This is a genomic window from Proteiniborus sp. DW1, assembly GCF_900095305.1.
In the GTDB taxonomy this organism is placed as follows: domain Bacteria; phylum Bacillota; class Clostridia; order Tissierellales; family Proteiniboraceae; genus Proteiniborus.
In genome coordinates this window covers 1-57,671 of record NZ_FMDO01000039.1, presented here as the reverse complement: position 1 = coordinate 57,671, position 57,671 = coordinate 1, and the positions used below count along the sequence as shown (strand labels likewise).

Annotated in this window: 63 protein-coding genes and 1 other RNA gene (1 of these 64 running past the window's edge); 61 read left to right on the top strand and 3 right to left on the bottom strand. The window is 31.7% G+C overall.

The genetic code is table 11. From position 1 onward, the window contains the following. From DW1_RS10170 to DW1_RS10010, 35 genes are all read left to right on the top strand, one after another. Positions 1-24, top strand: the 3' portion of a protein-coding gene (locus DW1_RS10170; protein ID WP_200800508.1) for a PhoH family protein. 954 nt of this gene lie to the left of the window's left edge; only the last 24 of its 978 coding nucleotides appear in the window; its start codon lies off the left edge, out of view; its stop codon occupies positions 22-24. A 19-nt stretch (positions 25-43) separates the two neighbouring features. Then, complete coding sequence (locus DW1_RS10165; RefSeq protein WP_074350511.1) at positions 44-2,140, top strand: HD family phosphohydrolase; 2,097 nt, start codon at positions 44-46, stop codon at positions 2,138-2,140. Then, complete coding sequence (gene ybeY / locus DW1_RS10160; protein ID WP_074350510.1) at positions 2,141-2,596, top strand: rRNA maturation RNase YbeY; 456 nt, start codon at positions 2,141-2,143, stop codon at positions 2,594-2,596. It abuts the gene before it with no gap. Between the two features lie 19 nt (positions 2,597-2,615). Next, positions 2,616-2,981 (top strand): diacylglycerol kinase family protein, encoded by a 366-nt coding sequence (locus tag DW1_RS10155; protein ID WP_074350509.1) that lies wholly within the window; start codon positions 2,616-2,618, stop codon positions 2,979-2,981. A 118-nt stretch (positions 2,982-3,099) separates the two neighbouring features. Continuing rightward, positions 3,100-4,374, top strand: a complete 1,275-nt coding sequence (locus tag DW1_RS10150) for a hemolysin family protein (RefSeq protein ID WP_083605627.1) — start codon at positions 3,100-3,102, stop codon at positions 4,372-4,374. Positions 4,375-4,859: 485 nt separating this feature from the next. Continuing rightward, positions 4,860-5,933, top strand: coding sequence for a DUF3048 domain-containing protein (locus DW1_RS10145; protein WP_074350508.1), 1,074 nt, complete (start codon positions 4,860-4,862; stop codon positions 5,931-5,933). Between the two features lie 14 nt (positions 5,934-5,947). Then, the gene (locus tag DW1_RS10140) at positions 5,948-6,343 is read left to right on the top strand and encodes a cytidine deaminase (protein WP_074350507.1); all 396 of its coding nucleotides are present in this window, start codon (positions 5,948-5,950) and stop codon (positions 6,341-6,343) included. 17 nt (positions 6,344-6,360) lie between these two features. Continuing rightward, a complete protein-coding gene (gene era, locus DW1_RS10135) occupies positions 6,361-7,248 on the top strand; it encodes a GTPase Era (protein WP_074350506.1) in 888 nt (295 codons plus the stop codon). A gap of 111 nt (positions 7,249-7,359) precedes the next feature. Beyond that, a complete protein-coding gene (locus DW1_RS10130; RefSeq protein WP_083605626.1) occupies positions 7,360-7,500 on the top strand; it encodes a YqzL family protein in 141 nt (46 codons plus the stop codon). Between the two features lie 25 nt (positions 7,501-7,525). Continuing rightward, a complete protein-coding gene (gene recO / locus DW1_RS10125; RefSeq protein ID WP_074350505.1) occupies positions 7,526-8,272 on the top strand; it encodes a DNA repair protein RecO in 747 nt (248 codons plus the stop codon). Between the two features lie 13 nt (positions 8,273-8,285). Continuing rightward, positions 8,286-8,780, top strand: a complete 495-nt coding sequence (locus tag DW1_RS10120; protein ID WP_074350504.1) for a DUF4342 domain-containing protein — start codon at positions 8,286-8,288, stop codon at positions 8,778-8,780. Between the two features lie 266 nt (positions 8,781-9,046). Then, positions 9,047-10,438, top strand: coding sequence for a glycine--tRNA ligase (locus DW1_RS10115; RefSeq protein WP_074350503.1), 1,392 nt, complete (start codon positions 9,047-9,049; stop codon positions 10,436-10,438). Positions 10,439-10,676: 238 nt separating this feature from the next. Further along, positions 10,677-11,306, top strand: coding sequence for a helix-turn-helix transcriptional regulator (locus DW1_RS10110; protein WP_347499722.1), 630 nt, complete (start codon positions 10,677-10,679; stop codon positions 11,304-11,306). A 13-nt stretch (positions 11,307-11,319) separates the two neighbouring features. Next, entirely contained in the window at positions 11,320-12,135 is an 816-nt protein-coding gene (locus DW1_RS10105; protein ID WP_074350501.1) for a pyruvate, water dikinase regulatory protein, read from the top strand. Positions 12,136-12,317: 182 nt separating this feature from the next. Then, entirely contained in the window at positions 12,318-13,334 is a 1,017-nt protein-coding gene (locus DW1_RS10100; protein ID WP_074350500.1) for a deoxyguanosinetriphosphate triphosphohydrolase, read from the top strand. 152 nt (positions 13,335-13,486) lie between these two features. After that, positions 13,487-15,313 (top strand): DNA primase, encoded by a 1,827-nt coding sequence (dnaG, locus tag DW1_RS10095; protein WP_074350499.1) that lies wholly within the window; start codon positions 13,487-13,489, stop codon positions 15,311-15,313. A gap of 25 nt (positions 15,314-15,338) precedes the next feature. Beyond that, positions 15,339-16,448: an RNA polymerase sigma factor RpoD gene (rpoD, locus tag DW1_RS10090; protein WP_074350498.1), complete on the top strand. Its 1,110-nt coding sequence runs from the start codon at positions 15,339-15,341 to the stop codon at positions 16,446-16,448. An 80-nt stretch (positions 16,449-16,528) separates the two neighbouring features. Further along, positions 16,529-17,248: an HAD family hydrolase gene (locus DW1_RS10085; RefSeq protein ID WP_074350497.1), complete on the top strand. Its 720-nt coding sequence runs from the start codon at positions 16,529-16,531 to the stop codon at positions 17,246-17,248. 19 nt (positions 17,249-17,267) lie between these two features. Further along, positions 17,268-17,960 (top strand): tRNA (adenine(22)-N(1))-methyltransferase, encoded by a 693-nt coding sequence (locus DW1_RS10080; protein ID WP_074350496.1) that lies wholly within the window; start codon positions 17,268-17,270, stop codon positions 17,958-17,960. Continuing rightward, the gene (locus DW1_RS10075; protein WP_074350495.1) at positions 17,954-19,060 is read left to right on the top strand and encodes a Nif3-like dinuclear metal center hexameric protein; all 1,107 of its coding nucleotides are present in this window, start codon (positions 17,954-17,956) and stop codon (positions 19,058-19,060) included. Before DW1_RS10080 ends, DW1_RS10075 begins: the two co-directional genes overlap by 7 nt. A 39-nt stretch (positions 19,061-19,099) precedes the next feature. Then, positions 19,100-19,825 (top strand): zinc ribbon domain-containing protein, encoded by a 726-nt coding sequence (locus DW1_RS10070; RefSeq protein WP_074350494.1) that lies wholly within the window; start codon positions 19,100-19,102, stop codon positions 19,823-19,825. 125 nt (positions 19,826-19,950) lie between these two features. Then, an RNA gene (rnpB, locus tag DW1_RS10065) (RNase P RNA component class A) lies at positions 19,951-20,337 on the top strand. A 160-nt stretch (positions 20,338-20,497) separates the two neighbouring features. Next, a complete protein-coding gene (locus tag DW1_RS10060) occupies positions 20,498-21,550 on the top strand; it encodes a C40 family peptidase (protein ID WP_074350493.1) in 1,053 nt (350 codons plus the stop codon). A 211-nt stretch (positions 21,551-21,761) separates the two neighbouring features. After that, positions 21,762-22,613, top strand: a complete 852-nt coding sequence (locus DW1_RS10055; RefSeq protein WP_074350492.1) for a bifunctional 5,10-methylenetetrahydrofolate dehydrogenase/5,10-methenyltetrahydrofolate cyclohydrolase — start codon at positions 21,762-21,764, stop codon at positions 22,611-22,613. 199 nt (positions 22,614-22,812) lie between these two features. After that, positions 22,813-23,148 carry an anti-sigma F factor antagonist gene (spoIIAA, locus tag DW1_RS10050; protein ID WP_074350491.1) on the top strand — a complete coding sequence of 112 codons (336 nt, stop codon included), beginning with the start codon at positions 22,813-22,815 and terminating at the stop codon, positions 23,146-23,148. Positions 23,149-23,163: 15 nt separating this feature from the next. Then, positions 23,164-23,601 carry an anti-sigma F factor gene (gene spoIIAB / locus DW1_RS10045; RefSeq protein WP_074350490.1) on the top strand — a complete coding sequence of 146 codons (438 nt, stop codon included), beginning with the start codon at positions 23,164-23,166 and terminating at the stop codon, positions 23,599-23,601. Positions 23,602-23,606: 5 nt separating this feature from the next. After that, complete coding sequence (gene sigF / locus DW1_RS10040; RefSeq protein ID WP_074350489.1) at positions 23,607-24,374, top strand: RNA polymerase sporulation sigma factor SigF; 768 nt, start codon at positions 23,607-23,609, stop codon at positions 24,372-24,374. Between the two features lie 79 nt (positions 24,375-24,453). Continuing rightward, positions 24,454-24,594 carry a hypothetical protein gene (locus DW1_RS15565; RefSeq protein WP_159433583.1) on the top strand — a complete coding sequence of 47 codons (141 nt, stop codon included), beginning with the start codon at positions 24,454-24,456 and terminating at the stop codon, positions 24,592-24,594. Positions 24,595-24,602: 8 nt separating this feature from the next. Beyond that, a complete protein-coding gene (locus tag DW1_RS10035) occupies positions 24,603-25,220 on the top strand; it encodes a stage V sporulation protein AA (protein ID WP_083605625.1) in 618 nt (205 codons plus the stop codon). 22 nt (positions 25,221-25,242) lie between these two features. After that, positions 25,243-25,665: a stage V sporulation protein AB gene (locus tag DW1_RS10030; RefSeq protein WP_074350487.1), complete on the top strand. Its 423-nt coding sequence runs from the start codon at positions 25,243-25,245 to the stop codon at positions 25,663-25,665. Positions 25,666-25,689: 24 nt separating this feature from the next. Beyond that, positions 25,690-25,836, top strand: coding sequence for a hypothetical protein (locus DW1_RS15560; protein WP_159433582.1), 147 nt, complete (start codon positions 25,690-25,692; stop codon positions 25,834-25,836). 15 nt (positions 25,837-25,851) lie between these two features. Then, on the top strand, positions 25,852-26,295 hold the full coding sequence (gene spoVAC / locus DW1_RS10025; RefSeq protein WP_074350486.1) for a stage V sporulation protein AC: 444 nt from the start codon (positions 25,852-25,854) through the stop codon (positions 26,293-26,295). A gap of 12 nt (positions 26,296-26,307) precedes the next feature. Then, the gene (gene spoVAD, locus DW1_RS10020; protein WP_074350485.1) at positions 26,308-27,324 is read left to right on the top strand and encodes a stage V sporulation protein AD; all 1,017 of its coding nucleotides are present in this window, start codon (positions 26,308-26,310) and stop codon (positions 27,322-27,324) included. An 11-nt stretch (positions 27,325-27,335) separates the two neighbouring features. Then, entirely contained in the window at positions 27,336-27,692 is a 357-nt protein-coding gene (gene spoVAE / locus DW1_RS10015) for a stage V sporulation protein AE (protein WP_074350484.1), read from the top strand. Positions 27,693-27,712: 20 nt separating this feature from the next. Beyond that, the gene (locus DW1_RS10010; RefSeq protein ID WP_074350483.1) at positions 27,713-28,270 is read left to right on the top strand and encodes a stage V sporulation protein SpoVABEA; all 558 of its coding nucleotides are present in this window, start codon (positions 27,713-27,715) and stop codon (positions 28,268-28,270) included. A gap of 46 nt (positions 28,271-28,316) precedes the next feature. On the opposite strand, the gene DW1_RS10005 is transcribed toward DW1_RS10010, so the two are convergent. Then, a complete protein-coding gene (locus DW1_RS10005) occupies positions 28,317-31,250 on the bottom strand; it encodes a penicillin-binding protein 1A (protein ID WP_074350482.1) in 2,934 nt (977 codons plus the stop codon). A 321-nt stretch (positions 31,251-31,571) separates the two neighbouring features. Between DW1_RS10005 and yunB the strand changes: the two genes are divergently transcribed. From yunB to DW1_RS09980, 5 genes are all read left to right on the top strand, one after another. Beyond that, on the top strand, positions 31,572-32,216 hold the full coding sequence (gene yunB, locus DW1_RS10000; protein ID WP_242942477.1) for a sporulation protein YunB: 645 nt from the start codon (positions 31,572-31,574) through the stop codon (positions 32,214-32,216). A 92-nt stretch (positions 32,217-32,308) separates the two neighbouring features. Then, positions 32,309-33,604 (top strand): GTPase HflX, encoded by a 1,296-nt coding sequence (gene hflX, locus DW1_RS09995; RefSeq protein WP_074350480.1) that lies wholly within the window; start codon positions 32,309-32,311, stop codon positions 33,602-33,604. A 452-nt stretch (positions 33,605-34,056) separates the two neighbouring features. Continuing rightward, entirely contained in the window at positions 34,057-34,491 is a 435-nt protein-coding gene (locus DW1_RS09990; protein ID WP_074350479.1) for an NUDIX hydrolase, read from the top strand. 76 nt (positions 34,492-34,567) lie between these two features. After that, positions 34,568-35,215 carry a YigZ family protein gene (locus tag DW1_RS09985; RefSeq protein ID WP_074350478.1) on the top strand — a complete coding sequence of 216 codons (648 nt, stop codon included), beginning with the start codon at positions 34,568-34,570 and terminating at the stop codon, positions 35,213-35,215. A 63-nt stretch (positions 35,216-35,278) separates the two neighbouring features. Further along, positions 35,279-35,674, top strand: a complete 396-nt coding sequence (locus DW1_RS09980) for a CoA-binding protein (RefSeq protein ID WP_074350477.1) — start codon at positions 35,279-35,281, stop codon at positions 35,672-35,674. Between the two features lie 24 nt (positions 35,675-35,698). On the opposite strand, the gene DW1_RS09975 is transcribed toward DW1_RS09980, so the two are convergent. Continuing rightward, positions 35,699-36,055, bottom strand: a complete 357-nt coding sequence (locus DW1_RS09975; protein ID WP_074350476.1) for a sulfite exporter TauE/SafE family protein — start codon at positions 36,053-36,055, stop codon at positions 35,699-35,701. Next, a complete protein-coding gene (locus tag DW1_RS09970; protein ID WP_074350475.1) occupies positions 36,052-36,417 on the bottom strand; it encodes a sulfite exporter TauE/SafE family protein in 366 nt (121 codons plus the stop codon). Before DW1_RS09970 ends, DW1_RS09975 begins: the two co-directional genes overlap by 4 nt. Before the next feature lie 150 nt (positions 36,418-36,567). Between DW1_RS09970 and cysK the strand changes: the two genes are divergently transcribed. The 21 genes from cysK (at position 36,568) to secF (ending at position 57,642) form a co-directional block, all read left to right on the top strand. Then, on the top strand, positions 36,568-37,485 hold the full coding sequence (gene cysK, locus DW1_RS09965) for a cysteine synthase A (protein WP_074350474.1): 918 nt from the start codon (positions 36,568-36,570) through the stop codon (positions 37,483-37,485). A gap of 61 nt (positions 37,486-37,546) precedes the next feature. Next, the gene (nadE, locus tag DW1_RS09960) at positions 37,547-38,269 is read left to right on the top strand and encodes an NAD(+) synthase (protein ID WP_200800507.1); all 723 of its coding nucleotides are present in this window, start codon (positions 37,547-37,549) and stop codon (positions 38,267-38,269) included. A gap of 280 nt (positions 38,270-38,549) precedes the next feature. Continuing rightward, positions 38,550-39,683, top strand: coding sequence for a DUF3798 domain-containing protein (locus DW1_RS09955; RefSeq protein WP_074350473.1), 1,134 nt, complete (start codon positions 38,550-38,552; stop codon positions 39,681-39,683). A 104-nt stretch (positions 39,684-39,787) separates the two neighbouring features. Beyond that, a complete protein-coding gene (locus DW1_RS09950) occupies positions 39,788-41,401 on the top strand; it encodes a sugar ABC transporter ATP-binding protein (RefSeq protein WP_074350472.1) in 1,614 nt (537 codons plus the stop codon). Between the two features lies 1 nt (position 41,402). Beyond that, a complete protein-coding gene (locus DW1_RS09945; RefSeq protein WP_074350471.1) occupies positions 41,403-42,443 on the top strand; it encodes an ABC transporter permease subunit in 1,041 nt (346 codons plus the stop codon). Beyond that, on the top strand, positions 42,443-43,771 hold the full coding sequence (locus tag DW1_RS09940) for an ABC transporter permease subunit (RefSeq protein ID WP_242942476.1): 1,329 nt from the start codon (positions 42,443-42,445) through the stop codon (positions 43,769-43,771). Before DW1_RS09945 ends, DW1_RS09940 begins: the two co-directional genes overlap by 1 nt. A 172-nt stretch (positions 43,772-43,943) precedes the next feature. Next, positions 43,944-44,687: a YebC/PmpR family DNA-binding transcriptional regulator gene (locus tag DW1_RS09935; RefSeq protein ID WP_074350470.1), complete on the top strand. Its 744-nt coding sequence runs from the start codon at positions 43,944-43,946 to the stop codon at positions 44,685-44,687. A gap of 143 nt (positions 44,688-44,830) precedes the next feature. Continuing rightward, complete coding sequence (locus DW1_RS09930; RefSeq protein WP_074350469.1) at positions 44,831-45,565, top strand: hypothetical protein; 735 nt, start codon at positions 44,831-44,833, stop codon at positions 45,563-45,565. 144 nt (positions 45,566-45,709) lie between these two features. Beyond that, positions 45,710-46,342, top strand: a complete 633-nt coding sequence (locus DW1_RS09925) for a CBS domain-containing protein (protein ID WP_074350468.1) — start codon at positions 45,710-45,712, stop codon at positions 46,340-46,342. A 229-nt stretch (positions 46,343-46,571) separates the two neighbouring features. Further along, positions 46,572-47,204, top strand: a complete 633-nt coding sequence (locus DW1_RS09920; RefSeq protein ID WP_074350467.1) for a BofC C-terminal domain-containing protein — start codon at positions 46,572-46,574, stop codon at positions 47,202-47,204. A gap of 419 nt (positions 47,205-47,623) precedes the next feature. Continuing rightward, a complete protein-coding gene (ruvC, locus tag DW1_RS09915; protein WP_074350466.1) occupies positions 47,624-48,118 on the top strand; it encodes a crossover junction endodeoxyribonuclease RuvC in 495 nt (164 codons plus the stop codon). Positions 48,119-48,128: 10 nt separating this feature from the next. Next, complete coding sequence (gene ruvA / locus DW1_RS09910; protein WP_074350465.1) at positions 48,129-48,716, top strand: Holliday junction branch migration protein RuvA; 588 nt, start codon at positions 48,129-48,131, stop codon at positions 48,714-48,716. Positions 48,717-48,743: 27 nt separating this feature from the next. Then, positions 48,744-49,745, top strand: a complete 1,002-nt coding sequence (gene ruvB / locus DW1_RS09905) for a Holliday junction branch migration DNA helicase RuvB (RefSeq protein ID WP_347499721.1) — start codon at positions 48,744-48,746, stop codon at positions 49,743-49,745. Positions 49,746-49,772: 27 nt separating this feature from the next. Then, positions 49,773-51,455, top strand: a complete 1,683-nt coding sequence (locus tag DW1_RS09900; RefSeq protein ID WP_074350463.1) for a SpoIID/LytB domain-containing protein — start codon at positions 49,773-49,775, stop codon at positions 51,453-51,455. Between the two features lie 12 nt (positions 51,456-51,467). Continuing rightward, on the top strand, positions 51,468-52,493 hold the full coding sequence (gene queA, locus DW1_RS09895) for a tRNA preQ1(34) S-adenosylmethionine ribosyltransferase-isomerase QueA (protein WP_074350462.1): 1,026 nt from the start codon (positions 51,468-51,470) through the stop codon (positions 52,491-52,493). A gap of 41 nt (positions 52,494-52,534) precedes the next feature. Then, a complete protein-coding gene (gene tgt, locus DW1_RS09890; RefSeq protein ID WP_074350461.1) occupies positions 52,535-53,653 on the top strand; it encodes a tRNA guanosine(34) transglycosylase Tgt in 1,119 nt (372 codons plus the stop codon). Between the two features lie 58 nt (positions 53,654-53,711). Beyond that, positions 53,712-54,044 carry a preprotein translocase subunit YajC gene (gene yajC, locus DW1_RS09885; protein ID WP_278335740.1) on the top strand — a complete coding sequence of 111 codons (333 nt, stop codon included), beginning with the start codon at positions 53,712-53,714 and terminating at the stop codon, positions 54,042-54,044. A 141-nt stretch (positions 54,045-54,185) separates the two neighbouring features. After that, complete coding sequence (locus DW1_RS09880) at positions 54,186-54,575, top strand: TIGR04086 family membrane protein (RefSeq protein WP_074350460.1); 390 nt, start codon at positions 54,186-54,188, stop codon at positions 54,573-54,575. Positions 54,576-54,897: 322 nt separating this feature from the next. Further along, positions 54,898-55,401 (top strand): gamma carbonic anhydrase family protein, encoded by a 504-nt coding sequence (locus tag DW1_RS09875; protein ID WP_074350459.1) that lies wholly within the window; start codon positions 54,898-54,900, stop codon positions 55,399-55,401. Positions 55,402-55,475: 74 nt separating this feature from the next. Next, positions 55,476-56,741, top strand: coding sequence for a protein translocase subunit SecD (secD, locus tag DW1_RS15305; RefSeq protein WP_143474403.1), 1,266 nt, complete (start codon positions 55,476-55,478; stop codon positions 56,739-56,741). A gap of 13 nt (positions 56,742-56,754) precedes the next feature. Beyond that, on the top strand, positions 56,755-57,642 hold the full coding sequence (secF, locus tag DW1_RS15300) for a protein translocase subunit SecF (RefSeq protein WP_143474402.1): 888 nt from the start codon (positions 56,755-56,757) through the stop codon (positions 57,640-57,642). Positions 57,643-57,671 lie beyond the last annotated feature (29 nt).

The window sequence follows — 57,671 nt, the reverse complement described above, 5'->3', positions numbered from 1 at the left end:
GACAAAAAAGAAGAGACTTGCTAATAAAAAAGGGAGGGGTTTTATGGTTTCTAATAAGAAAAAAGAGGACAAACTAACTACGAAGAATATGTTTTCTTTCTTGAACAAGACTATTGTAAAGCAAATATTATTGGCTGTGGTATTTACACTGCTGATGTATTTTATTGTAGGTAGTAGTATGGCACCTGAAAGAATAACTGTAAAAGTCGGAGACCTTGCCCCAGATGATATTAGAGCAACAAAGGAAATGATAGATGAGATTACAACTGAGAAACTAAAAGAAGAAGCAATGAAAAGTATTGATACAATATATAGGGTTGAAACATCAGTACAGGTGAAGATAAAGAATGACATCAATAGGTTTTTTATAATTTTAAGAGAGATAAGAAACATGGAAGATGAAACCCATGCTAACAAAATGGAAATTCTCCAAAATAGAACTAATATCAATCTTGGAATTGAAGAATATAGCATTGCATTATCAATATCTGGTGATGCTTTAACGACTCTTGAGAACAATGTCCAAGACATGATAAGTCAGGTTATGGGTATGGGAATAATAGAAGAGGAGCTTGAATCTAAAAAAGAAAGCATATCGAGGAGTTTTGAAGAGTTAGAACATCTATCAGAAAATGCAAAGACTTTAGGTATAAGTATTATTGAAAAAACCATTCAACCAAATAAATTTGTGGATGTAGATACTACTTTTCAGAAAAGACAAGAAGCTGCAGATCAGGTAACACCAGTAGTTATTAAAGAAGGGCAAATAATAGTCGAAAAGAAGCAGTTAGTTGACGAAAGAATTTACTCTTTAGTTAAGAAGACGGGATTGCTTAAGGAGACAGAAGGCCCGGATTATAAGCTTATTGGTGGAACTATGACTTTTATTTTGATACTTGAGGCCTTGATAGTGTCATATTTATACATTTTTGACAAAGAGGTTTTTTATGACACAAAATTACTATTAGTTTTAGCAATAATAATATTGTCCATAACTGCCATATCAAAGGGCATGTATAGAATATCAGAATATTTGATGCCTATTTCAGTAGCTACAATGCTTATTTCGATATTAATTAACCCAAAGCTAGCTATATTAGTAAATTTAATAATGTCTATTTTCATTGGAACAATAACAGTAAATGATATGAATATAATGATTCTTCTCCTTATAGGAGGTACAGTTGGTACCTTTGCTATAATAAATACACACCAAAGATATAATATCGTATTAACAGGACTAATTGTCAGTACTATTAATATACTTACTATTAGTGCATTTGGTTTTATACATGGAGTTGAATTTAAGGAAATATTATATACTAGTCTTTATGGAGCTTTAAATGGACTATTTAGTGCTATACTGACTATAGGCTCTTTACCCTTGTGGGAGAATTTATTTGATATATTGACACCCTTAAAGCTTTTAGAGTTATCAAATCCTAACCAACCATTGCTGAGAAGATTGCTTGTTGAATCTCCGGGAACATATCACCATAGTATAATAGTAGGCAATCTTAGTGAGGCTGCTGCTGAGGAGGTTGGAGGTAATCCATTAGTAGCAAGAGTTGGTGCTTATTATCATGATGTTGGAAAGCTTAGACGCCCGTTCTTTTTTAAAGAAAATCAATATAATGGAGAAAATCCACATGACAAGATTAATCCAAGTCTTAGTACTTTGATAATTACTAATCATACAAAAGATGGAGATGAGTTAGCAAAAAAATACAAGCTACCAAGTGCTATTAGAGATATAATTATACAGCATCATGGTCAAACTTTAGTAGCTTATTTCTATCATAAGGCACTAAATAGCGAAAACGGAGATACAGTAAAAGCAGAGAATTTTAGGTATGCTGGGCCTAAGCCTCAGACTAAAGAAGCTGCTATAGTAATGCTTGCAGATTCTGTAGAGGCTGCAACTAGGGCTATGCCAGAACCTACAAAAGGAAAAATTGAAGGTTTAGTTAGGCAGATAATAAAAGACAAATTAAATGATGGACAGCTTGATGAATGTGGACTAACACTAAAAGACTTAAATACGATTGCAAATACTTTTGTAAGAGTATTACTAGGAATATTCCATGAAAGGATAGAATATCCAAAGCTAGATTTAGCGGAGTTGAAGGGAGATAATTAAATGAATGTAGTAATTGATAACTCACAAGAGAAAATAATAATAGATGATACTGTAAAAGAGTTAATTGAAAGAGTAGTATTAGAATGCCTAAAGCTTGAAAATAAGGGATTCGACTATGAGATTAGTGTTACCTTTGTAGATGATGAAGAAATCAGAGAACTTAACAAAGAATATCGAGCAGTGGATAAAGCTACAGATGTTCTTTCTTTCCCATTAGAGGAAAATGAATTTGATATACCTGGAGATACTCTACTAGGAGATATTGTAATTTCAGCTGAAACTGCCAAAAGGCAGTCAGAAGAGTATGGCCACTCCTTGGAAAGAGAAATTGCATATCTTACAGCTCATAGTATGTTTCACTTATTGGGATACGATCACATGAATGAAGATGAGAAATTGGTTATGAGAGATAAAGAAAAGAAAGTTATGATGACTTTGGGTATCTTTAAAAATTAATATAGATAGGTGTTGCTCTGTGAAAGTGAGGAAATTAATAGAGAGCTTTAAATATGCAATATCAGGAATTACTTATACCTTAGAAACCCAGAGAAATATGAGAATTCACTTTGTAGCTGCTATTTGCGCAATTTGCTTGGGAGTTTTTATGAATCTTACTAAAACAGAGCTACTAGTATTATTTCTTACTATTTCACTAGTTATAGTCACTGAAATGATTAACACTGCAATAGAAAAAACAATAGATATGTTTACAAAAGAATATCATCCTCTTGCAAAAATAGCTAAAAATGTAGCTGCAGGTTCTGTACTAATAGCTGCAATTAATGCTATAATTGTAGCATATCTACTTTTTTTTTCTAAGATTAGTATTAGATTTTATTGATTATAGCAACTAAGAACATAGAAAAAATTCGTACCTCCATTTAAGTATTTGATGATACATTATTAGGAATACTATCAAATGTGATATATTTTGTTTATGGTAAGGTGGAGGGATGAATTTGACTGCTTCTAGTATGTACATGCGAATTATAGTAGTATTTGTATTGTTGCTTTTTTCTGCTTTTTTTTCAAGTTCTGAAACTGCTATAACTTCTATTCCTATAGCTAAGATACATCAGCTTAAAGAAGAAGACGAAGAATCTGCAGAAATATTAAAAAATATGAAGAGAAAAACAAACGATATCATAGCTTCCATACTTATTGGGAATAACATAGTAAATACTGCGGCAACTGCAGTATTAACCGAACTAATAGTAGAGAGATTTGTTTCTAAAAATTCCACATTAATTGCTACTATTATAATGACCTTATTAATATTAGTTATTGGAGAGATAACACCAAAGTCTTTTGCAACGCAAAACCCTGTAAAAGTAGCTGTAAAAGTTGCAAAACCCTTAGAATTATTAGCTACACTCTTTAGACCTATTCTTTTCATATTAACTAAGACAACTAATATTATAATTAAGCTTTTAGGCGGAGAAATAGTAACTAACAATCCTTTTGTTACTGAAGAAGAAATTAGATCATTAGTAGATGTAGGGGAAGAGGAAGGTACTATCAGGCATCAGGAAAAAGAAATGATAAAGGGAATATTTGAAATTAATGATATTGATGTTTCTGAGGTTATGGTACCTAGAATCGATGTTATAGCTATTTCTGAAGAGGCTAATTTAAGAGAAGCTTTAGACCTTATAATCACATATGGTCATTCTAGGATTCCTGTATATAAGGACACTATTGATAATATAGTAGGTATTTTATATGCAAAAGATATGTTGCCTTTTGCATCATTTAAGGACCAAAGATTTAATGAAAAAGGTATTACAGAATTAATGAGGCCTGCCTATTATGTTCCAGAAACAAAAAAAGTTAATCAACTACTTAAGGAATTGCAACAACAAAAGATTCACATAGCAATTGTATTAGACGAATATGGCGGAACAGAAGGACTAGTTACTATAGAAGATATATTGGAAGAGATTGTAGGAGATATATTAGATGAATATGATAATGAAGTTGATTTAATTGAAAAAATAGATGATAATGTGTTTTTGGTAAAGGCAGATGTTTCATTAGAGGAGATAAATGAGACTTTTAGCACTAATCTACCAGGAGAAGACTTTGACTCTCTAGGGGGGTTTATATTTAGTACACTTGGTAGAGTACCAGTACAAGGAGATATAGTTATTTATGAAGGGCTTCAAATGACTGTGATTGAATTAGATAATAGAAGAATTGTAACTGTTGAAGTGAAAAGAACAGATGAATTATAAAATAAATCTAGTAATCAACTGAAACTATATGGTAATATGTCAAGAGAAAATTTTTAAAGAAATCATGAGAAATGTTTAAAAAAGGGTAACTTTAATAGGACCTATGAAACTTTCTAAAAATAGGTTGAGGATAGGATAATATTTTATTGTATTTCTTCAACATTTAGCAAAGTCAGCAATAATAAAGGCATCTAATGGATTAGTTTTATCCATATCAACAAAAGACTTTCTGTGCTGTTGATCTAGTCAAAGAGATGCAGCATCTGAAGTAAAAAGCATTTGACAACTAAGTTAGGAAGCAAGCTTTGAAGGCAATAGCCTAAGGGCTTTGCGAGGGAGAAAAGAATTATCCTTTGTTAATTATTCCTAACTCTATTTTAGCATTAGGATATCTCAATTAAAAATTGTAAACAAAAATAAAATAATAATATGTTTAGACACCATAAAAAACTGGGTCTAAATATATTATACGAGGGGGAAAACATATGAGAAAAAAAACATTTCTAATCACTATTTCTTTACTGCTCCTAATACTCGTAGCTTTAACAGCCTGTAATGGTAAAAGTAAAGAAACCGATAGTCCGGATATTATAGTTGATGGTGAGGACATTCAAAGCAATGAAGATAATAAAGATAGTGAAGATGAATCAGAAGTCATACTACCTGAGGGTATCCCTTCGCCTCTAAGTGGCATATATGCAGAAGAGGAAAAAATCAATAGAAGACCTGTGGCTGTGATGTTTGATAACGACCCTAAAGCTAGATGGCAAGCTGGGCTTAGCCAAGCAGAAGTAATATATGAATTCTTAGTAGAACCTCCTTATACAAGATATATGGGTATTTTCTTAGTAAATGAACCTGAGTTAATTGGTCCTGTAAGAAGTGCTAGACCATATTTTGTAGCTACTTTGTTAGAGTACGATCCTTTATATGTAAGAGTAGGAGGAAGTGAACAAGCAAAAGCAGATGTAAAAAAGTACAAAATAGCTGATATAGATGGATTGTATAGTGGTGCATTTTGGAGAAATACTAAAACAGGAAAAAAGGCACCGAATAATATGTATATAAGCATGGAAGGAATAAGAAAAGAGCAGAAAAGATTGAAATATAATGAAAAAGGAGAATATCAAGGCTTCACTTTTAGTGACAAGGACTATGATATAGAGGGTATGGAAGCCAAAGAAGTATTAATTAAATATTATTCCAGTAATACCACAAAATATGAGTATGATTTAGAAAACAAGGTATATAAAAGATATAAAGACGGAAAGCTACATATAGATGAGATTGATAATGGGCCAATTGTTGCGAAAAATATACTTATACTCGAAGCTAAGACCAAGATAATTGATGATGCGGGTAGAATGGACATACAAGTTATAGGCCAAGGAAAAGGTTACTATATAACTAACGGAAAATATATTAATATTACTTGGAAAAAGGCTTCAGTCAATGATAAAATAACTTTTCTTGATGCTGATGGCAATGAAATTAAATTAAATTCAGGAATTACTTGGATTCAATATACTAAACCTGATCCAGATGTAGAAATTATATAATGAGGTGATATTAAGTGAATGTGAAGGAACTAATAAATATAGCTTTGGATGCTAGGGAAAGAGCATATGTACCTTATTCAAACTTCAAAGTAGGAGCAGCGCTTCTATCAAAGAGTGGCAAAATTTATACAGGATGTAACATAGAATCAGCGTCTTTTACTCCTACAATATGTGCTGAGAGAACGGCTATATCTAAAGCTGTGTCGGAAGGGGATAGAGACATAGAGGCTATAGCAGTAGTAGGGAATATGGAGGACTTTACCTACCCTTGCGGTGTATGTAGACAGGTAATTAGAGAATTCGGAAAGAATGCTACAATAATAATTGCGAAAAGTGAAGAAGAATATAAACTTTATAGTTTGGATGATTTGTTGCCGTATAGCTTTGGACCTGAAGACCTTGACAAATAGATAATGGGAGTGAAATGATGAAATATAAATCAGGATTTGTTACTATAATAGGGAGACCAAATGTAGGGAAATCTACACTTTTAAATTACATAATAGGCGAAAAAATGGCCATAGTATCAGATAAGCCTCAAACAACTAGAAACAAAATCCAATGTATATATACTGGTGAAGATTTTCAAATTATTTTTATTGATACACCTGGTATACATAAGCCTAAAAATAAACTTGGAGAGTATATGGTAAATATTTCAAAAGACACATTGTCTGAGGTTGATGTCATATTGTGGCTTGTGGATGAAAGCTTAGAAATGGGACCAGGAGATAAATTTATACTAGAAGAATTAAAAGATATTAAAACAGAAAAAATATTAGTTATTAACAAAATAGATAAATTGAAATCAGAGGAGATAGAATTAATTAGAAATAACTATGAACAACTAGGTATATTTAAAGATATCATTCCATTATCTGCAATTAAAGGAAAAGGTGTAGATACTTTAATAAAGGCTATATTAAAGGAATTACCAGAGGGACCTCAATATTTTCCAGCTGATATGATTACAGATCAGCCTGAAAGACAAATAGTTTCAGAAATCATAAGAGAAAAGGCTCTTAATTACCTTGATGAAGAGGTTCCTCATGGAATTGCAGTAGGAATAGATCTGATGAGACAAAGGGAAGATAAGGATATTATAGATATAAATGCAACAATATACTGTGAGAGGGAATCACATAAAGGAATTATTATAGGTAAAAATGGAAGAAAATTAAAGGGTATTGGTAAAAGTGCAAGACAAGATATTGAGGCATTGCTTGGAAGTCAAATTTATCTTGAACTTTGGGTTAAGGTAGAAAAAAACTGGAGAGAAAAGGAAAAGATAATAAAATATTTTGGATACAAATAAGAATATAGCATATTTTGTTCATTTTAACTTTAGTAGCATAAATTGCATGGAATTAAAAGATTATATAGTAACAAACTACTATATACATTATCATTTTAAGGAGGACAAAATATGTTGATGAATAAAATGTGGAAAATTTTTGAAAGTACTGGAAACATAGATGCATATTTATATTATAAGGCATGTTGTAATACATCAAAAGAAAATGAAAAGGAGGTATTAGAGTTTACAAAAGAAGAGAAAAGAGCCTAATAAGTGTAAGACCTGGGGTGGATAAATGGTATTAAAGACAGAAGGATTGGTATTGAGACAAACAAAATATGATGATTGGGATAAAATACTTACTATATTCACAAGAAATAATGGAAAAATTCAAGCTATTGCTAAGGGGGCGAGGAGACCTAAAGGAAGCTTAATAGTAGGTACTCAAGTTTTTGCTTATAGTGAATTTTTGTTGTATCGAGGAAAAAATCTATATCAAGTAAATCAAGCTGATATAATAGAGTCTTTTTTTTCACTAAGAGATGATTTATACAAGCTTGCATATGCTACTTATATTGCCGAACTAGTTGATGCAGGTGCTGTAGATGAGTTAGCAAATATAAAGTTATTTGACTTATCAATTAAAACTCTTAGAGTTCTATCTAAGCTTAAAAAGGATTACAAGAAACTTCTTATTGCTTTTGAATTAAAGTATATCAGTTTTATAGGATATAGACCTCATTTAAGAAGCTGTGTGATTTGCAATAAGGAATTAGGTAATAGAGTAAAATTAAGCGCTGCACATGGAGGTTCTATTTGTGAAGAATGTTCATATCGTGGTTACAATGGTTATGCAGTGAGTAAAGATATAATAGCAAAAATTGATCAACTTCTCTATGTACCTTTAGATAATATAGAAGAATTATGTATACCATCAAAAGATTTAAATATTATTGAAAGTCTAGTGTTAGAATATGTGATGAATCATATAGAAAAAAGAAATTTTAAATCCTTAGAGTTTTTAAAAAATTTAGAGGGGTAAAAGGAGGATAGAGATGGACATTAATTTAGAGAGTATTGATATAATAAGAGAAAGAACAGGAGTAAGCTACAAGGAAGCAAAAGAAGTCTTGGAAAAGCATAATGGGGATGTATTAGAAGCATTAATAGAGCTTGAAGAAAATAAACATTCTTGGAGTGACAATCTATCCAATAAGGGAGAGGAAATAATAGAAACCCTTAGGGAAATTTTAAGAAAAGGAAATGTAACGAAAATAGTAGTCAAAAAAGACGGAGAGACTATTGTCAACCTACCAGTTACAGCTGGGGCTATAGGAGTAATTTTAGCATTACCTTTAACAGCACTAGGATTAACTGCTGCAGTAATTTCAAAATGCAGTATTGAGATTACAAGAGAAGATGGAGAGGTAATAAATATTAATGAAATGGCTGAGAAGACAGTAGATAAGGTAAAAAAAGGCTTCAAAAAAGATGACAGATTTGATTCTAATACTCAAAATTTTTCAGATGAAAATGAAACTGAAGACTAGTATTGACAATATAAAATATTTTTGCTAGATTATGAATTGAAAATGAAAACTGTTGCGATGATGAAGAAGTTGCTAAGAATAATTATTAAAGAGAGTCAGGGATGGTGGAAACTGATATAATTTCTTAGTTAATGGAGCTTTAGAGCAATATCTGCTAAGTGGATATCTTGTAAGATATCAAGTAGGGTGGAACCGCGGAAGTAACCTTTCGTCCCTATAGGGATGTGGTTACTTTTTTTATTTTAATTTTAAAAGGAGGAAAGATTATGGATAGCAAAAAAACCATGGAGAAAATAGTATCTCTAGCTAAAACTAGAGGATTCATATTTCCAGGCTCAGAGATATACGGCGGGCTTGCAAACACTTGGGATTATGGTCCCTTAGGAGTGGAGTTAAAAAATAATGTAAAAAAAGCTTGGTGGAAAAAATTTGTTCAAGAATCTATATACAATGTTGGTTTAGATTCGGCTATTTTGATGAATCCACAAGTATGGGTGGCATCTGGTCATGTTGGTGGATTTAGCGACCCTCTAATGGATTGTAAAAAGTGTAAAGCTAGATTTAGAGCTGATAAGTTAATTGAAGATTTTATTATAAAGTCTGGAAAAGAACAGGTAAATGTAGATGGTTGGTCTAATGAAATGATGGAAAATTACATAAAAGATAATAATATAGAGTGTCCAGAATGTGGTGCCTTTGATTATACTTCAATTAGACAATTTAACCTTATGTTCAAAACTTTCCAGGGAGTGACGGAAGATTCAAAGTCAGAGATTTATTTGAGACCTGAAACTGCACAAGGTATATTTGTTAATTTCAAGAATGTAGCTAGAACTACAAGAAAAAAGATACCTTTTGGTATAGGACAAATAGGTAAGTCCTTTAGAAATGAAATAACTCCTGGTAACTTCATTTTTAGAACAAGAGAATTTGAGCAAATGGAGCTTGAATTTTTCTGTAAGCCAGGCGAAGATTTAAAATGGTTTGATTATTGGAGAGATTTTTGCAAAAACTGGTTGCTTAGTTTAAATATGACCGAAGAAAATATACGACTTAGAGATCATGATAAAGAAGAACTCTCACATTATAGTAACGCAACAACTGATATAGAATATCAATTCCCATTTGGTTGGGGTGAACTATGGGGCATTGCAGATAGAACTGATTTTGACCTAAAACAACATATTAATGTATCTGGACAAGACTTAAGTTATCTAGATCCTGTTACAAATGAAAAATATGTTCCATATTGTATAGAGCCTTCAGTAGGTGTTGATAGAGTACTATTAGCCTTTTTTGTAGATGCATATGCTGAAGAAGTGCTAGAGGATGGGAGTGAGAGGGTAGTATTAAAACTACATCCAGCTTTATCGCCTTTTAAAGCAGCAGTTCTTCCTCTTACAAAAAAATTGAATGAACCTGCATTAGACCTTTACAATAAGCTATTAAAGAAATTTAATGTTGATTATGATGAATCTGGTAGCATTGGTAAAAGATATAGAAGACATGACGAAATAGGAACTCCTTTGTGTATAACATATGACTTTGATTCACTTGAAGATAATTGTGTAACTATAAGAAATAGAGATACAATGGAACAACAAAGGGTTAAGATAGAAGATTTAGAAAGAATTATAGAAGAGAAGATAGAATTTTAAATTTTATTGATTAAAAGACCCTTTTAGCTACTAAGTATGAACAATAGGCTCAATATCTAGCCATTGTCATTCTAGGTAAAGCCGAGGGTCTATTTTTATGGAATATGATATAATTTGATTTAACTACATTAAAGCATATCTTATCGTATTTTATGACTTTTTAGTACCTATGGATTTATTTTATAAATTCTGTTAAAATAACCTTAGAATATACCCAAAAGTTGAAGGGGTGATTAATATACAGCTTTCAGAAAGACAGGAAAGGATAATAGATATAGTTAAGACTAGTCAGCCAATAACTAGTGAAGAAATAGCTAAAAAGCTAGACCTCACTAGAGCTACTATAAGACCAGACTTAGCAATATTGACTATGTCAGGAATACTTGATGCAAGACCTAAGGTTGGTTATTTTTATAGTGGAAAAGAAGCTTTTTCATTTCTTCTAGAACAGATAAAAAGTATAAATGTTTCGGAAATAAAATCAGTGCCTATTGTGGTAGATGAACAGACTACAGTTTACAATGCTATAGTCACATTGTTCTTAGAAGATGTTGGTTCTATTTATGTTACATCAGATGGATTATTAACTGGAGTATTATCAAGGAAGGATTTTCTAAAAAATGCTATTGGTGGTATTGATTTGAATAATATTCCTGTAGGCGTTATTATGACAAGGATGCCTAATATAATTACTATTACACCTAAAGAAAGTGTTTTAGATGCTGCAACTAAAATAATTGAACACCAAGTTGACAGTTTACCAGTAGTTGAAGAGGCTTCTATAAATAATAAAAGCGGGTATAGAATAATAGGAAGAGTTTCTAAAACTAATGTAATAAGAGTATTTGTAGATTTATGCAATAGCTGATAGGAGGTTAAGTATGGGTAAGAGTACCATAATATATGTATTATCTGACTCAATAGGAGAGACAGGTGAACAAGTAGCTAAGGCTGCTATTAGTCAGTTTAATTCAGGAAAGTATGAAACGAGAAGATTTCCTTTTATTACAGATGAGGAGCAAATATTAGAAGTTTTTGAGGAAGCAAAACATGAGAGATGTATAATAGTATTTACTATTGTAATTGAAAGATTAAGAGTATTCATATTAGAGAAGGCTAAAGAGTATAATATCCAAGTTATTGATCTTTTAACTCCAGTACTTGACTCTCTTAAAAGCATAGTTGGTATGGAACCGAAAAGAGAAGCTGGAATAATTAGAAAATTAGACGAGCAGTACTTTAGAAAGGTTGAGGCAGTAGAATTTGCAGTAAAATATGATGATGGAAAAGATACAAGGGGGATAAAAAAAGCTGATATTGTACTGGTGGGAATTTCTAGAACATCAAAAACTCCTCTTAGTATGTATTTAGCGCATAAAAACCTGAAGGTGGCCAATGTTCCATTAGTACCGGAAGTACCACCGCCAGATGAGTTATTTGAACTAGATTCTAAAAAAATAATAGGATTAACTGCAAATCCTATTAAATTAAATGAAATTAGACAAGAGAGACTAAGGGCTTTAGGATTAAGCAACAATGCTAACTATGCAAGTATGGATAGGATTAGAGTCGAGTTAGAGTATTCTGATAAAATCATGAAAAAGTTAGGATGCCCTGTTATAGATGTATCAACTAAGGCGGTTGAAGAAACAGCAGGTATTATTTTAGAAATGATAAAGCTTACTAGTGAAATATAAGATGTTTTGTGAGTATTGCATTCAATGCAGTACTCTTTTTGCTTTATCCATATTGTTATTTAAATCTATGGATAAAGTTTTAAATCAATAAAGGATTATGGGTAATTTTGTGGTATATATATAATAAAATTATTTTTATTGGCAAAACTCAAGATACTAATTATTCAGGAAGGTGCAGATTTATGAATATTAGAATAGAAACAGAAAAAATGGAAAGTATTCTTCTTTCAAAATATGCAACCCTAAGTAAGAATTCAAGAGGGAGACAAATTGAAGAAGAAAAGTGTTCCATTAGGACTGATTTTCAAAGGGATAGGGACAGAATTATTCATTCCAAGGCCTTTAGAAGACTAAAGCATAAAACCCAAGTCTTTATTGCACCTGAAGGAGATCACTATAGAACAAGGCTAACTCATACATTAGAGGTATCTCAAATTTCTAGAACAATTGCAAGAGCTTTACGACTAAATGAAGATTTAACTGAGGCTATTGCATTAGGACATGATCTGGGACATACTCCTTTTGGACATACAGGTGAAAATGTACTAGATGAAATCCATAGAAATGGTTTTAAACATAATGTTCAAAGTCTTAGAGTAGTTGACTTGCTTGAGAGCACCAGAAAATTAAGGGGCTTAAATCTCACCTATGAAGTAAGAGATGGAATATTAAATCATACAGGAGACTCTCTAGCTGTAACATTAGAAGGGCAAATAATCAAATTTGCTGATAGAATAGCTTACATCAATCATGATATAGACGATTCACTGAGGGCAAATATTATTTCAGAGGACATGTTACCTAGAGACTGTTTAAAGATGTTAGGAGAGAAGCATGGAGAAAGGATTAATACCATGATAAAAGATGTTATACTTAATAGCTACAATAAGGATAAAATTAGTATGAGTGAGGAAGTGAAATATTATACAGACAAGTTAAGGGATTTTATGTTTAAAAACGTCTACTTAAATAGAAAAGCTAAAAGTGAAGAAGAAAAGGCAAAAAAAATAATCAGACTTCTTTATGAATATTATATGAATAATTTTGATGAACTGCCAAGGGAGCATAAAAGCATTTATGATGACTTGGATTGTAATCAAGAGGATATGGTATGTGACTATATTGCTGGAATGACAGATAGATATGTAATTAATAAATACAAAGAAATCTTTGTGCCCAAATCATGGAATCAATATTAAAAAGAAGGAGATTAGAGAATTATGTCGAATATAATTCTGGATGTTTTTGAATTTCCGTATACTATATACTATAAATAGAATATTAAAATAGACTTAAACAATAAGAAGGAAAATGAACTTTTATGACGAATAGTAAAACAAAGGTGGTTTAAATGCCATATATTTTAGATGAGAATATTATAAGAGATATTAGGGAAAGTAATGACATAGTAGATGTTATCACTGAGTATATTACACTAAAACATGCAGGAGCAAATTTTATTGGATTATGCCCATTTCATAATGAAAAGACACCTTCGTTTTCTGTTTCTCCTTCTAAGCAAATATACCATTGTTTTGGATGTGGAGAAGGTGGAGATGTCATATCATTTATTATGAAATACACAAATTTAGACTTTATTGAAGCAGTAAAATTATTGGCAAATAGGGTGAATATAACAATAGATGAAAAAGAAGCAAATGTAGATTTAAAAACTAAAAAAGATAAAGAAATTGCAACTAATATAAATAAAGAGGTTGCAAGATATTTTCATAATAACTTGTTAAATGACAGAAGTGCTCTAGATTATCTATATAATAGAGGATTGAAAGAAAAAACCATAAGAGCATATGGAATTGGATATTCAAGAGATAGCTGGGATGATGTATTATCTTTTTTGTTAAATAGAGGATATTCATTAGAACAGATTGAGAAGTCAGGTCTGGTTGTAAAGCATAGTGATGGTAATAGATACTATGATAGATTTAGGGGAAGAATTATGTTTCCTATAATAGATACTAGGGGACGTGTAATTGGCTTTGGAGGGAGAACAACTGGGAATGCTCAGCCTAAGTACTTAAATTCTCCTGATACATCAGCTTTCTCTAAAGGAAATAATCTTTATGGTTTAAATATTGCAAAAAAGTATTGCAGAAACAAAATTATTTTAGTAGAAGGATATATGGATGTAATCTCACTTTACCAACATGGAATAAATTACTGTGTTGCATCATTAGGAACTGCTTTAACACCTAATCAATCTAAGTTGTTAAAAAGATATAGTAATGATATTTATATATGCTATGATTCAGACAATGCAGGGTTAAATGCTGCAAGTAGAGCTTTAGATATTTTGAAAGAAGAGAAGATAGAAGCAAAGGTAATTCTTCTTCCTGAAGGTAAAGACCCAGATGAATTTGTAAAAGAAAATGGAATGGATAGATTTCAATATTTTTTAAATAACGCATACAATTATTTAGATTTTAAAATTTTATTTTATAAAAAAAGATATAATCTAAATACTTTAGAAGGTAAAATTGACTTTACTAAAGAAATATCTAATATGCTTAAAGAAGTTGAAAGTCCTATAGAACGCGATGCTTATATTAATAAAGTGTCTTTAGAAACCAATATATCTATAGAAGCAATTAAAGAAGAAATAAAGCAGAAGGGACAGATTAATTCCAGTATTAAGGACAAGTATATTAATAATAATTATAGGAATACTAATAAATATAATATTTTGCCAGTGAAGTACAATCTTGAGCCAGGACATTTAATGGCGGAGAAGAATTTATTAAATTTTTTAATTAAAGACAAAAAAATATATAACCATATAAAAGGAAGATTTTTGCCCAGTGATTTTTTAGATCAAGTGTATAGGAGAGTTGCTGAAATTATATTTGATGCATATGACAATGAAGAAGAAATACATCTAGATAGAATCATTGCTTACTTTGAAGGAGAAGAGCTTGAAAAACTTAAAGAAGTTATTAACTTAGAAGATGACTTTGATGAAGATGAAAAAGTCAAAGCTGCAGACGATTATATAAAAAAAATAAATTATTATGAATTAAAAATTCAGAAGAATGATATCAAGGAGCAAATTGCCAATATACAGAATAACAAGGATAGTTTTAAAGGAGATGTTGAGAAATTAATACGAGAACTATGTTTAAAAATAATCGAAATAGACAAGGAACTAAAGCTACATCAGTAGTCTTTGCTGAAGGGAGGGGACTAAAATGAACAATTCAGAAAAGCAAAAAGAACCAAGTATGGGCATTGTTAAAGGCCTGATAGATAAAGGAAAAAAGCAAGGAATGCTCTCATATAAAGAAATTATGGATACTCTTGAGGAATTAGATCTGGATACTGATCAAATAGATGAAGTATATCAAAATTTCGAAGAAATGGGAATAGATATAGTAGGTGATAAAGAAGAAGATATATTGATTGATAAAGATATGGAAGACGATGAGATAATAGACATTGAAAAAGAAGATTTATCACCTCCAAAAGGAATTAGTGTAGATGACCCTGTTAGAATGTATCTTAAAGAAATAGGAAAGGTTCCATTACTTGATGCAGATGAAGAGACAGAATTAGCAATGAGAATGGAGCAAGGTGATGAAGAGGCTAAAAGAAGACTTGCTGAAGCAAATCTAAGACTAGTGGTTAGTATTGCTAAAAGATATGTAGGAAGAGGAATGCAATTTTTAGATCTTATTCAAGAAGGCAATCTTGGGCTTATCAAAGCAGTAGAAAAATTTGATTATAGAAAAGGATTTAAGTTTAGTACTTATGCAACTTGGTGGATTAGGCAAGCTATAACTAGGGCAATTGCTGACCAGGCAAGAACTATTAGGATTCCAGTTCATATGGTGGAGACTATAAATAAATTAATAAGAGTTTCAAGGCAACTTCTACAAGATTTAGGTAGAGAGCCAACTCCTGAAGAAATTGCTAAGGAGATGAATTTAGACGAAGAAAAAGTTAGAGAGATAATGAAGATTGCTCAAGAACCTGTATCACTTGAGACCCCAATAGGTGAAGAAGAAGATAGTCATTTAGGTGATTTTATAGAAGATGATGCTGCACAAGCTCCTGCCGAAGCAGCCACGTTTACATTGCTAAAAGAGCAATTAATTGAAGTACTAGACACGCTTACACCTAGAGAGCAAAAAGTTTTAAGGCTTAGATTTGGACTTGATGATGGAAGAGCTAGAACCCTTGAGGAAGTGGGTAAAGAATTTGATGTTACAAGGGAAAGAATAAGACAAATAGAAGCAAAGGCTCTTAGAAAACTAAGACATCCAAGCAGAAGCAAAAAACTTAAGGACTTTCTTGAATAGTTTACAAGACTTAGTTTTAGAGATTCGCACTTGCGAATCTTTAATTATGATTTTTAATTATTTATTGATGGAGGATCAAAATGGTAGATACTTTTTTATTTGACTTAGATGGAACTTTACTCCCATTAGATATGGAGAAGTTCACATTAAGATATTTCAACGAATTATGCAATAAGTTTGCTTCTATTTTTGAGCCCAAAACACTTCAGGATGCAGTTTGGGCTTCTACAAAATATATGATTTCTAATATAGAAAAAGAAAAAACTAATAAAGATTGTTTCTTTGAAGATTTTCAGAAAAGAATAGACCATAATTTAGATGATTTGCATCCAATCTTTGATGAGTTCTACATGAAGGATTTTGCGAATATTAAAGATGAAGTAGAACCAAATCCTATTGTTAGTGATATTATTAAGTTACTAAAAGCGAAAGGGTATACACTAGTTGTAGCTACTAATCCATTATTTCCAAAGGAAGCTATAAATCATAGAATTGAATGGGCAGGACTAAATATTAGTGACTTTAATTTTATTACATCTTATGAAAATATGCATTTTTGTAAACCTAATAAACAGTATTATGAAGAAATATTAGAAATTATCAATAAGAAACCAGAAAACTGTATGATGGTAGGGAATGATGTACAGGAAGATATGATATCATCAACTTTAGGAATAAAAACTTTTTTAGTAGATGACTGCTTAATAGATAGGAAATCGCCAGAATATATATCCGATTATAAGGGAAGTATGGAAGATTTTCGTAAATTTGTCGAGTCACTGCCAAGTGTATTGAAATAATTATTAGAGGGGTAATTATATGAAATTATCACCAAGGTTACAAGCTATTGCAGATTATGTTCCAAAAGAAGCTGTAGTAGCAGATATAGGTACAGACCACGGATATATTCCTGTTTATCTTGTAAGTAATAAAATAGCTAGTAGAATTATTGCAACTGATATAAATATTGGACCATTGGAAAATGCCAAATCATATATTGATAAAAAAAACTACGGGGAATTTATAGAAACTAGGTTAGGAAATGGACTTAAATGTTTATTACCTAATGAAGTTGATACCATAATAATAGCTGGTATGGGAGGGCACTTAATTGCAGAAATTCTTGATAATTCCAAAGAGATTACAGAGACAGCAAAACGCTTTATACTTCAGCCTATGGTAGCTTCAGCAGAATTAAGGAGATATTTATATAACAACGACTATACGATTATAGACGAGAAGCTTGCAAAAGAAGGAAGTAAATTATATGAGGTTATGGAAGTAATCCATGGTAAAGAAAAAATAGACAAGGATATATACTACGAAATAGGCATAAAGCTATTTGAAAATAAAGATAAACATCTTAGAGAATTTATCGAAAGCAAAATTAAAAAGATAGAAAAAGTGCTTATAAATTTAAGTGATACTGAAACAGCAGAAGGTAAGCTTAGATATGAATATTTGAAAAGCAAGCTAATTAATTATAAGGAGGTTTTAAAGGAGTTATGTTAGCTAGAGATATTATTAAGATAATAGACAGCATAGCCCCTCCTAAGCTAATTGAGAAAAGTTGGGATAATTCAGGTTTACAAATAGGTGATCTAGAAAGAGACATTAAGAAAATTTTGGTTACATTAGATGTAAGTCCAATTACTGTAAAATACTCACTTGATAATAACATAGATATGATTATTTCTCATCACCCCTTTTTTTTCACACCAATAAAATCTATTTTACAAGATAGCGCCAAAGGCAGGATGATAACAGATTTAATAAAAAATGATATAATAGTATATAGTATTCATACAAACTTAGATTCGGCAGAAAATGGAATTAACGAGGTGCTAGGTAAGCATCTAAAGTTATTAAATACAGAAGTGCTAACAAGGAGCTATAGCGAGAAACTATATAAGATAGCGGTTTATGTGCCAATTTCACATAGTGACAGTGTGAGGGAGGCTATGGCTAATAGTGGAGGGGGATTTATAGGTAATTATAGTCATTGTACTTTTAATACGAAAGGGACAGGCACTTTTAAACCTAGAGAAGGAACTAACCCCTTTATAGGAGAAGCAAACAAAATAGAATATGTAGAAGAAGTTAAAATTGAAACTATAGTCGATGAGCGAAATTTAAATAATGTAATTTGTTCTATGACTAAAGTCCATCCTTATGAAGAAGTTGCTTATGATGTATATAAGCTTCATAACGAAGGTAAAGAGTATGGGTATGGTAGAGTTGGGGAATTAGAAAAAGAAAAGACCTTATATGATATGGCACTATTTGTTAAAGAAGTTTTGGGGTGTGATAGTGTAAAATTATATGGGAACCCTAAATCAAAAATAAAAAAAGTTGCAATATGTGGGGGAAGTGGAAGTGCTTTTATAAAGGATGTATATTTAAAAAAAGCTGACGTATACATTACAGGGGACATAAAATATCATGATGCTCAGCTTGCTCTAGAGACAGGAGTATCCATAATTGATGCAGGGCACTTTTATACTGAAAAAATAGTGCTACCATATATTAAGGAGTTTTTAGAGGAAGCTGTTAGTGATGATGTTAAGGTAATAAGCTATAATGATAAAAGTATACCTTTTATGACTATATAATTACATTTACCATTTATTTACCTTGAGGGGGGAGTAAAGATGAGTCAGCTAAAGCTATTATGGAGGATGCAGCAACATGATAGGAGATTGGCACAACTAATACAAAAGCTTAAGGAAGTTGATAAAGAAAAGAAAATGGATGATTTGGTAGTTAAGCTTCAGCAATTTGAATATGATGTAACTAATAAGAAAACCCAAAAAGAAGTAAATGAACTAAAAATTCAAAGAGCCAATAGTAAGCTGGATTATATGTCAGTAAAGCTAAAAGATATTGAAAAAAAACTCTATGATGGCAGTATTTCAGATCTTAAACAATTGACATTTATGAATAAAGAAGCTATGGATATTAAGAAAGAGTCAAGTAAATTAGAGAAAGACATATTATGTTTGATGGAAGAGACAGAAAGGCTAGAACAAGATTTAATTGAAGTGCTTGATACATATAACAAGCTTAAAGAAGAAATAAAAAATAGGTCACAAGAATATGAGTCAATATTAAGCCAAATAAAGCTGGAGATCAAGAGAGAGAAGATAATTATAGATAAGATATCATCTAACTTAACAGAAGAACTTAGAAAAAAATATTACACACTTAAAGAAACTAAAGGAAAAGTGCTGGCTCAAGTGTATGATGGGAAATGTAATGGTTGCCATATGACTATACCTTTGTTCATTATGTCCAAACTAAAAAACAAAGATGAAATAACATATTGTGATAATTGTGGACGAATTCTATATTATGAGGAATCAAAAAAAGTTATGTAAGGAGTATTTATTATTATTTTAATATTAATAAGGATTTTGATTTCAAAATATTGACATAATAGTAATTATTTTAATTTGACTTTAGGTATAGAACATGGTATATTTTATTATGCAAACTAAATAGTTAAGTAAGTCAGATGATCGCATGCATTGGCATGAGGAAAGTCCGAGCTCCATAGGGCAGGGTGCTGGGTAATACCCAGTGGAGGCAACTCCAAGGAAAGTGCAACAGAGAGATACCGCCAGAACTTAAAATACAGTATGATTACTGATTTTGTAGTGAAATAACATATAGTGTTATCTGGTAAGGGTGGAAAGGTGAGGTAAGGGCTCACCAGAGACTAGGTGACTAGTTTGCTATGTAAACCCCATCTGGAGCAAGACCAAGTAGGGACTAGAAAAAACGGCTGCCCGTCGTCTCCCGTAGGTAGGTCGCTTGAGCCTATTGGCGACAATAGGTCTAGATAGATGATCATTTGATACAGAACTCGGCTTATAGACTTACTTGATATTATTCATGAAGACTCAGTGATTTTAATACATTGAGTTTTCTTTATATGTTTAAACAGAAAAAGTTCAAAGTATGTTGCCATTGTAATACTAATGTAATATAATATTAATAATTGAGTTTCTAATTATATATTTGTAACTAACTGAGGGGATGTGAAGCTGATGAAAAGAGGATTAGCAGCAATAACTGTAGCAGCCTTAATATTTATGTCGGACACAGCTTTTGGAGATACAGGAGTGTTTGTTAATAAAGCAAATTTAATAGATAAGGACAATGAAAACGTTACCACTTTTTTGCAAGGAGATAGGGTGTATATTTCTGATGAAAATGAAAATCAGTATATAATTAACGATGATAAAGGGATATATTATGTGGACAAGCATTATATACTTTTAACCACGAAAAAAACAAAGATATTTAAAATCAAAAATAACACAGCTGTTATGTATAGTGAACCTAATACTAATTCAAGTCCTCTTAAAGAATTAGTAGTAGATGAAATTCTTCATTTAGAGAGCTTAGGTGAGCAATTTGGCTTGTTTAAGACAGAAGAAGATCAAAAAACTGGGTATGTACTCCTTTCAGATGTTGAGGAACGCTCCATAGAAAAAGAAAATATATCTTATGGAATAGCAACAGCAACCATTACTGTAAAAAATACTGAAAATAAATATTTACATATTAAAAAGGCAGATATACTATACATAAAAGATTTTAGAGATAATCAATACATAATACTAGATGAAGAAGGAAATGAGTTTTTGGTGAATTCGTTACTGGTATCTCTTAATAATGAGAACATACAGGCTTCAAGATCTTCTTTTAATAGAAAAGCAGCTACCAATGTTAGCAAGGTAGTAGAATATGCATATAATTCAATTGGTAAACCTTACGTCTACGGGGATTCTGGTAAAAAAGGTTATGATTGTTCAGGTTTGATATACTCTGCATACTTACAGATAGGAATAAAGCTACCGCGTTCATCTAGTCAACAAGCTAATTTAGGTGTGAAGGTGGACAAGGAGGATTTAAGTGTTGGAGATTTGGTATTTTTTAACACTAGCGGAAAAGGAATATCACATGTAGGTCTCTATATTGGAGATGGTAAAATGATACATTCTTCTACAGGATCTAAGAAAGTAAAAATTGATGAAATAAATTCTTCTTACTACGGTAAAAGATATGTTACTGCAAGAAGAATAATTGAAAATTAAAAATCTTGTGATTTAGAAAGTTTTATTAGTATTTGATTTATATGAATCTTCATATCTAATAGAACTTTTTAATCTTAGGATTTCATGTGTTAGAGTGAATAAAAGTTTGCTATTGTGCTAAAATTATATAGAATAGCTTGTTTCAAGCAACTACATCTTACATACTATTTCTTGACTAATTTAAAAAATAAAGGAAAGGAAGGTTTTATATATGGCTGAAATTTTGAAAGGAGCACCTGTTGCTAAGACAATAAAGGAAAGAATTAAGTCAGAATCTGATGTACTGAAGCAAAAAGGGGTTATTCCAACTCTTGGAATTATAAGAATGGGAAATAGACCAGATGATGTTTCTTATGAAAAAGGTGTAATTAAAAACTGCGAGTCTGTAGGCATACAAGCTCGTGTATTTGAAGTGCCTGTAGATACTCCGATGGATAAATTTGTTGAGCTATTAAAGAATGTGAATGAGGATAATAATATTCATGGAATTTTGATGTTTAGACCTTTACCATCTCACATTGATTATGAAATAATTAAAAACTTAATAGATCCAAGAAAAGATGTTGATTGCATGAATCCTTTGAATCTTGAAAAAGTTTTTGAAGGAGAATTAGACGGATTTGTTCCTTGTACGCCGAAGGCAGTTATAGAGATTCTTAAGCACTATAACATACCGCTAGTGGGCGCAAATGTAGCTATTATAAATAGAAGTATGGTAGTTGGAAGGCCACTAAGCATGATGTTCTTAGGCGAAAGTTCAACTGTTACAATATGTCACTCAAAAACTAAGAATTTACCAGAGGTAACTGCTAATGCAGATATAGTAGTGGCAGCTGTTGGTAAGGCAAGAATGCTAGGTAAAGAATATTTTACCGAGAACAGTGTTGTGGTAGATGTAGGAATTAATGATGCAGGTGAAGGGAAAATATGTGGAGATGTAGATTATGACAATGTAGTTTCAAATGTAAAAGCCATTACTCCTGTACCTGGAGGAGTAGGTAGTGTTACATCAGCAATACTGCTAAGCCATGTAATCATTGCATGTAAGAATATATTAAAATAACAAGTAATCACTATAAGGACCAAAAGGTCCTTTTTATTTTTTTGTTTTTTTATCTTTACAAAAATTCTTGTTTTACACATACAATAAGTTCCATTTTAACATATATAAAAACAAAACAAGACAATTTTCATTGAAGGAGAAGTTTATCTATATAGAGAATAACTCAAAAGAGAATTAGCGAATAGAGGAGGAGAGGATTTTGAGAATTTCACTTGATACAAGAGATAAAATGCTTATTGTGAATTTTAACGGAGAACTTGATCATCATTATTCAGAGGAAGTTAGAAAGGAGATAGATAAGGCATATTTTGAAAGGAGATTGGTACATATTGTCTTAGATCTAAAACGATTAAACTTTATGGATAGTTCAGGTATTGGATTAATAATGGGAAGATATAAAAATGTATCTGATAATGGGGGAAAGTTGTTTTTAATAAATGTTTCTCCAAGAGTTGAAAAAATATTAAAGATGTCTGGGATTCTAAAAATTGTACAAATGTACAATAGTTTAGAAGATATTCCAGTAAATCTTTAAAAGGAGTGATTTTATATGGTACAAAATAGTATGAGATTAGAATTTCCTAGTAAGTCACAAAATGAAGCATTTGCAAGAGTGGTTGTAGCTTCTTTTGCTGCTCAACTAGATCCTACAATTGAAGAATTATCTGATATAAAGACTGCAGTTTCTGAAGCTGTTACAAATGCTATAATTCATGGATATGAAGATAAAATAGGAACAGTAATTATTGAATGTAAAATTGAAGAAAATAAAATTGAAATTATAGTTGAAGATAATGGAGTAGGGATTGAGGACATCGATAAAGCCACTGAACCATTCTATACATCTAAGCCAGAACTTGAACGATCGGGAATGGGCTTTACTGTTATGGAAACATTTATGGATGAACTTCAGTTATCTTCAGAAGTAGGAAAGGGCACCAAGATTAAAATGGTGAAAGTATTTAAAAGTGTAAAAGTTGAGGAGTAGATAATATGGAATCTAGCTCTGTTAAAAAAAATAATTATGGCTTGTTGAGTCACTCTGAAACAATGGATTTGATAAAAAAAGCCCAGCAGGGTGATGAAAATGCACAGACTTTGTTAGTAAACCATAATCTTGGTCTTGTAAAAAGCGTACTTAGGAGATTCATAAATAGAGGTCATGAGCCCGAAGATTTGTATCAATTAGGCTGTATTGGATTATTAAAGGCAATTCAAAAATTCGATATAAATTATGATGTGAAGTTTTCAACATATGCTGTTCCAATGATTGTTGGAGAAATAAAAAGGTTTTTAAGGGATGATGGAATAATAAAAGTCAGTAGATCCTTAAAACAAACTGCTATGAAAGCAAATATTGCGAAAGAGAAGTTAACAAAAGATTTAGGAAGAGAACCTAATATTCAAGAAATAGCTGATGAAATTTGTGTAGATAAGGAAGAAGTTGTTATGGCATTAGACTCCAATGCTCAGCCTGATTATCTCTATGATGTGATTCATCAAAATGACGGTTCTCCTATACATTTAATAGATAAAGTCATGACAAATGAAGATGAAGATATTGAAGTATTGGATAAGATAACCTTAAAACAAATTTTGGGTCAATTAAAGCCAAGAGATAGACAAATCATAATAATGAGGTATTTTAAAGATAAAACTCAGACTGAAATAGCAAGCATGCTTGGTATTTCACAGGTACAAGTATCTAGAATTGAAAAAAGAGTTCTTCATGACATGAAAGATATGTTAACAAAGGTATGAAAAATCATACCTTTATTTTTTTGCATTAAAAAAATGTATTAGTAAATAATAAAGTTATAAACTAAGTGGAGTTGATTGTATGAAAATTAAAATAGCAAAAGTAATTGGATTTTGCTTTATAATACTGTCAATAATTATAGCAAGTTATTTTTGCTATCAAAACTATAATTCAGCAAACGAAGAACCAAAACGAGCAACTTTAGTAATTAACTTAGAGTAAAGGGGGGGATTTTTATAGACAATGTAAAGCTATATATTCAAATAGAGCCTAAAATTACTGCAAAACCAGGGCAGACAATTAGAATTAAGGATGTAGCATCATTGTTGTGTACTGATAAGACTATGGAAGATTCGCTATTAGAACTTAAAGTCCATGATGTATCTGGCAAAAAAATAAACGATGTAATCCCTGCCTTGAGAATTATCAATGTAATACATGAGTTCAACAAAGACATAGAATTAACCGTAATGGGTGAAGCAGAGATATTGGTTGATGTTCAGGGAAATAATAGTAATGAAAGCAAGATATTTAATATAATAAAAACAGTTTTAGTTTGTTTCATTCTTTTTCTTGGAGCAGGTCTAGCTATAGTTAATTTTCATGCAGATGTAAATATGCATCAATCATTACAGATAATTTATCATATGGTTACGGGTGAGGAGAATAGTAAGCCTCTAATATTGTTAATACCTTATTCAGTTGGAATAGGCACTGGCATGACTGTATTTTTTAATCACATGTTCCAAAATAAATGGAAAAAGGAACCTAGTCCACTTGAAGTTGAAATGTTTATGTATCAAAAAAATATTGATGACTATATACTAGACAAAACTAAGCATAATTAACTTAAGGTGGTGTTATATTTATATGATAAAGCAACTATTCCTTTTTGTGCTTGCCCTATCTGGCGGAGCCTTAGTTGGAACTGCAGCTGCAGCTTTTATAGCTCTTTTAGATATTGTTCCAAGATTAGCACAGGTTACAGATACTTCAGATAAAATAGGAACGTATGAAATTACCTTATCTTTTTCTGCGACTTATTTTGCACTATCAACATTAATTGGATGGAGTATAGGAATTAAATCTAAAGTATTCCTAATATTAATGGGATTTACATTTGGTGCATTTGTAGGACTATTAGCTTCAGCCTTAGCAGAGGTGCTTAATGTCATGCCAGTATTATTTAGAAGAGTACAAATAGAAAAATATATTCTTGCAGTACTTATATCAATTGCTTTAGGTAAAGTAGTAGGTTCTTTCTTTAGTTGGGGTATTATAGGAAAACATTAATTTAAAGAAGGTGAAAAGTTTTTTATGGATAGATATAAGGATATCAGTATAGTGTCTCATATTAATGATGAGATAGAGAATCAAAGAAGTAGATATCAAGATAATAACTATCACCCTTATGACCATATATCTAAGATAAAATTAAAAGAAAAAACAAATAATATTAGGTGAAGGGAGATGAATTAAATGGACAATATAAATCAAAAAGATTATTACGAATATGTGAAGAAAAAAATGCCCAAGCCTAACTATATTAAAAATTGTATTTGGGCATTTATTGTTGGAGGATTAATTAGTGTAATAGGTCAAATAATCACAAACTTCTTTAAAGGAAAAAATTTAGATGAAAAAGCTGTAGCTGCTGCAACAGCTATATCATTAGTCTTTTTAGGTTCATTTTTGACTGGGCTAGGAGTATACGATAGATTAGGAAAAAGAGCAGGGGCAGGCTCTATAGTTCCTATTACAGGTTTTGCTAATGCCATAGTTTCTCCTGCTATGGAGTTTAAAAGAGAAGGTTTTGTTCTTGGAGTAGCATCTAAAATGTTTGTTATAGCAGGTCCTGTATTGGTATATGGATATGGGAGCTCAATATTAGTTGGTATTATTTACTTACTACTTAGTAAATAGGGAGGTAATAGTTTGGTACAAAAAAGATTAGGTAAGCAAACAGTAACTCTAGAAAATCCTCCTTCCATAATTTCTACAGCTACTATAGTAGGGCCTAAAGAAGGAGATGGTCCTCTAAAAGATTATTTTGATTTAGTTTTAGCTGATGACTTATGGGGAGAGGATAGCTGGGAAAAAGCAGAAGCAAAGTTACAGCAGGAAGCAGTTAATCTAGCTTTAAAAAATGCAAAACTGGTACCTTCTCAGGTGGATTATTTATTTGCAGGCGATTTACTAAATCAAATAGTTTCATCATCCTATGCTGCAAGACAACTTAAGATACCATTCTTTGGCTTGTATGGAGCATGCTCTACTAAGACAGAGTCCTTAAGTTTAGGAGCTATGGCAATAGATGGTGGATTTGCAGATACGGTTGTATGTGTTACGTCTAGTCATTTTAGCGCAGCTGAAAGACAGTTTAGGTTTCCTTTAGAACACGGTAATCAAAGGCCGCCAACTGCACAATGGACAGTTACAGGAGCAGGAGCATCTGTATTATCTTCGAATGGAAATGGACCATATATCACCCATTTGACTACAGGAAGGATTATAGATCCAGGGATTTCAAATGCTAATAATATGGGACCAGCTATGGCTCCTGCAGCTGCTGATACTATAATACAACATTTTAAGGATACCGGATTTAAGCCTGAAGATTATGATATGATAATTACTGGTGATTTAGCTACTGTAGGAAAGGAGATAGCAGAGGAGCTAATTGTTAAGGAAGGGTATGATGTATCAAAAGTCTTTATGGATTGTGGAATTGAAATATTCGATGCGGAAAGACAAGATACTCATGCTGGAGGAAGTGGCTGTGGTTGCTCAGCAGTAGTCTTTGCAGGATATTTATATAAGGCATTAAAAGCAGGAAAATTAAAAAGAATAATGCTAGTTTCCACCGGAGCGCTCTTGTCTCCAACCATAATTCAGCAAGGAGAATCAATTCCAGGAATAGCCCATGCAGTGACAATTAGCAATGTGAGATAGGGAGGCGTTTTATGGATATTATTAAAGCATTTATAGTAGGAGGTATTATATGCGTAATTGGACAAATAATTATGGACACTACAAAGCTTACTCCTGCACATGTACTAGTTCTATTTGTGACAACAGGAGTCGTACTTACAGCTATAGGAATATATGAACCTATTGTTCAATTTGGAGGTGCAGGAGCTACTGTCCCATTACCAGGATTCGGATATGCATTAGGTAAGGGTGTAATAGAGGCGGTTAAAAAGGACGGAATAATAGGGGCCTTTACTGGTGGAATAACTGCAACTGCTGGAGGTGTAGCTGCAGCAATTTTCTTTGGTTATATTATGGCTGTTATTTTCAATCCAAAGACTAAAGAATAATAAGGAGTAGAAGAGAGGAAATGAAAAGGAAAATAATACTTGTTACAGATGGAGATGAAGTTGCACAAAAAGCAGTAGAAAGAGCTACTATGAATATTGGGGGTAGATGTATTTCTAGATCTGCTGGCAATCCTACTCCAATAAGTGGTGAAGAAATAGCAAAGCTAATTGAATCAGCATTATACGACCCTGTAGTAGTTATGGTTGATGATATTGGAGATCCCAATCTAGGAAAAGGTGAACAGGCTTTAGCCCATCTACTTACTAACCCAAATATTGAAGTGTTAGGAGTTATAGCAGTAGCATCTAATACTGAGGGCGTAAAGGGGATTGAGGTTGATTTTTCTATTGATCATACTGGCAAGATTGTAGAAAATGCTGTAGATAAGAATGGATTTGAAACAGATACTAAAATATTGTACGGGGATACAGTAGATATTTTGAATAGTTTTTCAGTTCCACTTATTATTGGAATTGGTGATATTGGCAAAATTTTTGGTGTAGATAGATATACTAATGGAGCACCATTAATCACAAAAGCTCTAAAGGAAATAGTCAATAGAAGTATAATAAATTAAAAACTAGAGACCAGTGACTGGTCTCTAGTTTTGATAGTATCACTAATTAATCATCGTTAGAATCTGAGCTATCATCTCCATATGAGTCGTCGTCGTTGTTATTGTCACTATTGTTATTGAGCCAATAATCAAGCCAATCAAACCAATTATCATCATCTACTACTGGAGCTTCAACATGTATATCGCATTCGTCAGTAGGTACAGTATACTGGTAATCATTTGGCACCAATCCATTATGTTCACTTGGGTTATATGGTGGAGTACGCCTAATAAATACTTTGTTTTCAACTAATTCTGATGGACAATATTCTGAAGCAAGTTTACCTGTGCTAGTATCTATCGCTACTTCTACATGGATATCACATTCTTCAGTGGGCTCAGTTCCCTTGGCAAATATTTCTGTCCTTACAGTACTTCCTCTTGGGTCACGAGCACACAAATCGGTTGCAAGTTTACCAGATATTTTACATATTTGCTTTGTGATGATATTATCGACTTTTGAAAAGCTCTTAGGCTCATAATCTTCATGAATATTAGTCATGATGTATGACCAGAACTCTGATGCAATTACACTACCCCTTGATAATTTAATTTGAGGAGAATCGTTTCCTATCCAAACTGCAGCTACATAATAAGGGGTATATCCTGCGAACCATACATCACCTTGATCTTGTGTTGTACCTGTTTTTCCAGCTACAGGTATTTGTAAATTGTTTTTTAGTTTGGCTCTTCCAGCAATACCATTATATACAGTAGTTCTTAAAATGTCAGACATGATGTAAGATGCTTCTGGAGATGCTACTTTTGTTTTTTTAGGAGTATTCTCCAATATAACATTGTCATATCTATCTAATACCTTGGTATAGGCTATAGGTTCAATGGCTACGCCGTTATTAGCAATTGCACCATAGGCAGATGCTATTTCTAATGGAGTTAGACCTTTAGTCATACCCCCTAAACCTAAAGCAGATAAATTTTCGTCATTGGTTCTATTATTTTCTTGTCTAGTTACAAAGCTATCCTTTCCATTTTCTTTTATTATGCCTAGCTTTGCCAAATATTCTTTTGAAATATCAGTACCAATATTACTTAACATCTTGACAGAGTTTACGTTTACAGATTGTTCTACGGATTCTCTTAGTGTCATTAGCCCACGATAACCAGTGTACCAGTTTCTAGGCCATAATTTTCCGTTTTGATTATAATGAGGTATGTCATCAATAACACTTGCAGCAGTAAAGCCATTATCTAATGCAGGTAAATACACTGCAATAGGCTTGATTGCAGAACCTGGCTGACGCTGTGAAAGTGCCCTATTAAACAGTCTGCTCCCTTCAACATCTCTCCCACCAACTAAGGCCTTTATCTGACCAGTATAGTAATCTATGACAACAGTTGCAGACTGCGGTTGAACTACGCCATTTTTATCATTGTTTTGAAAGTATTTTGGATTAATTAACAGAGTACCATTCTCGTTTACTTTATAAAAATCCTTATTATCACCAAGATATGAACTTTTAATGACAAGCTCTTTATTATCGCTAACATAATAGTTATCCATTGTAAGAGCTAAAGAACCTACTACATGCTTAACAAGATTCTTTTTCTCATCTATTGTATAATAATCTTCAATATCAATAGTTTTTGGATAGATATTTAGCTTATTGTTTTTAATAACTAAATCACCATCATCAGTTACGTTGTATGTTCCTGAATCTATGATTAAATAGCCATTTTCATCTATTAGATTTGATTCTTTGTAAAGAACAATTTTTTTATCTTCACCAATAATATTTTTGTTTTTATCTAAAGACCATTCAACAAGAATAGGACCTTTAATCTTGTCTAAGTTTCCACCAACTAGGATTTCTCCAAAATTTTCATAAGCTCTCTCAACTTTTTGCTGCATTTCTAAATTCATAGTTGAATAGATTTTAAGACCACCCTTATAGAGTTTGTTTTCAGCTTCTTCTTGTGTGTATCCTGCTTTTTCAATTAAATCATTTAAAACCTGTGTTTTTACATAATCTGCAAAGTAAGAAGTAATTCCCATCAATTCCCTTTTGCCAGGTTTAATAGCACTTCTTATGTCCTCATTCATAGCTTCTTCATACTCTGATTCACTAATATAGCCTAACTCTTTCATTTTATATAGTATAGTTTGTTGTCTCTTAATAGGAGCTGGATTATATACAGCAATATATCTGGTACCCAGAATATCTACTTGACCGACTACATCGTCATCATCATCGACATCATCTGGTAAATAAAGCTTGTATGGGGGCAGATGATTAGGATCTTTAGTAAGCCCAGCTATTAATGCACACTCGGCTAAAGTTAAATCACCTACATCCTTAGAAAAATAAGTTTGTGCAGCTTCCTGAACTCCATATGCACCCTGGCCTAGATAGCTTGTATTTAAATATGCTTCTAGAATTTGCTCTTTTGTAAGCTGTTTTTCAATTTGAATAGCCAGATAAGCTTCTTTTATCTTACGGTCTAGCTTTTTTTCATGTGTCAAATAAAGGTTTCTAGCTAGCTGTTGAGTTATAGTACTTGCTCCCCTAACTGTTGCACCTGCTTTAATATTATCTACAATAGCACTCATTATACCTCTAATATCTACACCTATATGGTCTATAAATCTCTCATCTTCTATTGCAATAAAGGCATTTTGAAGATTCTTAGGTATTTTATCTAGGGTTACAGAAGTTCTATTTTGTACAGTAAGCAATTTTTCTATAACATTACCGTTTTCGTCAAGAATATAAGAGTTTTGATGTAGGTAATCATCAATGCTTGTAGGATCAATTTTAGGGGCTGTTTTTATAACAGCAAGCACATATCCCCCAACTATTCCTGCTGCAATGAAGCCTACTATTAAGAAAGATACTATGATAAGTCTAAAAATACTTAGCTTCTTTTTCTTATTTCTATTTTTTTTCTTTTTGCTGTCTTTGCTTGAATTTTCTTGTGTCATAACTAACCTCCTTAATATATAGGTGGAAACATCATAAGCCTATATCATAGAAATTATATCATAATACTTATAATTTGTTAATAATATTAGCACTAAAAAACGAATGTATGTTCTTCTACTATTGTGTTGGTCTTAAAATTGTTATATAGAATAATATTAATTAAATTATTTAATATATTAGGAGTATACCATTATTTATTGCTTCCATTCATAATAGTATGACTATAATTATTGCAAAAAAGTTCTATTATATAAGAACAATATTATTAATTATTTTAAACATTTAAAATTAATTACATATATTGTAGAAGGGGTGTTGTTTTGAAAAGAAGAAATAAAAAGAACAGACTATTCATTATCACTGTTATCTTTTTTGTTTTATTAATATATGGATTTGTTTGGATAGACAAAAACATAAAACCTACTGTTTTAGCAGTGTCAGAAGTCCAAGCAAGAAAAGTTGCAACACAAGCTATAAACGAGGCAGTAAAGAATAAAATAAAAGATGATATTAAATATAAGGATCTCATATTTGTTAACTTTGATAAAGATGGTAAAGTAACTATGATGCAGGCTAATACTATAATGATGAACAGCATTGCTTCAGACGTAGCTTTAGAAGTACAAGAGAATATTAGAAATGTTGCAGCTAAACCAGTTAAGATCCCCATAGGTAATGCTCTTAATTCACAGCTAATTAAGGGACCCAATATTAATATTACTATTGTTCCTCAAGGAACCGTAACTGTAGACTTTACTACGGAATTTATTGAGTCTGGAATAAATCAGACTATACATAAAGTATATTTAGTTATAATTACTGAAGTAAGAGTAATAGTACCTCTTGCATCTGATGTTATTAAAATAGTGACAAATATTCCAGTTGCAGAAACAATTATAGTTGGAGATGTACCTGAGAGCTATGTTTTTATACCCGAAGAAGAGGTTCCTAATATTATTGACTAAGCAACCAGATAATATAAAACTTGAATTATATAACTATTATTATATAATTAAAATTACTAGATGAGTAAAAAATACTCTTAAGAGGTGAAATAATGCACGATATTCAAAATATTGATAAACAAGAAAAGGTACTTATTGTAGGCGTGAACTTAGATAAAAAAAGTGATATTGATATAGACAGTTCTATGAATGAATTAAAGGAGCTAGTTTATGCAGCTGGGGGAATAGTAGTAAGTGAAGTAGTTCAAAACAAGGACAGAATAGATACAGCATATTATATTGGTAAAGGTAAAGCAGAAGAAATAGCTTTATGCTGTGATGAATTAGATATTGATACCATAGTATTTAACAATGAACTTACAGGAGCGCAGATTAGAAATCTTGAATCAATTTTAAACAGGAAAATAATAGATAGAACTAATTTAATACTAGATATTTTTGCAAAAAGAGCCACTAGCAAAGAAGGTAGGCTTCAGGTTGAATTAGCTCAACTTAAATACATGCTACCTAGATTAATTGGATTAGGAAAGCAACTGTCTAGAACGGGTGGAGGTATTGGGACTAGGGGACCAGGAGAGCAAAAGCTTGAGACGGATAGGAGGCATATTTCTCGTCGTATCACTGATATTGAAAAAGAGTTGAAAGAATTAGAAAATGTAAGAAGGATTAAAAGAAAAAAAAGACAGGAGTCCGAAATACCTATAGTTGCACTAGTCGGTTATACCAATGCAGGTAAATCAACATTACTAAACAGTCTTACAAAGCTTGATGAAGGATACAGCAAAGATAGGGAAGTTTATGTTGAGAATATGCTATTTGCTACACTAGATACTACCTTGAGAAAAAGTGTGCTACCAAATGGCCAGAGCTTTTTGGTTACGGATACTGTTGGTTTTGTAAGTCAGCTTCCTACTAAGCTAATAGAAGCTTTTAAAGGTACACTAGAAGAAGTGAAGTATGCAGATTTACTCTTACATGTTATAGATATGACTAATCAAGACATAAATATTCAAACTCAGACAACTCTTAATATATTAAAAGACTTAGAAGTATTAGATAAGCCCATAATAACTGTTTTTAATAAGGCAGATATTGTGAAAAACGAAGTAATTGCTAATATCCAAGGACCAATTGTAAAAATATCAGCCAAAACTGGATACAATATAGAACTTTTAGTTCAAATGATACAAGATAATTTGCCACAAAAGTTCTATAAAGTGGATTTGTTAGTGCCGTACTTTGAAGGAGGCTTATCAAATTATTTATTTGACAATACAAAGGTTGAAAGATATGAATATAAAGAGAGAGGGACCTTAATTACTACAACACTAGATTCTATTGATTATGAAAAGTATAAACGGTTTGTTGTTACTAGTAGTGAGGATTAATAAATCGTTTCTTTAGTATTTGAATCTATTTGAAAAAAATTATTATAGTTTTTCAAAGTTACATAAGCAGCTATAGGTCTTCAGAAGGCTACAAATTGTAGCCTTCTGGGAAAAAACAGATTTTACCCTATTTTTGCTTAGACAATGTGTTAAAAGTAAGGAATGGTTGGTATATATTCTTTTAAAGCTTTTAGTTTTTTGGTAATAATTATATATAACAGCAGTAAAAACAGAAGAATGAGAGTCATCAAAACTATAATAAATTCTATCCATGAGCTTACCTTAAGCTCAAATTGTCAAGTTTTTTTAAAAAGAATTATTTATTATGAATATAAAAACTTAATTGAAGCATATTATTATTAAATTAATGAAATATGAAATTTTCTGAAAAGTATTGAAATTGTTCAAAACTTATTGTATTATTAATATAAAAGAAGAGGGAGGCGTTTACCATGATATTTAGAAGTTGCGCAGGTGGTGTTGTTTTCCATGATGAAAAGGTTTTCATTATGCAAAATGAAAAAAACGAATGGGTTCTACCAAAAGGTAAAATTCGTGATGGTTTCTTAGCTTCTGAGACAGCAATGGAGCGTGTCAAAGAGGAGGCAGGGCTTGATGTGGAGATTATATCTACAGCCGGGGAAACTAGTTACGAATTTTATTCTTTTTCTAGGCAACAACCAGTATGTAATGAAATAACATGGTTCATCATGGAAGCTAAGGACACTAATTATGTAGTTAACAAAGATTGTGGGATATTAGAGGCAGGCTTTTATAATGTTGACGAAGCTATCGATATGATAACTTATAGTCAAGATAAGTCTTTAGTAAGCCTTTCTTATAGAAAATTTTTAAAATTAAAAGAGAAGGAAGCTATTTTGGTATAAGGGTAGATTATCTACCCTTTATTTTTTTTATATAATAATGATATAATTTAACTATGAATTGGAGGGGATAAACGAGATGCTTACTAAATATAGAACAATACATAGTTTTGGAAGTGATGAGATTATCATAAATAAATCAAGATTTATAGGTTATGCAAAGCCAATTATAAGTGAAGATGAAGCAATAGCCTTCATACAGGAAATCAAATCAAAGCACAAGGATGCTACCCATAATGTATATGCATATGTATTTGGTGAAAGCAATAATATCCAGAGATACAGTGATGATGGTGAACCTAGCGGAACAGCTGGTATCCCTGTTTTAGAAGTAATAAAAAAAGAAGATTTAAGGAATGTAGTAGTTGTTGTTACTAGATATTTTGGAGGTATAAAGCTTGGAGCAGGAGGTCTTGTAAGAGCCTATACAAAAGGAGCAAAAATAGGACTTGAAGCAGGTCTCATAGTAGATAAAGTACTTTATAAAAAAATGAAGTTTAGGATTGACTATACTCTTTATGGAAAGGTAGAAAATGAATTATTAAGGCTTGAATATATAATTAGCGATGTAATTTATGATGATGCTGTTAATTTAATAATTTTATGTGAAACAGAAAACACAGCGAATTTAATTAACCTGCTTACAGAACTAACTAGCTCAAGAATGACATATGAAGAAATAGATGAAGGGTATTATTCAGTGAAAGATAACAATATAGTAAAGTAAAGGTTATTATTATGTTAAATTTAATTCTTCTTGGGTAAATATGATAAACTAGGAGGTGCTTAGATGGAAAAAATTGAAACACTAAAAAAGAAAATGCTAGAAAAGAAAGTATGGGCAGTTATAGGTGCTACTGCAAAAAAGGAGAAATTTGGATACAAGGTATGGAAAAAGTTAGAGGAAAGTGGGTATGAAACTTATCCTATAAATCCAAGTTATGATGAAATAGATGGTAAAAAGTGTTATAATTCTTTGATGGAGCTTCCTAAGAAGCCAGATGTTATTAACTTCATAATACCCCCTGAGTCAATTTTTAACATACTTCCTATAGCCAAAGAATTAGAGATAGAGTATCTATGGTGTCAACCAGGTGCAGTAAACCAAGAGTTAGTTTCAGAGGCTGAAAGGTTAGGCTTTAAGATAGCCTATAATGTATGTGTTTTAGTTGAACTTGGAGAGTGATAAGGTCTCTATTTTTTATAGAGACTATTTTTTTGTGTTTTTTTTGAGGATTTCATATGTTCCCATGACAAACAAGAAAACTGCAAATATTTTTCTTAAAAAAGATGGAGTCATTTTCATTGCAACCAATGAGCCAATAAATGCGCCAAGTAAGCCAGTAAAAAATATAGGAGTGACAGTTTTCAAATTAATATTCTTTTCTTTAAAATGAGTTATTAGAGCAACAATTGCTATGGGAATAAAGACAGTGAGATTAATTCCTTGAGCTTGGTGTTGGTTAAGGTTAGAAAATATTATCAGGCTTGGAATAAGAATGGTTCCTCCTCCTATCCCCATCCCACTAATTATTCCTGATAATAAGCCTATTAAAAATAATTTCATAATATAACCATCCTTATAGCTGCTATTATCATAAAAGCTCCAAATATCTTTTTTAGAACATTGCTTGGTACTTTATTTAAATTTTTTGCTCCAATGTAGCTTCCTATAATTCCTCCTAAAGTTACTATTCCAGCCACTTTTAAATTTAGTACACCATGTCTAAAATATAAAAAAGAACTAATAAGAGATAGGGGAAATATTATACCAATGGCAGTAGCGTGTGCTTTATGCTGCTCTAGCCCTAGTATAAATACTAAGGCTGGAACAGCAATGGTACCACCACCAGAACCAAATAGTCCATTAACTAGTCCTATTATAAATCCAATTAGTAGTAATTTAGTTTTGCTTTTTTTAAAAACCATAAAACCACCTAGAATAAATTTATATAATAAGAGTAAGCTTATATAAATATTACTTTTCCTAAAAAAGTTAGAACTTATTCACTTGACAAAAATATTAGATAAGATATACTTAAAAACATATATGAATACTAGGAATTAAGGAGGATAAATATGAAAGTTGTTAATAGTATTGTGGAATTAATTGGGGAGACACCTTTAGTTAAGCTTAATAAAATAGTTGATGATAGTATGGCAGAAGTACTTGTAAAGCTTGAGTATTTTAACCCGGGCAGTAGTGTAAAGGATAGAATTGCACTAAACATGATAGAAAAGGCAGAAGCAGAGGGCAAATTGAAAGAAGGTTCTGTTATTATTGAACCTACTAGTGGAAATACTGGTATCGGGTTAGCTATGGTAGGTGCTTCAAAAGGATATAAGGTAATATTAGTAATGCCTGATACAATGTCTATGGAAAGAAGAAATTTACTAAAGGCTTATGGAGCTGAACTTATTTTAACACCTGGTGAAAAGGGAATGAAGGGAGCAATAGAAAAAGCAAATGAAATAGTTAAAGAAAATAATAATTATTTTATGCCTCAACAATTTGCAAACCCACATAATCCTTTAAAACACCTCGAAACCACAGGTATAGAAGTCTTAAAACAAACAGAGGGAAAAATAGATGCATTCGTTGCAGGTGTAGGTACTGGAGGAACAGTAACAGGTGCAGGTAGAATATTAAAGAAAAACGTTAAAAATCTGAAAATAATAGCTGTTGAACCTGATAAATCTCCGGTTTTATCAGGGGGAAATCCAAGTCCTCATAAAATTCAAGGGATAGGAGCAGGCTTTATACCTGAAATTATTGATTTAGAGATAATTGATGAAATAGAAAGAGTAAAGGATGAAGACGCAATAGATATGACTAAAAGATTAGCTAGAGAGGAAGGTCTGTTATTAGGTATATCTTCTGGTGCAGCTATATTTGCTGCCTTAAAGAAAGCAAAAGAGCTGGGAAAAGGTAAAAGAGTAGTAGTCATAGCACCTGATAATGGGGAAAGATATCTAAGTACAGGTATATTCGAATAATGTTTGCTTAGACTTATAAAATATGCTATATTTGTTTTAGAAATTATCTGGAGGTAAACTTATGAGCAATATACAAGAACTATGTGAAGATATTGTTATGTGGTTAAGAGATAGAGTAAAAGAATCAGGTTCAAAAGGTTTAGTCTTTGGTCTGAGTGGGGGAATAGATTCAGCAGTTGTAGCAGCTTTAGCTAAGAGAGCATTTCCAGACGAATCGCTAGGAATTATCATGCCTTGTCATAGCAATCCTGAAGACGAAGAACATGCTAGATTAGTTGCCTGTGCCTTAGACCTTGAAACAAAAAAAGTAGACTTAAGTAGTGTATATGATTTATATTTAACTGAGTTAGAAAGTACAGATAATATTTTAGCATTATCTAATATTAAGCCTAGATTTAGGATGACCACCCTGTATTATTATGCACAAATAAAAAAGTATTTAGTTACTGGAACAAGTAATAAAAGTGAATTTACTGTTGGCTATTTTACAAAGCATGGGGATAGCGGTGTCGATATATTACCAATTATAGACCTTCTAAAAGAAGAAGTATTTGAATTAGCAAGATACTTAAATATTCCTGAAATTATTATTAATAAGCCTCCTACTGCTGGATTATGGGAAAATCAAACAGATGAAAAAGAAATGGGATTTACTTATTCTGAATTAGACGGTTATATTAAAACTGGAGAAGCTAAAGATAGTGTAAAAGAAAGAATAGAGGCAATGTATAATAGAAGTGCGCATAAAAGAAGATTTCCACAGATGTATACAAGAAAAGGGTAAAGATTAATCTTTACCTTTTATTTTTTTTACCGAAAGAAGTGTTCAGAATATACAGAGCATTAAAAACAAAGCGTTTTTTTGTATAGAGAAGATTAATATACTACTTACTTAATATTCAAATATAATTTAGTATTTAAATACTTTTAACAACATTTTTAATTTTTTATTATAATATTCAAAGTTTTTGCATAAGTATTATACAAGCCAGTATAAAGGTAATGCTGTAATAGATCAAAAGTGAGTTTGTACTTAAAAAATTAGTTTAAAAGGGGGAGTCTGAATGTTTAAAAGAGTTATTGTGTTTTTATTAGTCACAATTATAATTATGAGTACAGTAGCATGTGGCAATCAAACTACAACAGCAAAAGATGGAAAGTGGAAAATTGGCATTATGACTAATACTGTATCACAAAATGAAGAAGAATATAGAGCAGCTCAAAATGTTCTTGCAAAGTATGGAGAAGAGCATATCATCCATATGACATATCCAGATAAATTTATGGATGAACAAGAAACAACAATAGCAAACGCAGTTAGTATGGCATCAGATCCAGATCTTAAGGCTCTATTGTTTGTTCAGGCAGTTCCTGGAACTGCAGCTGCAATAGATAAAGTTAGAGAAATAAATCCAGATATATTAATTATAGCTGGAGTACCAGGGGAAGATCCAAAGATGATAGCAGAAAAGGCTGATGTTGTATTTCAAGCGGATGAGGTGTCCATGGGAACAACTATACCTGAACAGGCTAAAAAACAAGGGGCAAAAGTTTTTGTTCACTACTCATTCCCAAGACACATGTCCTATCCACTTCTTGCAGCAAGAAGAGATTTAATGAAGGAAAAATGTGAAGAAATAGGTCTGCAATTTGTAGATGCTACGGCTCCAGATCCAACAGGTGATGCAGGAACATCAGGTGCTCAACAATTTATTCTTGAAGACGTTCCAAGAATGGTAGAGCAATACGGTAAGGACACTGCATTTTTCAGTACTAACTGTGCAATGCAAGTTCCACTAATTAAAGCTGCACTAGATGAGGGAGCAATATATCCACAACCATGCTGTCCATCACCTTATCATGGATTTCCTTCAGCTCTAGGAATTGAGATTCCAGAGGACAAAAAAGGTAATATAGACTATGTGGTTGAAGAAATCAAAAAAAGAATAGCAGAAGAAAATGGTACAGGAAGATTTTCCACATGGCCAGTACCTGTTGCTATGATGTTTATAGAAGCTGGTGCTGAGTATGCAATTCAATACATAAATGGTAATACTGAAGGCAAAGTAGATATTCCTAAAATTCAAGAACTATTTAAAGATTATGCACAAGTTGATATAAAGACTATGGCATTAGAAGAGAATGGAGTCACTTATGACAATTATCAGCTGGTTCTACTTGATTTCTTAAATTTTTAGACATATATGTTATTATGCAAAATGAGCTTGGTTCATTAGGAATGTAAGGTTGCCTAGGTTGGCAGCCTTACATTTTTAACAAAATTATAGGGTGGTGAATCTAGATGGAGGCAAGATACACATTACAGATGAAAAACATACATAAAGAATATTTCGGAAACAAGGTTATAAAGGGTGTGGATTTATCTGTAAAACCTGGTGAAGTACATGCACTATTAGGAGAAAACGGTGCTGGTAAATCAACTTTGATGAATATTCTATTCGGAATGCCAGTGATATATTCATCAGGAGGTTTCACAGGAGAAATTTGTCTTAATGGAGAAAAGGTAGAAATAAAATCACCTAAAGAGGCAATGGAGTATGGTATTGGGATGGTACATCAGGAGTTTATGCTTATACCAGGGTTTACAATAACAGAAAATATTAAGATAAATAGGGAAATTACAAAACATAACTTCATAAGTAGATTATTTGGAAAATCTGATAGTAGATTAAAGTCTCTTGATTATAAGGCTATGGCCAATGATTCAAGAAAAGCACTAAATACTCTTGGGATGAATATAGAAGAATGGACAAAGGTTGCAGGATTACCAGTTGGATATATGCAATTTGTTGAAATAGCTAGAGAGATAGATAAGAAAAATGTTAGGTTTTTAGTATTTGATGAACCTACTGCAGTTTTAACAGAAAGTGAGGCGGATAATTTAATTGAAGCTATGAAAAGACTAACAGCTTCAGGGATATCAATATTGTTTATAACTCATAGACTAGATGAGGTAATGCAAGCAGCAAATAATATTACGATACTAAGGGATGGTGAAGTTGTTGCAACAAGAAAAAAAGAAGAAACTACTGTAACAGAACTTGCAGAGTTAATGGTGGGAAGGAAGATACAGATATCACAAAAATCTGAAGAAGAACTTGACTTAGCTAACAAAGAAACACTAATTTCTATAAGAAATCTTAAAGTTAATATGCCTGGTGAGCAAGTTAAGGGCGTTGACCTAGATATAAAAAAAGGTGAGATATTAGGTATTGGGGGGTTAGCAGGCCAAGGTAAGATCGGTATTTCAAATGGTTTTATGGGTCTCTATCCAGCTACTGGGGAAGTTTATGTAAAGGGTACCCCCTTTAATCTTAACGATACAAAAGCAGCTCTAAATCGTGGATTTGCCTTTTTATCTGAAGATAGAAGAGGAGTAGGGCTTCTTTTAGAATCCTCAATTGAAAATAATATTGTTATAACGAGTATGCAGGTAAAAGGAAATTTTCTAAAAAGATTTGGATTGTTTACACAAAAGGACAATGTTGGTATTAGACAACATGCATTAAAAATGATAGAGGAACTAGATATTCGATGTACAGGACCTCAACAATTAGCTGGTAAATTAAGTGGTGGTAATCAACAAAAAGTCTGTATTGCAAGAGCGTTAACACTTGAGCCAGAAGTATTGTTTGTATCAGAGCCTACGAGGGGAATTGATATAGGTGCTAAAAAGCTTGTATTGGATTTGCTAGTAAAATTGAATACCGAGTTAGGAATGACCATAATTATGACATCAAGTGAGCTTGCTGAATTGCGTGGCATTTGCCATAGGATTGCAATTATTTCAGAAGGTAAAGTAGAAGGAATTCTTAAGCCAACAGATAGTGATGCTGATTATGGTCTTATGATGGCGGGAGAATATCACAAGATGCACAGGAAGGAGGCTTTATAATATGACTGAAACTATAAAGAGATTTACCAATAAATTTGGACTACCAAGGATAATTATAAGCTTGTTTTTCATATTAGTACTAATTACGGCAGTTATAATGGATCTATCTTTTGCAACACTAATGTCTGATATATTACGAAGGTTTGGAATGTATGGAGTCATGGTTCTAGCTATGGTTCCTGCAATACAATCTGGAACAGGACCTAACTTCGCTTTGCCTCTTGGTATTATTTGTGGACTAGTGGGTAGTCTCTTAGCTATTGAGTTTGGGTTTACAGGTGGTAGTTCATTTATTGCTTCAATAGTGTTTTCACTTCCATTCTCAATAGTTACTGGCTGGGTATATGGTATGCTTCTAAATAGAATCAAAGGTTCAGAAATGTTAGTGGCAACATATACAGGCTTTTCAATTGTATCTTTTATGAGTATATTGTGGATCCTATTACCATTCAAACATCCAGAAATGGTTTGGCCAATTGGTCGTGGTTTAAGAGTTACTATTGCCCTTGATTCTACATTTGGAGAAATTTTAAATAAATTTTTGGAGTTTAAAATTGCGGGGATTAAAATTCCTACAGGTTTATTGTTATTCTTTTTTGGATTATGTTTAATTGTTTTTTTATTTACTAGAAGTAAAACAGGAGTAGCCATGAAAGCAGCAGGAGATAATCCCAGATTTGCTATTTCTTCAGGTATAAATGTTGATAAAACACGAATACTAGGTATCATTCTTTCTACAGTGCTAGGAGCAATAGGTATAATCGTATACTCACAAAGCTATGGTTTTATTCAGCTTTATGAAGGTCCTCTAATGATGGCGTTTCCTGCAGTAGCATCAATTTTAATCGGTGGGGCATCTGCTCAAAAAGCTAAAATATATCATGTAATATTAGGTACATTTCTATTTCAGGGACTTTTAACTATATCGCTCCCTGTAGCAAATCTAATAATTACAGCAGGAAACCTATCTGAGGTTTTGAGAGCTATTGTGCAAAATGGAATTATTCTATATGCACTTACTAAGGTAGGAGGTGAAGAGTGATGAACATGGAGAATAAAATACAAGACATAATGAAAGTGGAAGAAAAAAGTAAGTTATCCCGTATGTTAAGGGATATTATGATAAATAACAGTGTTACAATTCTTTTTATAGTTATATGTTTCACTGGTGTTATAGTTTCGAAGTTGCCTTTATTCTTCATAGCTAATGAGTTGTTGACAAGGATTACTAGAGATACTTTTCTAGTTTTAGCATTAATTATTCCTGTATTGGCAGGTATGGGCCTAAACTTTAGCATAACTATAGGAGCAATGGCAGCACAAATTTCGATTATTTTTGTAACACATTTTGGTGTGCCTGGTATATATGGATTTCTTCTATGTGCAGTTATTTCTTTGCCTTTAGCTATCTTATTTGGCAATTTAACAGGGAGACTTCTAAATAAAACTAAGGGTCAAGAGATGATAGCCAGTATGATAGTTGGCTTCTTTGCTAATGGATTATATCAGTTTCTATTCTTATTTCTTGTAGGTACCTTAATACCTATGAAAAATCCTGACCTAATACTACCCGATGGAGTTGGAATCAGAAACTCTGTTGATTTATCAAGAAATAATGGAATCATGTATTCTCTTGATAATATATTAAAACTACCTTTATTTAATGTTCTGTTATTTGCAGGTATAATAGCTGCAGGATTTTTTGCATACAAACTAATAAGGAAAAAAGAAAATAAAAAAGGGGAAACTAATAAATTTAAACAAGTTACAAATCTAGTACTTAGCTTAGTAATAGTGGTAATAAGTTTTTCAATAATGTTCATTAATACACTGCCTAATGAGATAAAAATGTTAAAAAAGCTAGAATTACCAATAATAACTTCATTGCTTATAGGATTACTATGCTTATTCAATATATTAATTGTAAAAACCAAGTTAGGACAGGATTTTAGAACAGTGGGAAACAGCCAGCATATAGCAGAGGTTTCAGGTATTAATGTGAATAAAGTAAGAGTATTAGCAATCACCATATCTACAGTACTTGCTGCTTGGGGACAGTTGATCTTTCTACAAAACCTAGGAACATTAAACACTTATGGAAGTCATGTACAAATTGCAACTTTTTCAATTGCGGCTTTGTTAATAGGGGGAGCTTCTGTATCAAAGGCAACAGTCGGGCAAGCATTACTAGGAGTAATTCTATTTCATACATTATTTATTGTTTCTCCTAATGCTGGTAAGAATCTATTTGGTGAAGCTCAAATAGGTGAATTCTTTAGGGCATTTGTCGCATATGGTGTAATAGGAGTTTCACTGGGGCTCCATGCATGGAGGAAGCGTATGGAGATGCAAAACAAACTAGATTCTTGATACAAGGACGAGTGTTTTACATTCGTCTTTTATTTTATTAAATTAAATGATATAATAACAAAGAATTTTATGCAAAAATATAAAATTTAAAACAAATACCATCTAACTATACATTGATGTAGCTATTAAAATATGCTAAAATATTTTCAGAATCAATTAAGGAGGATTTAAAATGGCTGGACATTCTAAATGGTCTACGATAAAACGCAAGAAAGGAAAAGCTGATGCTCAGAGAGGAAAGTTGTTTACAAAACTTGCAAGATATATTACAGTAGCAGCTAGAGAAGGTGGACCTGACCCTGAATATAATACGAACTTAAAAAATGCAATTGAAAAAGCTAAGGCGGAAAACATGCCTAACGATAATATAGAAAGAGCTATTAAGAAAGGTTCTGGAGACCTAGAAGGAGCTAATTTTGAAGAAATTACCTATGAGGGCTATGGTCCTGCAGGTGTTGCTGTTTTTGTTGAATGTTTGACTGATAACAGAAATCGTACGGCTTCTGACGTGAGGCATGCATTTGATAAATTTGGCGGTAACTTAGGCTCTACAGGTTGCGTTTCTTGGATGTTTGATAGAAAAGGACTTTTAATTGTAGATAGAGCTGAAGATATAGATGAAGAAGAATTAATGCTTCAAGCTATTGAAGCAGGAGCAGAGGATTTTAGCTCAGAAGAAGAATACTTTGAAATCACTACTACACCAGAGAACTTTGAACAGGTGAAGGAAGCATTAAAAGAAACAGGCTACAAATTTTCAACTTCAGAAATAACTTTTATTCCTCAAAACGAAACAAAGCTTGAAGATGAAAAAGACATTAAGAACATGCTTAAATTAATAGACATACTTGAAGATAACGACGATGTTCAACAAGTTTATCACAATTGGGAAATGCCAGAGGATTTAGATATATAAGAGAAAAAAACTTATTTGAAAACACTCTCTTTTGTCGATATATAATATAGAGAGTGTTTTTTATCTATAAGCAAAAATATCCTTTATATATGTTATAACAGTTATCATTATGGCAATAATTGCTAGTGGGAGGGGATTGTCTTATGGAAACTTTATCAGTGAAAACACGAGATATGTATAGAGGCTTGAGAGATAAGTTTCTATTTAGTAACGATATTAATTCAATCTATATCCTTCTAGCTTTATATGATTTGGAAGAAAATATATCTAGCATATACCCAAAATATATGAGTAGAAATGATTTAAAAAGGAAAATTAAGTATGTACTTATAAACAGGGATGATAGTGAAATCATCTCTAGTAACTTAAGTTACATCATTCATGAAGATATTAATAGACTAGAACTTTGTTTTTATTTAGAAGGCTATAAGCATGGTTATTCTAATAAAAAGTGGACAAATATTGTTGAAAAAAAAGCCTTAGATGTATATGGTTTAGAAGAGATTTACAAAATAGATCATCTTTTTCATTTTAACAATTCTGATAAATCAGTAAAAGATATGAAAAAAAGATGTATAAAGGAAATTGATAATAGAGAAAGAAGAGATAGATATATTGAATCTCTAGTATATACCTTTACAAATAAAATAATTAAGAAGAAAATTATTGAGCTAGATAAATATATAAACAAGCAATTAAAAATGAATTTTGAATATAATGATATACATATAAGTGAAGAAAAACATTTTTTACAAGAGGAGGAAATAGACAAGGTATACATATCTATTGTAAATGCATTGATTAAGAAAATGAAAATTATATATAAAGAAGCTTTTTGGTATGCAGTAAATGATAAAGTACTGGGTATGTATTACTAGATAATATTAAGAAAATAAGTATATAAATTGATTATAAACTAACAAATGGGGTAATTAATATTAATAGATGAGGAGGATTTATAAGATTATTGTTGAATAAATATATTAAGTTTTCTTAATATTATTATATAAGGGGGAGTACTCATGTACGTAAAGAATCATGTTCTTTCTAAAGATAAGCTTGTAATGCTTCAAATTGAAGATAGTATAAGTGAGGCCTTAGATAAAATTATAAAGGGAGATTTTCTATCTCTACCAGTTTTAGATGGGGACAAATTTGTAGGTATTCTAATGAAGGAGACTATATTTAGACACTACTTTGAAGAAGGATATACAGACAAAGAAAAGTATTTGAAAGAAACTAAGGTTAAAGATTTATATAAATCAGATGTTAAAACAATTAATGAAAATGTGTATATTGAAAAGGCATCTTATTTATTAAATGAGTTTAGAACTCCATTTCTTCCAGTTTTAAATGATAAGGGTGATTTTAAAGGAATACTGACCCATAGTTCAATATTTAATGCATTTTCCGAAATTTTTGGTCTAAATAGAGGTACAAAGATTCTCATAAATGTTTATGATATTCCAGGACAAATTGCAAAACTTACAGAGACTATAAGAAAGGCTAATGTAAATATTGCTAACTTTGCAGTAATGGATGCAAAAGTTATGGATGTCTACCAAGTAGTAGTTAGAGTAGATATAACTGAAGTAGATGAGCTTATTGAAAAAATTGAAAAAGCTGGATTTAAGATAGCTGAGATAAATAATTAACCTGCAATATGCAGGTTTTTTCTAACCCGATTTATGAAATAATTCAGGGAACAAGGAAGTTCTGAATCAGGTTTTTGAGTATCACAGTCACACTAGATCAAAGATTTGATATAGCTGCAGCATAGTTCAAATGTAATGAGCACCAAATTCATTCCCCGCTTTCTTTTAAATGTATACTTTTATAGATATTGGGAAAAATATCTAATTAGATAGTGTGGGAGGGATATTTATGAAAAGAATTTCAGTAGTTTCTACTATAGCAATCTTATTTGGACTTGCTGCAGCTGGTATGTTATCAGGATATTTTATAGGAATAAAAAACACAAATCAAAAATCACAACCGCAAATTGAAAATATTGTAGGCAGTCAGGATAATCCAGAAGATGAAAGGATAGATACAATAGATATAGATGATGATAATCATGAAACTGGAATGGTAAATGAAGAAAAAATAGGACCAAGTACTATACTAGAGTATAAGATTTATTATTCAGAGTGTGGTCATGAAGCTATCAAGACAGTAGAATTAGAAAATCATATGGTTAACATGAGTGAGGACGACTTTCAGAAATATATAAAGGGAAATCATCCAAAATGGGAAATTGAGAGTTTTTCTCATGAAAAAATACTAGTAAAAATTAATAAAGACCATCTATGTCAAAACCACTACATAATAGGCGTAAAGAATGGGAAAATAGCTGTTTTTACAATTGGAGAAAATGGGGAGAGACTAATTAAAAAAATTTATAATGATTCACCAATATCCTTACTAAAGGAAGTAGATCAAAAAAAACTTGAAAAAGGTATAATTACAAATAGCAAAGAAGAATTAGAGGATATATTGGAAAATTACATAAGCTAATAAATATATAAAAAAGTTAGGATATTAAAAATATTTTATCCTGACTTTTTTATAACGAATATGAAAGGTCTACATCGATGTACTTACATAAGAAGCATATTTGTTAATGAGCTTCAATAAAAGTTTCTTTAGTTTATAGCATTGTGTTAGAAATTTATATTTATGTATTTATGAACAAGGAGTTTCTTAACATAACAAAAGCTTACTTAACTTGAACTTTTCTCTCAAATTATTTATAAATTTTTTAATAACATATATAACATATATAACATATATAACATATATCAGAAACACCAGAACATTTATTCTTATTTTTTAGTTGAAGCCCTTTACAAAATTATATATTATTAAATAGATGACTAAAGGATTTACAAGAATTATATCGAATTATGTTTATATAATGAATGGAGCTGATATATGTGATAATATTTGGAATAGATCCAGGGATAGCAATAGTAGGGTATGGAGTTTTAGAATACATGGGGAACAAGTTTAAAGTTATAGATTATGGTGCGGTTCAAACCTCCAACGAATACTCTTTTCCCATAAGATTAAAAGCTGTATATGATGAGATTTCTGTCTTGCTTGAAAAATATAAACCTGATGCTCTGGCAATAGAGGAGCTTTTTTTTAACAAGAATACTAAAACAGCAATAACAATAGGACAAGCAAGAGGTGCACAAATTTTAGCTGCTGTGAATAAAGGAATAGAGGTTTATGAGTATACTCCTCTTCAAGTAAAACAGGGTGTAGTTGGATATGGTAGAGCTGACAAGAGACAGGTACAAGAGATGGTTAAAATACTTTTAAATCTTGAAAAAACACCTAAACCAGATGATGTTGCAGATGCACTAGCCGTTGCTATTTGTCATGCACATTCTGGTAGCTTTAGAGATATGTTTAAAATGAAATAGGGGTGATTTTTTGTATCAATATATAAAAGGTAGCATAGAAGATATAGGAGAGGACTACATAGTAGTAGAGAATAATGGTATTGGTTACATTGTATATACTTCAAAAAACTCCATAGTGGATATAGGTCAAAATATGACTAATAGAAAAATATTGACACATTTAATTGTGAGAGAAGATAATATGAGTCTTTATGGATTTACTACTGAAGAGGAACTTAAAATGTTTAAGCTCCTTATAACAGTAACAAAGATAGGACCTAAAGTTGCCATTGGACTACTATCAACACTTACAACATCAGCTATTAAAAACTCTATAATTAACAAGGATACTAGTACACTTTCAAGAGCGCCTGGAATTGGGAAAAAGACTGCTGAAAGAATCATACTTGAATTAAAAGATAAAATTGATGGAGATATTACTTATGATGAAGGAACTGATGAATTTATTCCATTGGACGAGACAGAAGAAATTATAATAGCCTTGATTTCTCTTGGCTATACTAGAAGCGAAATATTTAAGGCATTATCTAAAATAGATACTGAAGGAAAAAAGACTGAGGAAATTATAAAGCTAGCACTAAGAAACTTATCAAAATAAAGAAAGGAAATTTGAAACATGGAAGAAATAAATAATAGAATCGTTACTAGGAGTCTGATAGAAGAAGATATTGATGTTGAATTATCTTTAAGACCTAAGACATTAAATGAGTATATTGGACAGCATAAAGTAAAGGAAAAATTAGATATATTTATTAAAGCTGCAAAAGGTAGAAAAGAACCACTAGACCATGTGCTGTTATATGGGCCACCTGGACTAGGTAAAACTACACTTGCTAATATCATTTCAAATGAAATGGGAGTAAATATTAGGATCACATCAGGTCCAGCTATAGAAAGAGCAGGAGATTTAGCAGCTATTTTAACTAATTTAGCGGAAAATGATGTTTTATTTATAGATGAAATACACAGATTAAACAGAAGTGTTGAGGAAGTGCTTTATCCTGCCATGGAAGACTATGCCCTTGATATCATAATAGGTAAGGGACCGAGCGCTAGGTCAATTAGGCTAGACATTTCTAAATTTACACTTATTGGAGCTACAACAAGAGCAGGTCTATTAACTTCTCCATTACGAGATAGATTTGGGGTTATGTGTAAATTAGATTTATATGATATAGAAAGCTTAAAGGAAATAGTCATCAGATCAGCAAATATACTTGGAGTTAGAATCGATAGGGAGGGGGCTGAAGAGATTGCAAAAAGATCTAGAGGAACTCCAAGAATTGCTAACAGATTATTAAAAAGAGTGAGGGATTATGCACAAGTAGTAGAGAATGGGGAAATAACTAAAATTGTTGCAGATAAAGCTCTAAAGCTTCTTGAAATCGATCCATTAGGATTAGATAATGTAGATAAAAAATTGATAATGACTATAATTAATAATTTTGAAGGTGGACCTGTGGGGTTAGATACTTTAGCTGCTTCAACAGGTGAAGAGCGAACTACCATAGAAGATGTTTATGAACCTTATTTATTACAATTAGGTTTTTTAAACAGAACACCAAGAGGCAGAGTTGCAACTAAAAGATGTTATGATTATTTTGGTATAGAGTATAAGGAAGACTAATTATTATGGAAAATGAGGGGGATTATTTTGAAGAGAAGTATTTTACTAACTATTTTAGCCTTATTTTTAACTTTTACTCTATCTGAACAAGTATTAGCATATGAGAATACATATGATGATGAGTATGTTAGGATTGCTCTTAAGTCAGTTTTAAAGTCAGAGCTTAATTATGTATCAAGCTTAAGTAGCGATGGTTTCCAACTGGGTACATGGGATAAAGGCTTTAGCCCTTTCTTAGAAGTTAATAATAGAAAACTGTTTACTAGAGTTGACAGCTATTATATAGACACATATGGAAATCTCCTGAAAACTAATGACATTTACAAAGCTACATACGGACCTATTCATATAAAGACTGATAAAGCTTTTTCTTCATATGAAGAAGCACTTTATGAAGTTAAGTATCTTAGGGATTTAAATATTGATGCATTTATTTATTATAATCAAGATATATTTGAAATTTGGGTAGGTCAATATTTAGATGAAAATATAGCTTACGAAGAAGCTATAAAATATTCAGACTACTTGGGTGGAAAAAATGAGATAGAAAATAACAACAAGAATAGAATTATGTTAACTGATGAATACAATGAAATACTATTGATGTTTGACAAAAATCAAGGTATTTATTTATCTTCATTAAATGCAAGCGATGAAAGTGTAATTAATATTGAGAATAATAGCTATAGAGATTATATAACTTTTTCTAGAACAGGGGATGAATTAATAATAATTAATACTGTAAAGATAAAAAATTATCTATATGGAGTTGTTCCCAAAGAGACTTATCCATCTTGGCCTTTAGAGGCATTAAAGGCACAGGCAGTTGCAGCAAGGAACTATGCTCTGATAAACAGTAATAAGCATTCGAATGAAGGCTACGATTTATGTGATACTTCACATTGCCAAGTATATGGAGGATATAAATCGGAAACCATAATGACAAACAGGGCAGTAAACGAAACTTTAGGAAGGATTTTAATGTATAATAATGAACTAGTGGAAGCTTATTATCATTCATCTAGTGGAGGCTATACTGAAGACAGTGAAAATGTATGGAGTAATAAAGTTCCCTATCTTAGGGGAGTAGATGATAGTTTTTCACTAGGTTCTCCTTACGACTCATGGCAATTTATAATTAGTGATGAAGAAATAAGAACAAAGCTAATTGAAAATGGCTTAGATGTAGGGCATATAACAGATGTCTCTGTGTTGTCTACATCCGAAAGTGGAAGAGTAATAGAACTAATGATTAGGGGTACAATGGGGTCACAAGTATTAAAGAAAGAAAAGGTTAGACAAGTATTTGGAGCTAATAATATAAAGAGCACTTTATATGAAGTTTATTTTGGTGATGGGAAAAATAGTAGTTCACTAACACAAGAGATTTATGTTTATAATACAAATAATGGAAGTATTGAGAAGCAATCATTAGATAATGTAAATATACTGTCATCTGATGGAGCAAAGTCTTTAAATACTAATCTATTGTCGAAGGGCGTTACTATAACTGATGGTACAGTTAGAACAGAATTAACAGATAAAAAAGTACAAGGCTTATTAAATAGTGATGGAAAATTTGTATTTAGTGGTAAGGGTTGGGGTCATGGAGTTGGTATGAGCCAATGGGGAGCTAAAAAAATGGCTGAACTAGGATATAGCTACGAGGAAATATTAGAATACTACTATACTGGAGCAAAAGTTAAGTAAAGGATGGTTGCAGTGAAAAGAGAAGATTTTTATTTTGATTTACCAGAAGAGCTTATAGCACAGGTCCCTATAGAAAATAGAGAAGGTTCTAGGCTTTTAGTTTTAGATAAAAATACTGGAGAGATAGTGCATGGCGTTTTTTCAGATATAGTGCAATATTTAGATAAGGGAGATTGCTTAGTATTAAATAATACGAGAGTAATCCCTGCAAGATTATTTGGACGTAGGAAAGATACAGGAAGCAGTGTAGAATTTTTACTGTTAAAGAGAATAGATAATAATAAATGGGAGGTACTAGTAAAGCCGGGAAAAAAGGCAAGGCCAGGCGGGGTATTTGACTTTGGAGAAGGCTTAATGGAAGGTGAGATATTAGCAGTACAAGATGGTGGAACTAGAATTATAGAATTCAAATATGATGGAGTTTTTGAGCAAATACTAGATGAACTTGGAGAGATGCCTTTACCGCCATATATTAAAGAGAAGTTAGAAGACAAGGAAAGATATCAGACTGTATATTCAAAGAAGGAAGGTTCAGCTGCAGCACCTACAGCAGGTCTTCATTTTACCGAATTTTTGTTACAAAAAATTAAAGAAAAGGGAGTTAATATTGTCTATGTCACGCTTCATGTAGGATTAGGGACTTTTAGACCAGTAAAGGTTGAAGATATCGAAGAGCATGATATGCACTATGAATACTATGAAATCGATGAAGAATCTGCTAATATAATTAATGAATCAAAAAAAGCAGGAGGTAAGATTGTAGCAGTAGGTACTACCTCTGTAAGAACTATAGAATCAGCAAGTAATGAGGAAGGGCAGGTACTTCCTAAGAATGGCTGGACTAATATATTTATTTATCCTGGATATAAATATAAGGTCATAGATAGACTAATTACAAACTTTCACTTACCTGAATCAACTTTAATTATGCTAGTAAGCGCATTGGCAGGTAGAGAGAATATTTTACATGCCTATAATGAGGCAATTAAGCTAAAATACAGATTTTTTAGCTTTGGAGATGCAATGTTTATTAAATAAGAGATACTATAGAAGAACACTTTAAAATTAGGGAGGCAGCAATGGTATTTAGATATGAGTTAATTAAAGAGGCAAGGGATAGTAAGGCTAGACTAGGTAAGATATATACTCCTCATGGAGTTATTGAAACCCCTATATTCATGCCAGTTGGGACTAGAGCTACTGTAAAAGCAATGACACCAGAGGAACTGAAAGAACTAGGAGCTCAGATAATTTTAAGTAATACTTATCATTTATATTTAAGACCTGGACATAAACTTATAGAAGAAGCAGGAGGCTTACACAAGTTTATGAACTGGGATAGACCTATATTAACAGATAGTGGAGGATTTCAGGTTTTTAGTCTAGGAGATTTAAGAAAAATTACTGAAGAAGGAGTAGAATTTAGATCACATATTGATGGCTCTAAACACTTTATTAGTCCTGAAAAATCTATTGAAATTCAAAATTCATTAGGTTCGGATATAATTATGGCATTTGATGAATGTGCTCCTTATCCAAGTGATTGGGATTATGTTAAAAAATCCTTGGAAAGAACTACAAGATGGGCAAGGAGATGTAAAGAAGCTAATAAAAATCCAGATACCCAGGCATTATTTGGTATAGTTCAGGGTGGAATGTATAAAGATTTAAGAGAACAAAGTGCAAAGGAGATTATTGATTTAGATTTTCCCGGTTATGCAATAGGAGGACTAAGTGTAGGAGAGCCATCTGAATTAATGTGTGAGATGTTAGATTTTACTGTACCTTTATTACCTAAAGAGAAGCCGAGATATTTAATGGGAGTTGGTAGCCCAGATTATCTATTCGAGGCAGTAATTCGAGGTATTGATATGGCTGATTGTGTATTGCCAACTAGAATAGCAAGAAATGGGACTGTTCTTACAAGTCATGGAAAGGTTGTTATAAGAAATGCTAAATATTCAAGAGACTTTTCTAGGCTAGATCCTGAATGTGATTGCTATACTTGTCAAAACTATTCTAAAGCATATATAAGACATCTCTTTAATGTAGATGAAATATTAGGTGCTAGATTGGCAACTATACATAATCTATACTTTTTAATAAAACTTATGGAAAATATACGTGAAGCAATTAGAGAAGACAGACTTCTCCAATACAAGGATGAGTTTTACAATAAATATGGATATACAAAATAAAAATAAAGGATTTATTTTTAAAATGTAGAATACTACATAGGAGAAAGGAGGGAACAGCTTGAAGGAATTTATTTTATTAGGAGCCACAACACAAAGCAATTCGCCAACTGGAAACTTATTATCCACCTTGATGCTTCCAGTATTATTTTTGGCAATTTTTTATTTCTTTATAATTAGACCACAGCAAAAAAAGGACAAAAAGATTAAGGAAATGAGAAACAGTGCAAAAGTAGGTGATGAGGTACTAACTATTGGAGGAATCTATGGCAAGATTGTAAAGATTAAGGATGAAGTTATAACAATAGAAGTAGGAGCTGATAAGACAAGATTTGATATTGCTAAATGGGCAATAGGTAATATCCAATCATCTACAGAAGCATCAGAAAAATAGATAGATCTTAAAACTTAACTTTTTTGAGATGAAAAGATTTTCTTAGTAAATACTAAAAAACTAGGAAGATCTTTTTTTATTTTTTGTAATAAATTGGTGGCGCATGCATAAATATTGATTAAGGATATGGGAGGTGGATTAATGAGTTATTCAAAAAATCAAAATAGTTCAAGCTACTTTATAGATATTATAAGAGGTGCTTTTTTGGGATTATTACTTACTTTTATATTAATAATCATATTTACTATAATTTTGACATATACCAAGCTTTCAGAAGAATTTATACCATTGATTAATACAGTAATTATGATTTTAGGAATTACTTCTGGAGCCATTTTAACTTCAAGGAAATTAGAAAGAAAAGGATGGCTAACAGGAGGACTGATTGGAATATTGTATTTTCTTATAATCCTTATTATTAATAAAATTTTTATCAAAGATTTTACTACTGATATTTATCTATTAATTAAAGGGTTTATAGCCATACTAATAGGATGCATAGGTGGTATGATTGGAATTAACATAAAATAAGTCTTTAAATAGTACTACAATTGTGTTATAATCAGTGTGCTACATTTTAAACTAATAGGAAGTACATAGAGTTCATTTAGTAGAAAAAATAGCGGAAAGTTGTTGTTACATAGGGTAGTGGGCAACCACTGCTTTTATATTTTTTAAAACTAATGCGTAAAGTGCTTTATCAAGTTTTAATTTCTATAATTAGGTAGAAGAGTACTATTTTATAACTTTTATTAAAGAATGCGTTTTCGTTTTTCGCTAATCATTTTCTATAAAGCTATTAGTTATTAATGTTTCAATAGAGACACTTATTTTATGTTATGGAGGAGAGTTAATGATTATTGAGTATGAAGGAATAAAACCAAATATACATGAAACTTGCTTTATAGCTGAAAGTGCTGAAGTTATTGGAAAGGTTGTGCTTGGGGAGTATACCAGTATATGGTATAATTGTGTTTTAAGAGGAGATGAAAATACTATTACTATTGGAAATAATACTAATATACAAGATGGTACAGTAATTCACATAAGTAAAGATTATAATACTGAAATAGGTGATTATGTAACAGTTGGACATAATGCAATAGTGCATGCGTGTAAAATAGGGAACAACGTATTAGTAGGTATGGGAGCAATTATACTAGATGGAGCTGAGATACAGGACAATGTATTAATTGGAGCTGGAAGTATTGTGACAACAGGGAAACAAATTCCTTCTGGTTCATTGGTTTTAGGTTCACCAGCTAAGGTAGTTAGAAGTTTAACTGATGATGAGATAGAGCAATTGAAGCAATCTGCAAAAGACTATGTCAAGTATGCAGAAAAACACAAAAAATGATGAAAACTTAACATTGATTTAGGATAATGAAAAGTTGTATAATAAACCTTATGAAAAGGAAAGGGGTAAATATTATGAACCTGAAAAATATTTTATTGTTTATTTTAATTATTGCACTTGTAGGTGTTGTAGCTTATGGTGCAATATATGGTATTGAAATAGGAAATATTAAAATTCCTACAGCAAGAGAAAAGGTAGGGTTAGGACTTGATTTAGCAGGTGGAGTATATGTCTTATTAGAAGCTCAGACAGATGAAACGGGGGCAGAGTTAGATAAAAAAATTGAACAAGCAATTACTATTATTAGACAAAGAGTAGACAGTTTAGGTGTGGCTGAACCAAATATAGTTAAAGAAGGTAATAAGAGAATTAGAATTGAACTAGCAGGCTTAAATGATGTACAGCAAGCTTTTGATATGATTGGTAAAACTGCTCAACTTCAGTTTGTAGATCCCGAAGGTAATGTAGTGGTGACTGGAAAAAATGTTAAAAAGTCGGAGGTTGCTTTTCAAACAGGGAGCACAGGACTAGAAGTACCAGTTGTAACTTTAGAATTTGACAAAGAGGGTGCTAAAAGCTTTGCAGAGGCTACTTCTAGGTTATCAAATAAGATTGCTGATCAAGATAAGGTAATTTTTATAATACTTGATGATAAAGTTATTTCAAGTCCTGTGGTTAGAGCAGAAATAAATGATGGTAAAGCAGTTATTGAGGGAGGATTCGATGTTCAAAGTGCTAGTGAACTAGCAACTTTAATTAGAGCAGGGGCTTTACCAGTGGAGCTTAAAGAAATTCAAACATCTGTAATTGGTCCAACATTAGGCCTTGAGTCTCTTGATAAAAGCATTTATGCGGGAGCTATAGGTTTAATACTTATATTTTTATACATGTTAATAATGTATAGAATACCAGGTTTTATAGCAGATATTGCATTGTCAATATATGTAATGTTGGTTATTGGTATTATGATAGTTTTAGGAGTTAAATTAACTTTGCCTGGCATTGCAGGCTTAATACTTTCAATAGGTATGGCTGTAGATGCTAATGTAGTTATATATGAAAGGATTAAGGAAGAACTAAAACTAGGTAAAACTCTTAGAACAGCAGTAGATAGTGGATATAAAAGAGCATTATCAAGTGTCTTAGATGCAAATATCACTACTTTTATTGCAGGTTTAGTGCTATATAGTTTTGGAACTGGCCCAATAAAGGGTTTTGGAGTAACTTTAATAATAGGTATTGTTGCGTCAATGATTACAGCTGTATTTATTACAAAATTCCTATTAAAGCTATTTATTGGAACGAACATAGTAAAGAATACAAAATTATATGGTGCTTAAAGGAGGAAGTATTGTGAACTTTATTCAGAGGAGAAGTATATTTTTTATATTATCTGCAATTGTAATAGTATTTGGCATTCTATATGGTTTGGCAACTGGGCTAAACCTTGGTTTGGACTTTACTGGTGGAACCATGTTGCAAATAGATTTTGGGCAGACAGTTCCTGTTGAAGATATCAAGAAAATTACAAATACATTTGATACGAAAGCTAGTATAATTCATGCTGGTACCGACAAAGAGGAAATAATAATAAAATCTACTTTAGATTTAGATAGTCAGGAAAGAAATGAAATATTTACTAAGTTTAAGGAAAAATATGGACTTAAAGATGAAGCTCTTATTCAATCCCAAAAATTTGGACCTGCTATAGGAAGTGAAATTCAAAAAAAAGCATTACTATCAGTAGTACTAGCTACAATAGGTATATTAGTCTATACTTCATTTAGATTTGAGATTAAATTTGGTATAGCTGCTATAATTGCTTTGGTTCACGATGCTCTAGTTGTGCTTGCTGTATATGCAGCATTTAATATACCCTTAGATAGTACCTTCGTAGCTGCTATACTAACTATTGTAGGTTATTCAATAAATGATACAATTGTTATATTTGATAGGATGCGTGAAAACTTAAAGCTTATGAAAAATGAAAAATATGAGGATATTGTCAATACAAGTATAAAGCAAACATTGTCTAGAACTATTAATACTACTACAACAACACTATTAGCAATAGTTACCTTGTATATTTTAGGTGTTGATGCTATTAAAGACTTTGCGTTTCCTTTAATTGTGGGGATGATAGCAGGAACATATTCATCAATATTTATTGCAAGTCCAATATGGTATCTTTTAAAAACTAGGACTAAAGGTAAAAATAATGCAGACATTAATAGAGCATAAAAACTGTCATTTGGCAGTTTTTATCTTTC

What these genes read in the sequence shown, in the direction of transcription:
- DW1_RS10165 (WP_074350511.1), top strand. Translation starts at nt 44, where the DNA reads ATGGTTTCTAATAAGAAAAAAGAGGACAAACTAACTACGAAGAATATG.
- ybeY (WP_074350510.1), top strand. Translation starts at nt 2,141, where the DNA reads ATGAATGTAGTAATTGATAACTCACAAGAGAAAATAATAATAGATGAT.
- DW1_RS10145 (WP_074350508.1), top strand. Translation starts at nt 4,860, where the DNA reads ATGAGAAAAAAAACATTTCTAATCACTATTTCTTTACTGCTCCTAATA.
- era (WP_074350506.1), top strand. Translation starts at nt 6,361, where the DNA reads ATGAAATATAAATCAGGATTTGTTACTATAATAGGGAGACCAAATGTA.
- DW1_RS10130 (WP_083605626.1), top strand. Translation starts at nt 7,360, where the DNA reads ATGTTGATGAATAAAATGTGGAAAATTTTTGAAAGTACTGGAAACATA.
- recO (WP_074350505.1), top strand. Translation starts at nt 7,526, where the DNA reads ATGGTATTAAAGACAGAAGGATTGGTATTGAGACAAACAAAATATGAT.
- DW1_RS10120 (WP_074350504.1), top strand. Translation starts at nt 8,286, where the DNA reads ATGGACATTAATTTAGAGAGTATTGATATAATAAGAGAAAGAACAGGA.
- DW1_RS10115 (WP_074350503.1), top strand. Translation starts at nt 9,047, where the DNA reads ATGGATAGCAAAAAAACCATGGAGAAAATAGTATCTCTAGCTAAAACT.
- DW1_RS10105 (WP_074350501.1), top strand. Translation starts at nt 11,320, where the DNA reads ATGGGTAAGAGTACCATAATATATGTATTATCTGACTCAATAGGAGAG.
- DW1_RS10100 (WP_074350500.1), top strand. Translation starts at nt 12,318, where the DNA reads ATGAATATTAGAATAGAAACAGAAAAAATGGAAAGTATTCTTCTTTCA.
- dnaG (WP_074350499.1), top strand. Translation starts at nt 13,487, where the DNA reads ATGCCATATATTTTAGATGAGAATATTATAAGAGATATTAGGGAAAGT.
- rpoD (WP_074350498.1), top strand. Translation starts at nt 15,339, where the DNA reads ATGAACAATTCAGAAAAGCAAAAAGAACCAAGTATGGGCATTGTTAAA.
- DW1_RS10085 (WP_074350497.1), top strand. Translation starts at nt 16,529, where the DNA reads ATGGTAGATACTTTTTTATTTGACTTAGATGGAACTTTACTCCCATTA.
- DW1_RS10080 (WP_074350496.1), top strand. Translation starts at nt 17,268, where the DNA reads ATGAAATTATCACCAAGGTTACAAGCTATTGCAGATTATGTTCCAAAA.
- DW1_RS10075 (WP_074350495.1), top strand. Translation starts at nt 17,954, where the DNA reads ATGTTAGCTAGAGATATTATTAAGATAATAGACAGCATAGCCCCTCCT.
- DW1_RS10070 (WP_074350494.1), top strand. Translation starts at nt 19,100, where the DNA reads ATGAGTCAGCTAAAGCTATTATGGAGGATGCAGCAACATGATAGGAGA.
- DW1_RS10060 (WP_074350493.1), top strand. Translation starts at nt 20,498, where the DNA reads ATGAAAAGAGGATTAGCAGCAATAACTGTAGCAGCCTTAATATTTATG.
- DW1_RS10055 (WP_074350492.1), top strand. Translation starts at nt 21,762, where the DNA reads ATGGCTGAAATTTTGAAAGGAGCACCTGTTGCTAAGACAATAAAGGAA.
- spoIIAB (WP_074350490.1), top strand. Translation starts at nt 23,164, where the DNA reads ATGGTACAAAATAGTATGAGATTAGAATTTCCTAGTAAGTCACAAAAT.
- sigF (WP_074350489.1), top strand. Translation starts at nt 23,607, where the DNA reads ATGGAATCTAGCTCTGTTAAAAAAAATAATTATGGCTTGTTGAGTCAC.
- DW1_RS15565 (WP_159433583.1), top strand. Translation starts at nt 24,454, where the DNA reads ATGAAAATTAAAATAGCAAAAGTAATTGGATTTTGCTTTATAATACTG.
- DW1_RS10030 (WP_074350487.1), top strand. Translation starts at nt 25,243, where the DNA reads ATGATAAAGCAACTATTCCTTTTTGTGCTTGCCCTATCTGGCGGAGCC.
- DW1_RS15560 (WP_159433582.1), top strand. Translation starts at nt 25,690, where the DNA reads ATGGATAGATATAAGGATATCAGTATAGTGTCTCATATTAATGATGAG.
- spoVAC (WP_074350486.1), top strand. Translation starts at nt 25,852, where the DNA reads ATGGACAATATAAATCAAAAAGATTATTACGAATATGTGAAGAAAAAA.
- spoVAE (WP_074350484.1), top strand. Translation starts at nt 27,336, where the DNA reads ATGGATATTATTAAAGCATTTATAGTAGGAGGTATTATATGCGTAATT.
- DW1_RS10010 (WP_074350483.1), top strand. Translation starts at nt 27,713, where the DNA reads ATGAAAAGGAAAATAATACTTGTTACAGATGGAGATGAAGTTGCACAA.
- DW1_RS10005 (WP_074350482.1), bottom strand. Translation starts at nt 31,250, where the DNA reads ATGACACAAGAAAATTCAAGCAAAGACAGCAAAAAGAAAAAAAATAGA.
- hflX (WP_074350480.1), top strand. Translation starts at nt 32,309, where the DNA reads ATGCACGATATTCAAAATATTGATAAACAAGAAAAGGTACTTATTGTA.
- DW1_RS09990 (WP_074350479.1), top strand. Translation starts at nt 34,057, where the DNA reads ATGATATTTAGAAGTTGCGCAGGTGGTGTTGTTTTCCATGATGAAAAG.
- DW1_RS09985 (WP_074350478.1), top strand. Translation starts at nt 34,568, where the DNA reads ATGCTTACTAAATATAGAACAATACATAGTTTTGGAAGTGATGAGATT.
- DW1_RS09980 (WP_074350477.1), top strand. Translation starts at nt 35,279, where the DNA reads ATGGAAAAAATTGAAACACTAAAAAAGAAAATGCTAGAAAAGAAAGTA.
- DW1_RS09975 (WP_074350476.1), bottom strand. Translation starts at nt 36,055, where the DNA reads ATGAAATTATTTTTAATAGGCTTATTATCAGGAATAATTAGTGGGATG.
- DW1_RS09970 (WP_074350475.1), bottom strand. Translation starts at nt 36,417, where the DNA reads ATGGTTTTTAAAAAAAGCAAAACTAAATTACTACTAATTGGATTTATA.
- cysK (WP_074350474.1), top strand. Translation starts at nt 36,568, where the DNA reads ATGAAAGTTGTTAATAGTATTGTGGAATTAATTGGGGAGACACCTTTA.
- nadE (WP_200800507.1), top strand. Translation starts at nt 37,547, where the DNA reads ATGAGCAATATACAAGAACTATGTGAAGATATTGTTATGTGGTTAAGA.
- DW1_RS09955 (WP_074350473.1), top strand. Translation starts at nt 38,550, where the DNA reads ATGTTTAAAAGAGTTATTGTGTTTTTATTAGTCACAATTATAATTATG.
- DW1_RS09950 (WP_074350472.1), top strand. Translation starts at nt 39,788, where the DNA reads ATGGAGGCAAGATACACATTACAGATGAAAAACATACATAAAGAATAT.
- DW1_RS09945 (WP_074350471.1), top strand. Translation starts at nt 41,403, where the DNA reads ATGACTGAAACTATAAAGAGATTTACCAATAAATTTGGACTACCAAGG.
- DW1_RS09940 (WP_242942476.1), top strand. Translation starts at nt 42,443, where the DNA reads ATGAACATGGAGAATAAAATACAAGACATAATGAAAGTGGAAGAAAAA.
- DW1_RS09935 (WP_074350470.1), top strand. Translation starts at nt 43,944, where the DNA reads ATGGCTGGACATTCTAAATGGTCTACGATAAAACGCAAGAAAGGAAAA.
- DW1_RS09930 (WP_074350469.1), top strand. Translation starts at nt 44,831, where the DNA reads ATGGAAACTTTATCAGTGAAAACACGAGATATGTATAGAGGCTTGAGA.
- DW1_RS09925 (WP_074350468.1), top strand. Translation starts at nt 45,710, where the DNA reads ATGTACGTAAAGAATCATGTTCTTTCTAAAGATAAGCTTGTAATGCTT.
- DW1_RS09920 (WP_074350467.1), top strand. Translation starts at nt 46,572, where the DNA reads ATGAAAAGAATTTCAGTAGTTTCTACTATAGCAATCTTATTTGGACTT.
- tgt (WP_074350461.1), top strand. Translation starts at nt 52,535, where the DNA reads ATGGTATTTAGATATGAGTTAATTAAAGAGGCAAGGGATAGTAAGGCT.
- DW1_RS09880 (WP_074350460.1), top strand. Translation starts at nt 54,186, where the DNA reads ATGAGTTATTCAAAAAATCAAAATAGTTCAAGCTACTTTATAGATATT.
- DW1_RS09875 (WP_074350459.1), top strand. Translation starts at nt 54,898, where the DNA reads ATGATTATTGAGTATGAAGGAATAAAACCAAATATACATGAAACTTGC.
- secD (WP_143474403.1), top strand. Translation starts at nt 55,476, where the DNA reads ATGAACCTGAAAAATATTTTATTGTTTATTTTAATTATTGCACTTGTA.